The following is a 57,671-nucleotide window of genomic DNA, read 5'->3' as shown; positions in this document are numbered from 1 at the left end:
TGGCAGAGGCTGAATGGACAGCCAGTAGTTCTGCTGAATGGTGCGTTGTGAAGACTCCGTCGGGTGTAGCGGGAGAATCTTTACTGCGATTAACTATAGAAAAAAACGAAGAAACGGCAGCCCGTGTAGCGACCATAACCCTTCAAGTATCAGGTTTTGCTAATTCTGTTTCATTTAACGTCAAACAAAAAGAGGGCTCCATAGAACAAGGTGATGGAAAGTACCGTACTGTTAATGAATGGGTAGCCGCTTATATGAAGCAGAATTATTTGTGGAATCGTCCGATTGATAATCTGTTCTTGGACTACAGTATCAACTACGATCAATTCTTCCAAAGTATATTAGACGGGGTATCTGACCAAGATGAGATCAACCACGATGATGGTTTTTGGGAAGGTAAAAAACGTATGTATTATTATTCTACCTTAAAAAGCGATGCTCCTACCACCCGGGTAGTAGGCCAAGAGCAATATGGTTCAGGTGTATATTTGCTCCAAGCCACTCGTCTTGGTGCAGACTTTATCGGATATGCCGTTATGGCGGTTACTCCAGGTACTCCGGCAGATCAGATAGGTTTAGTACGCGGAGACTTTATTACTGAAGTAGACGGTACAGCTGTTACTGATGCTAATTATAAAGCGTTGGGAGAACTTATATATAATGGTAATGTGAGCGTTACTGTGAATCGTGTAAAATGGGAGGACAATGGGTCTACGCCCATACTCATGCCGAAAGGCACTTTGCAGTTGGGCTCAGCAACCTTTATAGATCCGGCTATCTATCAGCATAAGGTAGTAGAAATGGAAGGTACCGGTAAAAAAGTAGGTTATTTACTCTATATGGGATTCAATATAAACTTTGATGAAGATTTGATGGCCGCCTTTGAATATTTCCGCCAGCAGCATGTCACTGATTTAATCCTTGACTTACGTTATAATAATGGTGGTGATGTGCTTTCTAGTGCTATGATGGGTACCCTAATTGTCGGTGCTGATTATAAAGGTCAGGTATATGCACATACTCAATTTAACGAAGACCGTACCAATGCAGGGGAAGGAGGAGATTATAAAATTGGTGTCAAGGAAACTGTAGAACGCGTTTATGAACCGTTGGAAATAGCACTTCAACATGCTGTGGGACTAAAAACTGTCTATGTTTTGACTAGTCAGACAACGGCTTCTGCCAGTGAAATGGTAATCAATGGTCTCCGTGGATTAGGTTTAGAAGTTAATCTTATCGGTCAAAGAACGAATGGAAAGAATGTAGGTATGGAAGGTGTGGTACGTAGTTTCTATAACTATGACTTTTATCTATACCCTGTCAGCTTCTACATTAAAAATGCTAAAGGTTTTGGAGATTATGCATCAGGATTTGTTCCCGATGTTGAAATTGATGATTCTGCCATTTACCCGGGTGAATTTGGTACGATGGAAGACCAGTTAGGCTACATTGCTTTGACGTGGATAAAAAATGGAGAGAAGCCGCAACTTCAAACTCGTTCTTCTTATAATGGAACAGTTCACTCAATGAATGTCTTCGGTGATCTGTGGGATAACAGACCCATCCAACCAATGGGCGGAGCTATCATACGACGCTATACAGAAAAATAATCAGATGTATTAATCAATAAAAGGTGTGTTATGTTGTCATTGTGACACACCTTTTGGGGTTTATTTCTGATCAGTTTCTTTGCCGCTACCAGCCGTTACGTTACAATTGTTACAATTAAAAACGGGACATGTACCTTTGTGGTATGTGTCCCGTTTGGCTGTTATGTGGTGTGGTAAGGGAATTGCTTCTTTTTCTCAAGGTTTCGGTTTTTGCTCAGATCTTTGTTCGGGTTGAATCATTTCGCACGGCCAGGAAGGGTAGATATTGGCATGGGGTTCGTTTATATTTTCTTTGGATGGTAATTGAATAACCTCGGTATTGTAGAACCAAAAGCCATTGAAATTTTCTCCATAAATTCTATTTTTTCAAATACCTAAATATCCACGGCATTCCTTGAATATGACCTCTATGCCCCAACGTCTTTCATACAGTTCAAAGGCCCTGACGGAGTGCATGGAGGTGTCTGTTGTGAGTAGCACTTTCCGATGGGTGCTTCGTCCGTATTTGATGATGAAGATGCGTACGGGTTCTTCGTCCATCTTTACATGAAGCTGAATGTATTTGCACTTGTACTTTCTGCAATAGCAGAAAGCAGTGCGTTCATACCTTAAATCAATTCATGGATGTTCTGGGGACGTTTGGACTTATTTGTCTGATAACGCAACTTAGGATTCATCGTGGCTAAACCGATATAGTGTATCGCGCCGCCACATAACTCACGTACAGTATGAATGTACGATTCGCATGTAAACCAACTGTCAGCAAGCACATACTTGGAGTTAATGCCATGTTTAACTGAATGACGAAGCATTCGCTTGGCCATTTCGAGCTTGCTCTCATTACATTCCACCTTGCGTGCATAGTCCGGATTTTTTATGTTCCGCTTTTCCTTGAACTGCTCCTTCCGCTGCTTTAGAGTCAAACCGGAATTCTTATTCTTCCCTTTTTCCCGATGAAGGGAAAAGTCTATGGGATAGCAGCTTTTTCCGTCAGAGAGGGCGAGCGTTAGGCATTTTATTCCATAAATGAAACTGTGGGTGACATGGCCGAACACCTTGCTGACAGCTTCGATTCGGACACCGCTCTTTTGAAAGGCCGTATCATCAAGGATGGCACAAGTGTCATTTTCGTCAGTATCTACCTGATGCTCCTGAAAGATGGTATGGAAGCGCAGGGTGATTTTGGTAAGGAATATCCGCCAGTCGATGCGAGCGTTCAATAGCGTGCGGTATAACATGTTCTTGGAAACAGTGCAAAGTCCCTGAAAATGATTGGAGGTTGCACTGGCAATCGTTTTTCCTCACAAGCGCACGATGACGAACGTGATGAAGAGGGAAGTCAAAGTATAGCCTTGAACCTTTTCAAACTTGAGATTACGAACGATTTTACCGATGCTCCACGCCTGCATGATGACTAAAAGTTGTTCTTGGGCTTGTCTTTTAACGGATAAAACAAAGCCTTGGTAAGTTCGTTCAAATTAGCTATTTCTGCATCTATAACAGTATTCTTATTTCCCATTGTAAATCAGGGCTCAGTAGATTTTTAGTGGGGATTATTTTTTATACTCATGAAGTATTGCTTACTTCGCATTATGAAAAACGATTATTTGAACATGCTAGCCAGCCTCGTGTTGCCGGCTCAGATATTAGATTACTTTTTCATCTCTGGAGTCGAACAAACCTCTCAAGAGATTCATATCAGTCTGGATGAAAAGATGAATCCCAAGTTAAGCAATGACGTACATTTTGAGTCCAAAGGTTTTATGGAAGCTGTGAATGTGACGGACTTTCCTATGCGGGACCATAAGGTAATCCTCAAGATCAGATGTCGGCGTTGGACGGACTTGCGCACAGGTAAAAGTTTCAGCATTCCCATCTACCTCGGCGTTGTGGCCAAGGGAACCAGATACTCCAAAGAATTTGGGGCTTTTTTAAAAGAAACGTATGGAGACATCCCCAGTGACCTGCCGTACGCTTGAGGAATTCTATCATATAGATGGTCATACATTCGAAAAACAGTACAAGGAGGCCCTCAGCGGATATCGTAATTGGGAACAGTTATCTCATGCCGATGAATAGATGCTGTTTCCTGAGAATATGGGACCGCGTCTGGCAATTGACGAAACATCGCTCTCAAACGGTGAACTTTACACCTTTGTGACAAATCGCGATGTCTGTACAAGGGAGTGTTCTCTTGTAGCAGTTGTGGCAGGTACCAAATCAGAGGATGTAATAGCTTTGCTTCAGCGAATTGACGAAGAAAGTCGTTATGCCGTTAAAGAAGTGACACTTGACCTTTCAGACTTCATGCGCAAGATTGTACGGACTGCATTTCCTAAATCCAGCCGTGTTATAGACCGTTTTCACATTCAGAAATTAGCTTATGATGCCGTGCAGGAATTACGCATCAAATACCGTTGGGATGCCATACAGCAGGTCAATGAGGAAATGGAGGAAGCTAAACAGAAGAACGAAGATTATGTCCCATACCAATATTCCAATGGTGATACTCGTAGGGAATTGCTTATACGCTCGCGGTATTTACTTTTCAAATCAGCTGATAAATGGACAGAGAGGCAGAAACAAAGGGCGGCAATACTATTCGAAGAATACCCTGACATTAAAAAGACGTATGGTTTGTGCCATTCCTTGAGAATGGTATTCTCAAAGAATACCATAAAGGATGCTGCACGTCTAGCTATGGCAGGGTGGTATAGTAAAGTGGAAGAAGCAGGGATACATTCCTTTAACGTCATTGCTGCTACTTTTTATGAACACTATGAATTTCTACAACCATCGCTCTTCAAATGCAATGGCAGACTCTTTCAATGCTAAAATTAAACTATTCAGAGCAAACCTAAGAGGCATAGCTGACAAAAGGTTCTTCCTTTTCCGCATTGCTAAACTATATGCGTATCCCTGCTAAAAATCTACTGAGCCTAAATCAGTTGATTGGATACCTCTAATTTGCGAAGAAAATTTGAATTACTGTTACTTCCCACCCCTCTTTATTGGGGTGGGAAACTTTAGGCATAGTTTTAGAATTTGTATCAAAGGGCGGTCTGGGTTGGTGTTTCTCCGTGAAATAAACTGTTTCATATTAACTGACCGCCCTTATGTATTGTACATATCCATCAGTTTTTCATCTCAATATATGGATACAATGTGTTTGAGTAGTATTTCACGCCCGTTCTGCCAGTGATGGTCGGATGAGTATTTGCTTATCTCATTCGGTTGCCTTATCTTTACAGATATTGTAAGGTAATTAGATTGAAGACAGCTTGAAGAGCCTCATTGTCTGTGAAGATAGCGTTTCATAAGCTTTATACTCGGGTCAGGCTTTCTTTCTCACTCTACAAAAAATAAAAGTCTTCCGGAATGCAGTGAACACTATTGATAAGAGATGTAACCATAGCCATTATACACCATTATTCGGAAGGCTTGGATGAATAGAATAGAAACCATGTGGGAAATGTTCAGTTATCTTAAGGCTCTTATTTTTTGTTACAATAAATACTTTGCTACAGACTTCCAATTTGGAAACTGTTCAGAACCGAATAATATAAGCTTGCCTTTAAAATTAGCAGCACCATTCTTCTTCCTATCATCTATTAAGTAATCACCTGCATTTAAGTTTTTATGATGCGACAAGATTAAACGCTTATAGCATACTTCACCCAAATAACGTTTTACCCATTCCAATTTATCAGACCATGCACTTGGGTTGTCCCATGGAGCTGTTGATAATATGTAAATGTCATATTTGTTCTTTAAACAATTTATAGCATCTATTGCCCCTTCATTGGGTTGCATTTTGGAAAATATATTAGGGACTCTATCATAGCACCCCGCGTATTGTTTTTTTAGCTTCTCACTTAAAGCGTCTATGCCAGATTGGAAGTTTACCAACACATTATCCATGTCTACATATAGAACTTTCTTATTTGAGCACTGTTCGAGGTAGTCCAATGCTTTTTTATATGTTTCCATTTTCCAATGTGGCTTACCATCCAAACGGGACAAATCCATATTGTCTTTCAAATCTTGTATTTTGACTTTTACGGCAAGTGGATTGGTTGCTACACGTTGGATGAATGTTTGGTAGTCCTCATCTTCTATTTGGGTCAGACACTTTAAAGCAGCCAACACTTCATTACTAAACCCTTGTGCTTTTAATTCTTCCAATGTCATAGAGGTATCTTCTACCACATCGTGTAACAATGCCACAATCTTTTCATCTTCTGTTTGGCAATGTAATGCCACCCTTGTAGGGTGAAGTTTGTAAGGAGTGCCAGCTTTGTCTGTCTGACCCCAATGAGCCTTGTAAGCAATATCTAAAGCCTTATTCAACATATTATTTTAGTTATAAATATTCATCGGGTAGTGGTGCACGTGGAATGGAAAATGTGCCTTCGTCCAAAAAGCCACCAGCCATTTCAATATAGTCATATATAATGTTGACAATATGTTCCAACTTACCATACGAAAACATAATCTTCTTTTTTTAAATTGATGGTCTATATAATTTACAGTTTCTTCAAAACTTACATAATTGCCAAAACCTATAACATCATTCCAGTAATTGCCGAAAGCCGTGTCAATTGCTTCCCTAATAATTATTGGAAGTTCAAATTTAATTCGATTATATACAGCAACTTTTACCCTATCTACATTTATGGAACCTGTGTCCATTTTAGTTTACGATATTGTTAAAGTTTGAACTATACCTGACACAAAGATAACCAAAAAAGTTAGGTCTGTCGATTTTTTAGCTAAATTAACGTGAAATAAAATTAGAAAATAGTGAGTTGCTTGTTATTGATGAATTTTACATCAATAGCGGGTTGCTTCTCAAAAAAGCAGTATGCTACGATAGTTAACAATGAATTGGCAATAAAATTACAGAAAGAACGATGTCTGAAGTGTCTATCTGTGCAATGTTCTTCAATTCGTCATTGACCGTCTCAATCAATGCTCTTTTTCTGAGCAGAATCTTGTCAGCTATGCTCATCGGGGAGTTTCCCATATTATAATACATGAAATATTCAAGTAGGGAATTTTTTTACCTTCATTATTATATTTCAATTCGAAGCCGGTAAGTTCTTTCAGATAAAGATTTATAATATTCATCTATTATTTCTTTTACTTGGTTTAATTAACCTTCCATCAAAATTGAAAAGTAAAATAGCTTAACCCATTGGCGAAATCAAGGTCTTAAAAGGCTCTTATATATATACTGTTGATATTTAATAAATTATAAAGGTATAATTATTTAATTTGCATTTTTTTCGACATATGCAAATGTATGGCTGGTAATTTAATCAATGGATTGGATTCAGTAATATTTTCAGTAGACATGTTGTACCCACTTTCCCATCATGAAAGCCATTACTCAGCTATTGCTGTCGCAAAGTACAGATATTAAAGAAACTTCAATATGTTATATAAGATTCGTCAAATAGGAGTTTTCTTCGTTGCCAGGGTAAAAAAATCATGTAGACTTGTCAGATGGGAACGGAGATTAACTAATAATGTATTTGGATATAACTATCATAGCAACAATGCTTTATATGGGTTGGTACTATATATTGCCTCTCCGTTTAGTTGGAACCGAGATCAAGAACAAAAACGCGAATTTGTTTTTAGCCAACTAGACGCACATATTTTCTCTACAACCAGCTGAACTTTACAAGAACCGTTGGAAAGAACTTTTCTTCAACTAGTTGCACCCCTCAGAATTAAGTTTTTTGGGGGAACTACTGAAAATACCATAAGAATATAAATCTGCCTATGTTGTCACTTGTAGTTGCTATTGTCCCAAAAAACATGCAACTCGACAGAAATATTCTTTAAGTTTTGCAAATTCCGAGTATATCATTTGATAGGCAAAACTCTCCTCAGAATCCTCTTCATCAAAACTAAATTTCAATATGACAAAGAACGGTTGATTAGACTTGAATGAGCCAAGCTTATTCGATTTTTAATAACGTTCCCATTTTAATAGTACACTCATGAGAGCAACTATCAAATCTCGCAGACTTTCACGATTAGAAAGTTGGCCAAATATCAAAGCAAGTAGTTGATTCCAGCAGGTGAAGTGCTTCACATATTTATCGCCATCATACTTGGTGACTATGCGGTTAAACTTACTTCGATTCAGAAATGAAGCCAATTGAGCGAAAACGTATTTGTCTTGGAACATATGCCATCGGATTAATCTGATGCAAAGCTACAAATTCAAGTCCGTTCGCTCGGAGAATAGCTGTAACTAACTAAATTTCAAATATTTCAAAGAACTCTTTTAGATTTTAATGGGACAGTAATGAGTTGCTCTTGAAGCTCATCATTCCAAATGTTATCATTTAGGAATGGGTAAAAATGTATCAAAGTCATCGCTGGCAAGAGCAAATCAAGATAGAGACTATCACATCTTTGAAGAATATGCTTACTACCTAGTTAGCGAAGCACGACAAAAGTGTGCTAATCATATTTTCAAACTTGGCGGTAACGTTTATGCTTTCGATTCGACAACTATTGACCTGTGCCTTTCAGTCTTTTGGTGGGCAAAATCCCGCAAAAAGAAAGGTGGTATTAAAGTGCATACATTATATGATGTGGAAACACAGATTCTTGCATTCTTTCATATCACGGAAGCATCCGTACACGATTCTAAAGTCATGATTGAAATTCCTTATGAACCAAGCTCTTATTACATCTTTGACCGCGGTTATAGCAACTTCAAAATGCTGTATAAAATTCATCAAATTGAAGCCTACTTTGTTGTCAGAGCAAAAAGAATCTCGGGTACAAATCCATCCAATGGAAACGTAGGCTGCCTAAGAATGTGCTTTCAGACGCGAGTGTACTTCTGACAGGATTCTATCCTAAACAATATTACCCAGAGCCACTTAGGCTGGTTAAATATTGGGATGAAGAACAAGAACGAGAATTTATATTCATAACCAATGCGATGCATATATCTGCGCTTCAAGTTGCTGAACTTTATAAAAATCGCTGGCAGGTAGAGCTGTTTTTCAAATGGCTCAAGCAGCACCTTAAAATCAAAAGATTTTGGGGAACTACAGAGAATGCTGTTCGAATACAGATATATGCTGCTATATGCGCTTACTGTTTGGTGGCAATCATTCAACACGATATGCAACTGGACAGAAGTACATATGAAGTGTTACAAATACTGAGCATCTCATTGACTGATAAGACTTATCTGAGAGACCTCTTTAATAAAACTAAATTTCAAAATGACAAAGAACGATTCGGACCAAATGGGCCAAGTTTGTTTAATTTTTAATTCGTCCCAATTTTAATGGGACACTAATGTTTAATCATTTAAAATTAGACATTAGGGAAGTCCTTTAAATTTGATATATCTATCTGTATATTAGAATAATATAGCTGATTTTGCGACCACTTGTCAAGATTTGGTAAAATGGTCGCAATATGGTCGCAAATAGCGCTTCAATTTAGCCTACTTTTAAGGATAATCAGCCACGTTTACCCTTAGAGATTCAAGCTCCATTTAAGCTATAATTTGCTTCAATTCCATTATCTAATCACAGCTAATTATAAGAAGAATAACAAAAGGAAATGAGTATTAGATAGGGGATAAGCATTGCAGTATAACTAAAATAAAAATCCCCATAACCATTACAGTTACAGGGATTTATATATTAGTAATGTATTATATTACTTGCTCAAAGCAGTAGCCACGTCAACGGCACAAGCCACTGTACATCCTACCATCGGGTTGTTACCGATACCCAGGAAGCCCATCATTTCCACGTGAGCAGGAACTGATGAAGAACCAGCGAATTGAGCGTCTGAGTGCATACGACCCATAGTGTCTGTCATACCGTAAGAAGCAGCGACACAGCATCCCTGTAAGTATTTGCAAGCTGTTATTAATCAATGCTATAATAGCAATGGGTAAACTCCTTGTTAGTAAATAAAAGAACGAATTATCAAAAAGGGCTGCATCATGGGCAAATGCCTATGCGTTACCCTTTAGATGAGAGTACTCCTAATGGAGTTAAGACCGTAATCTAATTTGCGTGTCAATGAAGTATAAATCTCCGTCTATGCCATAAAGTACATTATTGGGAACTGCATCAAACACTTCATAATCCGAATTATGGTATTCGTCGTAATAGTCCATTTCAAAGCCTAATGCTTGCATATAAGCAGCTATCTCGTCTTCCGTAGCTTCTCGTTCAGCTAATATATAAGGTTGTACGAGAACTGCGCAAAATTCTTGCTGACTGTTATAAGCGAAGCCTATCATTTGATAAGGCACATTGCCAAAGAACTTGTTATGTGCAGCAATGCGGATGAAGAAGTTCTCTAAATCATCCCCTGCGTACTCAAAGTTATTTAATTTTACAACAGACACATTACCATCATGGAACACTTCATTCTCACCACCTCTATCCATATAAGTAATATTGAGGTGTGATAAGTCAATCCATAGACCATTGTCATTGGCAAACTTTATCAGTTCTTCTGTTTGTCTTCTCTTATAGCCCTCTGTTGATTCAGTTTCTCCTGCTGCTTCCTTACTTCTTTTGGCGATGCAGGTCGCTTGCTCCAAGAGGCTATTGATTGACGAGTGCGTTCTATCCATTCTTTGTGAAATTCGTTGATGTATTCCATAATTTGTTTGATTATGAGTTTAAGACAAAGGTAATCATTCCTCTTTTAATAGCAATGCTTTGGTTGTTATATTCTTGCGAATGGGGTGTTGTGGAACATTCTATAAAAGAGAAGCAGCATAAGAGTTCCCTCAAATGCTGCCCTACCTTAAATTAGTTTGGCAATTAGTTAATCTTCTTGTAGGTGGTCGTAGTAATATCGTCTAACTCTAAACCACCGTCATCCGTATTATCCCAATCCTCAAAGGCGAGAACCAATTTATTAGCTGTAAGCTCATTGATAGTAAGGACATCCGAATAACCGTCATCGTAAGAGATAGTCAGCTTATTGCCTTTCAAAGACCAGCGACTTGTTTCTGTATATCCACCGTCCGCATAGCCTTCTGTGCAAGTACCGTCAGCTTTGAACTCCCATAAGCCATTGGTGTAGGCTTCATCAGAGGTGACAACTTCCTTGCCATTCTCCACTTTGTGAACCTTCTCCCAAGTGGACTGCCATTTACCTATAAGGTTGGCTTGGTCAATGATTGTCTGTTCTTCTTCATCATCGCTACAAGCTGTAAAGTTTACAGCCAACATGACCATTAACAAGGTCATTCCAATTAATCTTAAAGTTTTCATTATTAAATTGTTCTTTAGTTAGTAATATGTAAACTTTTCTCTCAATCGCTCTCATTTGTACTTATATTGACATAAATGTAAGTTCACGTAGTTGCCATCATGATATTCTTTACATTCTACCCAATTATTATGATTGTCGTATTGATATTCAAACTCTTTCTTTATTCTCTTGCCATTCCACCAAGAGTCATATAAGATTATATGTCCTAAATGATTATATTTAACGATAGCTTGTTTCTTTACACCGTTATCATCCCAATCAGATACTATTGTTCTGCCTGCTAACTGTCCTTCCTTTTCTGTGTCTTTAATATAACGAGTTATATTCTCAATAGTAGAACCTTCATGAGTTGGAGCTGGCTGTGGATTCATATATCCTTTAAGCATATATTCTTTAATATGTACTTTGCTGCCTTCAAATGTTCTTGTGTAAAGTCTTGATTGAAATCCATTTAGATAGCTTATTGTGTCACAACTCGCAATCTTTCCATTAGTAAAAAGCAACTTATGTTCAAGGTGTAATCTTTGAGTTTCCTGCATATTGTTATGAGGTGAGTACCATTTACTAATATCTTTTCTCTCAATAGTAAATGTTTGTGCTATTAATCCTTGAATAAGTTCTTTATTATGCAAACTGCCATATAGTCTGCTGATATGTATTGAGTAAATGTCTATAACTGAATGCCACATGATGATTTATTCTAATGAGAAACCTCCTAATTGCGTATAACTTTTTAAACAATATTGCATTCCCTTTCTTGAAGTTTTACCTGTTACGATAAGAGTATCAAATCCTAAAGTCATCAGTTGTCTTATGAAAGGTTTGTTTGATAATATGTATTGAGATATATCTCTAAATTCAGAATCCTTTATATTATTATCGTTCTCTATGGAGATTTTAAACCCACTTCTTAAAAAGAATGCACTCATTTCATGCGCATAGTTTGTATCTCCAACTGTTATAGAGACTTTGCAGAATCTATCTAATGCACCAGAACAATAGCTGTCTTTGAAAGTTTGATTCATCGTATTTATCAACTTCATTCGCTCCAATGAAGTACCTACTAAAGAATTGAGTAAGTTTTTAAAGAAATCGACAATATTCATATTACACTAATTTATCATTTACTAAATCCTTAATCTTTAAGAGTTCTCTGTAATTGAATCTGTTGTTATTAATCATTGCTGTTAGTTCCTCTGCTACATCTTTATTGTTGGGGTGTTTGTCTGGGTGAGCTTGTTTGATAAGCTCTTTGTATAGCGGTTTTGCTTTAGCCATGCTCTCAACAATATTGTATGCTTCATCACTTGTTGAATGATTCTTAGAACAGAATAGTCTGGCAAATATATTATTCATAGTATGCCTTTCAATTATTAAGAGAACAGCCATGCTGCTATTCCAATTACTACCAGAACTATAAGGATAACAAAGAATTCTGATAATTTGGGGTCTTCCCCATTATATTGCATTTTAGTCATAATTAGGATATTTGCGCTCATCTGTTCCCAAAGATGAGCATAAATAAAAAAGATGTGGGAACACTATTTGCTTTATCTTACTGACGGGCTTCTCGCATTGCCTTTGGAGTAGATAAAACAATAGCGACCCACACCAAAGGGCATATAGAAACCTCGCAACTATGAGGTAGGTATATATCCAAGTGTGGGTGCTACTGCTATCATCTTCACTCCATTTCAAATTTTGCGAGAATTTGTCAGTAGAAGATAATTTCAATAACACCTTTCGTTAACTATGTCCTTCCAACTCCCTAACGCATTAGTTTATTGGAATTGGTGCAAAGATAGCGAAAGGTTTTAAATCACTAAGCATGAAGTGTGGATTAATAGTAACTTCCATGCTCTCAAACATGGTCTGAACGGGATATTTAATAAGATTTGCATCCATACTCTGTAAATCCATGCGGGTATCAAAATGATAAATCCCCTTATAAGAAGTGAATTTTAGAAATTGTTACCCACATGAATTTGTAGAGTTAAACTCAGTTTCTCCGACTGAATTTAGGGGTAGGACAAACTCGGATTGGGGTATATAAGACTGACCTTGTTCTAAATTTGTCCTGTCTTTCAAAGTGACTTCACGACATCAACCCTGCTCTGACAAGTAATCTCTTGACTTGTGTTATCTGAAACTTGCATCCCTTAGATGTAATGAAGCCTTGCTCATTTAACAGACAAGTCATTTCAGATAATGATTTGCCTTGCATTGTGAGTGACCGTAACAGCGCTATTGCTCTCATATTATTTGGATTGTTATCAGCTTTAGCCTTATTGGTAATGATACTATGCTAAACAGCTTGCTCAAATTTATTCATCAAGTTCTCCGATTTACCGAGCCTTACACCTCTTGCTTTTTTGGCTTGAAGTGATTGCTTGGTTCTCTGACTAATCAGCCCTGCTTCATATTCGGCTATGCTGCTGATGATATGCAGAATTAATCTGTTGGCTTGTGGGAAGTCGCAGAACACAATCTCAACATCACTTTCCAACAGCTTGGAAGTAAACGCTACATTTCTTGACAGTCTATCCAATTTAGCGACAATCAGAATAGAGTTGGTTTTCCTGCACATTGCCAAAGCTGCAAGAAGTTGAGGTCTGTTAGACTTCTTCCCACTCTCCGTTTCAATATATTCAGCAAGTATGGGTTTATGCTTCACATGATTGTGTATAATCTCCCGTTGTGCTTCCACACCAAGACCCGATATTTGTTGTTTCATGGTGGATTGCCTTAGATATGCTATGTATGTCTTCATAATTCACAATTATTAATAGTTGGTTACAAATGCTGAACGAACATTCAGCTTATGTAAGTAAGGACACCCAACTTAAAAATTGAATGTCCTTTTCAAGATGATACGCTATAACTGTCCTTCATCAGCAAAACTGTAATATCCTGCATCTGTTAATATGAGGTGGTCTGTTACTGTAATTCTCATAAGTCTTGCAGCTTCTTTGACCTGCTTAGTAATCTCCATATCCTGCCTGCTTGGTTTCAGATTACCGCTTGGATGGTTATGTGCAAGAATGATAGCTACTGAATTGGTGAGCAATGCGGCTTGTAGAATTACTCTTACATCTACGGTTGTGTCTGTTATTCCTCCCTCTGATATAAGAATGTAGCCTAAAACTTGGTTGGATTGGTTTAGGAACAGAACTTTGAAATATTCTTTGTAACAGATTGTACCCTCCTTATATGTAGGAAGCAAGTATTTATAAGCATCCTCTGAACTGACTACCTTATGCAGCTTCTTGAATTTGGGCTTGTAGGACAGTTCCACTTCTCCCACAGTATAATCTATATCCATAATGTACAATGTTTAATAAGTTGGTAGAAATAAAGAAAGGACAACTAACAGCTGCCCTTTCCTCTCTCAATCAACAATCCACTCAGCCCAAGAACCAAGCGTATTCATTATCTCCTAATTTGGCACGTTGAATGCCTTGTACAAACTCTGTACAGTTTAGATTCCTCTCCAAGAAGTTATCAATGTAACTTGACTTTACAGAACCATTGAGCAGGTTTAAGAGCTGCCAGCCTGTAATGCTGTCCCCTGTACTCTTGAAATTCACATCAGAAACGAATGCTCTACAAGCTGCATTAATTTGACTGTCTCCCAACAATAGACGAGGTAAGCGTTTCTGTTGGTTGGGTGTAAGAGCTTGATATAATCTCATCCTGCCTATTATCTGGCAGAACTCACTCGTTGAGATTGACATCTGCCCAAGTGTCCTTAACAGATGCAGGTCTTTGGATGGGTTGTAAGCATGGAACAGATTCAATGCTGCTGCATATAGTTCCTGTACGCTTAGGACTTCTATCTTATCCTGCAAGCCGTCAGTAGTAAGCATTAAATTTGAGCACACACGATTACGAAAGCCTGTGAAGATTTTAAATCTCTCAACAGCCTTCTTACTGTATAGGTTAATCTCGTTATATGCTCTCACTCCACCAATGGATAACGCTAAACGATTACCGTATTCATCATGTACAATGGATGGAATTTCAAAACAGAAACACATTCTCTGATAGAACAAAGTTTTCTCTTCGTCTGTCAGTTCAGATGCTTTCTTACCTAATGCACTTGGTATTCTGCCATTGATAGGGTGTGAGATTCTAATCTCTGGCATATCAAACTGTTCTCCATGAAAGTAATTCTTAGCTGCATCCACTACTGCACCTATAAAGGATTGGTGGCTTATGGTTTCCTCCATTGATGCAAAACTTGGAATGATGCAGTCTTGCTGTAAGTGCTGTAAGGTTACTTCCTGCGTGTTGGCTTCAATGAAATGGTTTACTCTCTTGGGTGCTGCTACTTCTTCCACAACGATTGCTTCTTCTGCAAACTCACCCATGTTTAATGATTCTCTACGCTGTGCCATAGCTGGCATAATTACTAAATCTCTCATAATGAAATTGAATTAAATGGTTATTGATTGAATGGATTTAATAGGAACAAACCTAAAACACAAGTGAATTTCTTCGCTTGTATCTTAGGCTGTCCTATGTCTTTCCCTAAAGATTCTTTCAAAGGAAATGAGGAGCATTAGTAAATTATTGGTTAGCTATGGCAATAGTGCATCGTGTCTGCTCTTGGATTAATAAGAATGCTTATTCCTGCCAACTATCAGACTGCATTTCTAAAGCATTCTTTTTATTTAAGAGCTATGAGGGGGTGTTTATGTGGGTAGGGGTGTCTTGTGCATTACTCTGATGGTTTAAAATTGTCATTACGAAGTAGCATTCATAAGGGCTGCTTACCCTTATCGTAGAAATTCAACTTTAGATGCTTCTAAAGTCAGAATAAGACAGAGTGGGGATTATTCGTACTATCTCTTAATATATTAATAAACAGTACGAAAAATCCTACTTGCCTGTTATTTGGACTTGAAAGCTATCTTAACCACGTTTTTTGAGTTGGTTGGATTCCACTCCTTGCGCTGTTTGGCTATGTTGTTGTCTAATAATAGTTCATTGGGAGTAAGCTCTATCCCTTTGGGTATATATCTTAACAAACCTGCACTATATAATTCCAGATTGTAACTCTCTACATTCTTCTTACCATTCCCAATTTGTCAGCCAACTTATTAGGAGTAAGCAGTATCTTGTTGTTCTCTGCTATTAATAGGAGCTTGATATGATATCCTTTCACTTTAATATTCAAATCCACTGTCATAAAGAGGTAGGACAGTGTTATGAAGTTGGGATGTTCAATGGGTGGAATGCAGTAAATGCTCCTCATTACAAATTCTATAAGAGGATGGTTGATAGCTTCCCTATATCTCTTTCTAATCAGCACTGCCTCTATATCCTTATTGAAGTTCTTTAATGCGTCCTCTTTCTCTCCAGTTCGTTTGGCTAAGTCTTTGATTCTCCATCTGACCTTATAATAGTCGTTTCTATATAAGGACAGACAGAAGAACCTGTACAAATTGGGTGGATTGAGTTTATCTACAATAGACTTGTTAATGGTAGCATAATTCTGCCTAATGTTACTTGTCCTGTTTTGCAGGTGTTTTAATTGTATCTTCATATTCATTAGTAGCTGATTGAATATTATTGGTAAACATTAAATCTTTCTTCTCTCGTTCCATCCTGTAATAGTAGGCAGTTCCAAAGTATATCTTGGCTTCCTTTCTGTTGTGAAACTTCTTTCCTGTTGGCAGATGAATTATCATATCAGTTTAAATATCAGTGAATTAATAAGCCAACTTCTGCAATGAGATATAATAGGTAGCAACCTTTCCATTCTTCTTTCTCCTTGTCTTTAGATAGTTATTAAGATTAGCCCACAATCCAATGTGAACCTTGTTATCTTTTACTCCCTGTTTAAGAGCCTTAGCCCTTATCTGCTCATAAGTAAATTCTTCCATTTTAGATATTCTGAATAGTTTGTAAGTCCGTCAATCTGTGTGGTGGGATTATCTGCTTGTAGTACTGTAAAGATAGTAATTCCATGAGTGGGAAACTAATGATAAGACCACAATTCAGAAGTATTGAGTAGGCAGGGAAACCTCTCACATTTCCCTGCTTCTTGTCAATCTTCCTTGTTATGTTCAAAACATAGGACTAAGTGTATAATTCCATTCTCATTCTTGAAAGCTATTCTTGGATTATCAACTTCCTTATATGTAATGGAAGTTATAATAATGGGGAACAGTTCATTCGCATTATAAAGTTTGAGGCTATTTGCAATATATTCATTAGAACTATATTCTGGAAGAATGAAACTGAACAAGTAGAGCTTGACATCATTGTATTGCTGCATTTTAGCTCTTAGTATTTCTTGCTTAGCAATTATTGCTTCGTAGATAGTGCTTAAATATGAACTGGATTGTATGATATATGGATTCATTGTTTTATTATTTAGTTGGTTAAGAATTAAGCCCACCTGTCACATGGGCTTTGCTATTGGTGGCTTATGCTTCCAGAGCTTCTTTCAATATCTTAATGAAGTCATTCTCTGATTTAATCTCTTTCCACTTATCCTCTTTGTAGTTCTTGTATTTCAGATTGTCAAGAGCTTTGAATGCCTGTTCTTCACTTGTTGATATGGCATGGCTGTTGAAACCTTTGATGAAGTAACGTTTGGTAATGAAAGAGACATCCATCTTAGCCGCCTTACATAGGTTGATGAATTTGTTCCCTCTTTCAATGTCAACCTTTGCATCTTTGGGGAATGTAAACCCTTCTCCTTGCAGTACATTGTTTACCTGTTTGTCAGATAGACTTTTACCTGTGTAAATCAGCATAGCAGTGGTTGGATTGAACCCTTCGTTTAGCAATTTTGCTACATTTTGGAACAGTTCATCATTAGAAGTCAAAGAAGCTACAACCAATCTGTCTTTTTTATCCCAACTGGTGCCTACATTATTAATATCAACCAAGTATTCACCAACATTCTCAATATCCCTAACGTGAACATTTGGAATCAAATTCTGATATTTCCCTGTTGCAATCAGTTTGGCGAATGCTGTACTTCTATGCTGCCCATCAAGGATAACGAAGTAATCTTTGGCTTCTTCCTTAGTCAGTTCCTTTCCGTTGATGTCCGTTACAGTATAACCTGCTTCAATCAGTTTGGACGCTTCCATTACGATAATGGGGAAAGCCTTGTCATATTTATTGGCGGCTATCAAGGCTATAAAACCGTCCACTTTCTTGGAACTTATAGGGCGATTGTTCTTGACGAATGCTATTTTCTTCTGCTGTTCAGTTTTTACGCCTGTTTCTTCATCCATCACTGAGAATGTGAAAGAACTGTTGACAGCTTTTTCCTTAGATATTCTTTCAAACTCCTTAGCCTGTTCCATTTGGGTTTTGGCTTCATCAACGACTTTCTGTTGTGCCGCTATTACAGCTTCGTTTCTGTTGCCTTTTACAAGGCGGTTCAGTTCTTTCTCTTCTTTCTCAAAGACCTTGGTCAGTTCTTCTATGTTACCCATAGTTGCGTTGTTTGATTCTACACTATTATTTACCATCTCTACTGAATTAACATTTGAAGTTGTCATAATTATTTCTTTTGAATTGTGATTAATAATGTTCTGTGCAACCGTCAAACCTATGTACACTTAGTTATCTGATTACGCTGCAAAACTACTTGCTTCTGGGCTGATTAAAAGAGAGAAATTAATGAGTGGTTTTACTTCCCCTCTTAATTGTCAGCTCGTCCGTTATCGTTTTGACGCTGCAAAGATGGGATATAATGGCAGGATTAAAAGAGAGAAAAAAAGTCCTGCTCTTATGTACCCTCTTAATGGTACGGAGCAGGATTGTATTAATTATCAGAAGTTTATTAGAAGTATATGCTGTTCGCAGTATCAATTCTCTTGTCTTTATATTGCTTGATGTAACCTTTTAGGACATCTTCATCATCTGAGAATTTACTATGTTTAGATAGCTTAGTGAAGTAGATAAGCCTTGATATGAGCAATGTCTTACTAAGTGATATGGTGCTTCCTTTCTTCTGTCTGATATTAAACTGCTTGTTATATGGCTCTAAATTGAAGAAGTCATTGAACATCTTATAGAACAGCCATATCTGAACGGATTCCTTTTCTTCTGCGTGGGTGCTTATGCTGACTTGTTGGCTCTGCATCCAAGGATGTTCCTCTATCTCTTTTAGGTTGTTGGCAATGATAGTAGCCAAGTAACCTATTGCATTGGCATTGTCAATTACTATCTGATGCTTGCCTTCAATCTTTACAGAGACGGTAATAGGCTTTTTAAAACTTACTCCAAATTGGTTAATCTCCTTATGGTTGTCAGCTATGGCTTTGGCGAATTTGATGAGTTGTTCTATTCCAATGCCTGTAGCTTTCATTCCGTCCAAGCACGTTCCACAAGTATAGTCAAAGATGAACAGAAGTAGAAACCAGAACTTATCTATATCAACTCCCAAACCTTTCAATGTATTCTGTATGTCCTCATTGGCTATATAATCTTCGTATGTGAAATTACCATATAGTTCATTCTGATTGTATCTTCTTATGAATAGGGGTAAGGCGGTAGTGCCGCAGACGTATCTTTCTCCTGTGGCTGGGTCTATATCTACGTCTGGAACATATTTAACGGCTATGGTTTCCATGTATTCCAAACGAGTGTCAATGCTTATGTAATCTTCCTTTAGCTTCTCCATAATTATTAGTTTAAGGCAAAATTAAAAAATAATCCCCACCTGCATTGCTACAAGTGGGGAATTTGTGGGTAGGATATGCTTTAGTAATCAGAATCTCCTGTAAACGTATCCATAAGTTTATCCATCTGCTCACCAATGCACTTGTCTATTAGCTTTGCATAATGGGCAGTCATTCGTGTATTGGTATGTCCTAACATCTTAGAAACAACTTCCAGAGATATGTTATTGGCTAAAGTAACTGTACTTGCAAATGTGTGCCTACTTGTGTGGAAGCAAATTCGTTTATTGATTCCACAGAGTATAGCTATATCCTTTAGATATTTGTTGATGTCCGCAGGGTCTTGAATAGGGAGTAGTTTCTCTCCACCTTTGTACTTATCCAATATCAGTTTGGCGATAGGGAGTAGGGGAATGCGTGATAGAACCCCTGTCTTAACCCTACGTTTCTTAATCCATATTCTGCCAGTGTTATCTTTCTCAAAGTGTTCTGATGTCAAGGTCTTAATGTCAATGTAGCTAAGCCCTGTGAAGCACCCAAAGAGAAACATATCTTTAGCTCGTTCCAATCTTGGTAGGGGAGTATCAAAGTTGATAATCTTCCTCAATTCTTCTTCATCCAAGAAATCCACTTCTACGGGTTCGCGTTCTACTTTATAAGCATTTACAGGATTGTAGGATATATAAGAGTTGGCGACAGCTAAATTTAGCAACTTCTTTAAGAACTTTAAATGTTTGGTGCAGGAGTTTTGTCCCATCTTCTTCTCTCCTAAAAGGAAAGCATGGAATCCTTGAATGAAGCCCAAGTTTATCTCTCTTAAATATAAGTCCTTACGCTCATATTTCTTCTGAATAAACTCTTTGAATAATCTGCCTGTATATTCAAACACCCAATAAGTGGCAGGGGCAACAGTTTTACCTACCATTGCTTTGCGCTCTGTATTATGTTCGTTCAGAACATCCAATAAAGTCTTCTCGTTCAGAGCTTCCACCTTATCTGTGATAGCTTCTTTTAATAGTTCAGCAGTGATAAGATAACCCTTTTGGAGTAGCTCAATTTCTTTTTGATATATCTTATTCCGTAGTTGAATCAGATAACCGTTGATTAGCTGCGCTTCTTCACTCTTGCCTTTTACAGCTTGCTTCTCTTTGTTCCAGTCAGCAGCAGGTACGTGTTTACCTGTACTAAAGTAGATTCTCTTTCCGTTAGTGGTGATTGAAACCTCAATAGGTGATAGACCTTTCTTGTTTTGCTTACTTTCTCTTAATGAAAAGTAAACCATTGTACAATGTTTCTCCATTTTAAATTAAATGTTATATGGAGTGTATTGCATTGTATTATAGTTGATTATGCCAATTCTTGCAGCCGTTTTTTAAGAATGGCAAATTCGGCTGCAAATCGGCTGCAAAAGTAACCTGTTTATGGCTTGATTTGAGGGGTAATTGGCTACTCTTTACATGAGTTGTTTGGACTTAAATAAAGCAGGATTTATCTTGTTATCTCCTTACTGATTCACCATTCATTCACTCCAAATAATGAGTGATGCAAGGTGCTTCAATCTGTTATCTAAGTCAAGTTACCACAAATAAAAAACTCCTGCAACCACAAGGATTACAGGAGTTTATCTGTATTAAGTAACTTAAATTACTTGCTCAAAGCAGTAGCCACGTCAACGGCACAAGCCACTGTACATCCTACCATCGGGTTGTTACCGATACCCAGGAATCCCATCATTTCCACGTGAGCAGGAACTGATGAAGAACCAGCGAATTGAGCGTCTGAGTGCATACGACCCATAGTGTCTGTCATACCGTAAGAAGCCGGTCCGGCAGCCATGTTGTCCGGATGCAGAGTACGACCAGTACCACCACCAGATGCTACTGAGAAGTACGGCTTACCAGCCAATACGCGTTCTTTCTTATAAGTACCTGCAACCGGGTGTTGGAAGCGGGTCGGATTCGTAGAGTTACCAGTGATGGATACATCCACACCCTCTTTCCACATGATAGCCACACCTTCGCGAACATCGTCTGCACCATAGCATTTTACTTTGGCACGGGGACCGTCGCTGTATGCGATTTCACGAACTACTTTCAGTTCACCTGTATAGTAATCGAATTGAGTCTGAACGTATGTAAAGCCGTTGATACGAGAGATAATCTGTGCAGCGTCCTTGCCGAGACCGTTCAGGATGCAACGCAGAGGTTCTTTACGTACCTTGTCGGCTTTAGCGGCAATCTTGATAGCACCTTCGGCAGCAGCGAATGACTCGTGACCTGCCAAGAAAGCGAAACACTTGGTTTCTTCACGCAGCAACATGGCTGCCAAGTTACCATGACCGATACCAACCTTGCGGTCGTCAGCTACAGAACCCGGAATACAAAATGCCTGCAGACCGATACCGATAGCTTCAGCAGCTTCAGCAGCGTTCTTGCAGCCCTTCTTAATGGCGATGGCGCAACCTACAACGTATGCCCATTTTGCATTTTCGAAACAGATGGGCTGAGTTTCTTCACAAGTCTTATAAGGATCGAGACCATGAGCTTCGCAGATAGCATTGGCTTCTTCGATGTCTTTGATACCGTTTGCGTTCAATGCGGCAAGAATCTGCTTGATACGACGGTCTTGGCTTTCAAATTTTACTTCTCTAATCATATGTCTTTCCTCCTTATATTATTCGTGACGTGGGTCAATGTGTTTAACTGCACCTTGCTCTTCAGTGAAGCGGCCGTATGTACCGGTAACTTTCTTCAATGCTTCATTGGCGTCTGTACCTTTCTTGATTTCATCCATAAACTTGCCCAGATGAACAAATTCGTAACCGCAGATTTCGTCGTTCTTGTCCAAAGCGATAGTCTTGATGTAACCTTCTGCCATTTCCAGGTAACGAGAACCCTTAGCCAACGTTCCGTACAATGTGCCTACCTGGCTGCGCAGACCTTTGCCCAAGTCTTCCAAGCCAGCTCCAATCATCAAACCGCCTTCCGAGAAAGCAGATTGGGTACGACCATAAACGATTTGCAGGAAGAGTTCGCGCATAGCTGTGTTGATAGCGTCACAAACGAGGTCAGTGTTCAATGCTTCGAGGATAGTCTTTCCCGGGAGGATTTCTGATGCCATAGCAGCAGAGTGAGTCATACCGGAGCAACCGATAGTCTCAACCAAAGCTTCCTGGATAACGCCTTCCTTTACATTGAGGGTTAATTTACATGCACCTTGCTGAGGAGCACACCAGCCGATGCCGTGTGTCAGACCAGAGATGTCAACAATTTCTTTAGCTTTTACCCATTTACCTTCTTCGGGAATAGGAGCCGGTCCGTGGTTAGGACCTTTCTTCACAACACACATGTGTTCCACTTCGTGTGAATAAGTCATAATTAGCTCTTTTTTAAGTGATATAATTTAAAAAAAACGTAGTCTACTTTTATTAGTCGGGTGCAAAGTTAGTTGTTTTCCCCGTTTCTGCCAACTGTTCAATTTGACTTTTTTCTATAATAATGTGAAATTGTAGTTCGGCGGATGTTTTTCAGACTTTTGCTTTGTACGCCCGAAAGCAGATTTTGAAAAATGAGTTTGCGTTATCCGCTGTCATCCTGCGGCTGAAATGTTATGCCGGAACTTAGGATTAATTTGTTGGGAAAGTGCCTGCAACTGTCCTCAAACTCCCTACTTATTATTCTTACTACACTTGTGTTCCTTTCTTACAACAGCTGTGTCGTTTTCTTACAACGGCTGTGTTGTTTTCTTACAACAGCTGTGGTAAGAATAATAGGTGCCGATTCCGTACTTAGTTTTCAGGGAGTATGCGGCTAGTTTTTGGACATTTTCCTCTTAGATATGCTGAATCTGCTTGCAGCAGAACAGAATTGGTCCTTATGATTCCTTTTTTCGCAATTCATTTCTTACCTTTGCCACCCGATTCAATCAATGAGAAACAAATAAGATTCAGACTATGATAGAAGTTACAGATGTGGCATTGCGCCAGGCTGCCGGCGAAGGGATGGATGCGTTTATTGGCGTATTCACCGATGCTTATAAAAAAGAAATAGGCGGAGAAATGACTGCCGAGACGATGCCTTTGCTTACCGGTGAACAGCATTCATTGTTGGCCTATCAGATATTCCGTGATGAAGTGATGGAGGGAGGCTTCTGCCAACTGATTCAAAATGGTTATGGCGGTTATATTTTCGACAATCCGTTTGCCAAAGTGATGCGTTTGTGGAGAGTGGGCGATTTGAGTAAGTTGGTTTATGCTGCCAAGAAAGTATACGATAGCCATCGTGATGACTTGGAACGTGAACGTACAGACGAGGAGTTTATGGCAATGTACGAGCAATATGAGGCTTTCGATGAGCTGGAAGATGAATTTTTGGAAAAAGAGGAGGAATATACAGCTTTGGTTGCTGGCTATGTGGATGAACATTTGGAGCTGTTTGCCAAGATTGTGTAGGTGTGGATTAACTGATGTAAATGTTAAATGTTACTGTGATATGCAGTATTTAGATTAATCTTTCATTTAATCTTAAAAACAATGAAAAAACGAGGAGAGTACTATATTACTCAATTCTTTTATCTAAATTTGCAAACTCTAATATTTATAGAAAAAAAGATGAAACAATTAAAATTCTTGGTGGTTGCCTTGACATTGTTGATGGGCATTTCGTTTACTTCGTGTTTGAATTCGGATAGTGACCCTTACAATTATGGAGGGGGTATGGTTAAAGTTCAGAACTATATGGGTGTTTATTCTTTTAAAGGTGAGAACGGTGTAACTATAACTCCAACATCTGCCTCAATTTCGGCTTTAGAGGCCAATGGCTTTAAAATGTCTGATATGAGCGATAAGGTAGCACAGATATATTATCGTTGGGATCCTACTCAAGTAGATATACCTGCTGATGAGAAAGATGTTAAGGGGGTTGAATTGTACTCTATTGAATCATTAGATAATACAGTGGAAATAGTTGAACAAAAGGGAGTCGCTGCAAATGATTCTATCAGTAAATCCAATAATGCTGCTATCATTTCGTTAGGATATGATGCTGGTGGTATAAAATATGCTCCTAAGTTTTTCTATGACGATCATACGCTTCTACTTCCGATAAATTATTATATTACTAATAAAAGGCATTTTTTGACGTTAGTGTATTACCCGAATGAGGATAATGGAACAACTTTAAGATTATATTTGGGCCATAATTCTAATGGTGATTCGACATCCACTAATAGCACATCTTACACATTGACTGCAAATACTGGCGGTTATTATGGGTTGGGATTGTTCTATAAAGTATATGATTTAAGAAAGGTTTTTGAACGTTACAAACGTCAGACATCCACTTCTGAAAATCCGACTACTATTGAAATTGTTACGAAAGTAAATTCATATTCACTGAAGTTGGACGATTCTCAAACTAAGGAAGAAGTGTATACTGTTACAAAGGGAGAAACTGAAAAATAAGATATTGAATTACAAAGATTTATTTCATATAGCAATACTACTGATTTCCTCTCCGGCTCGTGCCTGGGAGGAAATTAGTTTAGAGGATAGGCGAAAAGTGTTTGCTGCTTTTGTCTATCCTATGATTGGTTTATGCGGGTTGTCCGTTTTCATCGGTTCTTTGATGAAGATGGGATGGGATGGGCCGCAAAGCTTTCAATATGCCATGACACAATGCTGTGCGGTGGCTGTATCCTTGTTCGGAGGATATTTTTTGGCAGCCTATCTCATCAATGGGCTGCGTGTCCGCATGTTTATGCTGGACAGTGATGTCCCTTTGGCGCAACAGTTTGCAGGTTATGCACTGGTTGTGGTATTCATGCTGAAGATTGTTATCGGCATATTGCCGAATTTCGGCATTATGGCTCTGTTGCTCCAATTCTATATTGTATATGTAGTGTGGGAAGGAAGCAAAAAGGTGATGCAGATAGAAGAAAAATACCGTTTGCGTTTCACCATTCTGTCTTCTATTTTGTTAATAGCTTGTCCGGTGGTCATTGAATGGATATTCAATAAGCTGACGGTAGTGCTAAACTGATAAATGTTATGAAACAAGCTCCTGTAAATATAAAGAATAAGCGTGCTACGTTCGACTACGAACTGACAGACACCTATACGGCTGGCATTGTGCTTACGGGCACAGAAATCAAGTCCATCCGGTTGGGGAAAGCAAGCTTGGTCGATACGTTCTGTTACTTTGCCAACGGCGAATTGTGGGTGAAGAACATGCATGTGGCCGAATACTTCTATGGTTCGTACAACAATCACAATGCACGCAGGGAGCGCAAGCTTTTGTTGAATAAGAAGGAACTTGAAAAACTGATGCGCGGTACGAAAGATCCTGGTTTCACCATTGTTCCCGTGCGTTTGTTTATCAATGAAAAAGGGCTGGCCAAACTTGTGGTGGCACTTGCCAAAGGTAAGAAGCAATATGATAAGCGCGAATCACTGAAGGAAAAAGATGACAAACGCGATATGGCGCGTATGTTTAAAAGATAATATGAGTAAACTTGGTAGTTTGGTGCGTGAGCGCATCCTTATTTTGGATGGTGCAATGGGCACTATGATACAGCAATACAACTTGACAGAGGAAGATTTTCGGGGTGAACGCTTCTCGCAGATTCCCGGACAGATGAAAGGTAACAATGACCTGCTTTGTCTGACACGCCCTGATGTGATACAAGATATTCACCGCAAGTATCTGGCGGCAGGTGCGGATATCATCGAAACAAATACATTCAGTTCCACCTGCATCAGTATGGCCGATTATCATGTGCAGGACTATGTGCGTGAGATGAATCTTGCCGCAGTGCGTCTGGCACGCGAAGTGGCGGATGAGTTTACTTCTCTTACTCCCGACAAACCCCGTTTTGTGGCAGGCTCCGTAGGACCGACGAACAAGACCTGCTCCATGAGTCCCGATGTGAACAATCCGGCCTTTCGTGCCTTGAGCTACGATGAACTGGCCGATGCCTACCGTGAGCAGATGGAAGCGTTGCTCGAAGGTGGTGTGGATGCTTTGCTGATAGAAACCATTTTTGATACGCTGAATGCCAAGGCTGCTATTTTTGCCGCCGGGCAGGCGATGGAAACTGTAGGAGTTCATGTACCCTTGATGCTCTCTGTGACTGTTTCTGATATTGGAGGGCGTACTCTGTCGGGACAAACTTTGGATGCTTTTCTCGCCTCCGTGCAGCATGCCGATATTTTTTCCGTTGGGCTGAACTGCTCCTTTGGTGCCCGCCAGTTGAAACCTTTCCTGGAGCAGCTTGCTGCCCGTGCACCTTATTATATCAGCGCTTATCCCAACGCCGGACTGCCCAACAGCTTGGGCACATACGACCAGACTCCTGCCGATATGGCACATGAAGTAAAAGAGTATATCCATGAGGGATTGGTGAATATTATCGGTGGTTGTTGCGGAACGACAGATGCCTACATTGCCGAGTACTCCTCGCTGATTGCCGGTGCAACGCCCCATCAGCCGGTTCCCAGACCGGAAAATCTTTGGCTTTCCGGGCTTGAACTTCTGGAAGTGAAGCCGGAAAATAACTTCGTGAATGTGGGTGAACGCTGCAATGTGGCGGGTTCGCGCAAATTCTTGCGTCTGATTAATGAAAAGAAATATGACGAGGCGCTCAGCATTGCTCGCCAGCAGGTGGAAGACGGTGCGCAGGTCATTGATATAAATATGGACGACGGACTGCTGGATGCTCAAGCGGAGATGACGACTTTCCTCCATCTGATAGCTTCGGAACCTGAGATTGCCCGTGTTCCCGTCATGATAGACTCCTCTAAGTGGGAAGTGATTGTGGCCGGATTGAAATGCCTGCAAGGCAAGTCCATCGTCAACTCCATCTCCTTGAAGGAGGGGGAAGATAAATTCCTGGAGCATGCGCGTACCATCAAGCAATATGGTGCGGCAGTCGTGGTGATGGCTTTTGATGAAAAAGGGCAGGCAGACACGTACGAACGTAAGATTGAGGTCTGCGAACGGGCATACCGTCTTTTGGTGGACAAGACAGGTTTCAATCCCCATGATATAATTTTCGACCCGAATGTACTTGCCGTGGCAACCGGTATGGACGAGCACAACAATTATGCTGTAGACTTTATCCGTGCCACCGGATGGATACGCAAGAATCTGCCCGGTGCGCATGTCAGTGGAGGAGTGAGTAACCTTTCCTTCTCTTTCCGCGGCAATAATTACATTCGCGAGGCGATGCATGCCGTATTCCTTTACTATGCCATCCGCGAGGGCATGGATATGGGTATCGTCAATCCGGCTACCTCCGTTCTTTACACCGATATTCCCGCTGATATATTGGAGCGCATAGAGGATGTGGTCTTGAACCGTCGTCCCGATGCTGCCGAGCGCTTGATAGAAACTGCCGAACGCTTGAAAGCGGAAGCAGAGGCGGCAAAAACTTCCGGAGGAGAGCGGCAGGCTGCCGCCCATTCCCAACTTGCCTGGAGAGAGGAGACTTCTGTGGAAGAGCGGTTGAAGTACGCCTTGACAAAGGGTATCGGCGATTATCTGGAAGCAGACCTTGCCGAAGCGTTGAAGCTGTATCCCAAAGCTGTTTCTATCATTGAAGGTCCGTTGATGGCGGGCATGAATCATGTAGGCGATTTGTTTGGGGCAGGCAAAATGTTCCTGCCGCAAGTAGTGAAGACGGCACGCACCATGAAGAAAGCGGTTGCCATCCTCCAGCCCATAATCGAGTCGGAGAAAGAAGAAGGTGCAACTGCTGCCGGAAAGGTGTTGTTGGCTACGGTAAAAGGTGATGTGCACGACATTGGAAAAAATATAGTCTCGGTAGTAATGGCCTGCAACGGGTACGATATAGTGGACCTTGGCGTCATGGTGCCTGCCGAAACCATTGTACAGCATGCCATAGAGGAAAAGGTAGACATGATAGGATTGAGTGGCTTGATAACCCCTTCGCTGGATGAAATGGTGCATGTAGCCATTGAGTTGGAAAAGGCAGGCCTGGACATTCCTCTGCTGATAGGTGGTGCCACGACTTCACCGCTTCACACTGCTCTAAAGATTGCTCCGGTCTATCATGCTCCCGTAATCCATCTGAAGGACGCCTCACAGAATGCTACAGTAGCAGCCAAACTGATGAATCCTGAGACAAAGGAGGAACTGGAAGAAGAACTGCATGAGAAGTATCGGCAGTTGTGCGAGAAGAACCGGGAGAAACAAGTAACAACCGTTTCCCTGGAAGAAGCGAGAAAGAACAAACTGAATCTGTTTTAAGAAGGAAGGAAAATAAGGATTAGGGATTAACATTCCTGCGGCATATATTCCTAATATTATGCGCAATTCGTTAACCCCTAATCCTTATTCTTTATCTTCTTCTTGTATTGCTCGAAACGTGACGTAATATCCCTTACGAAGTTATAAGTTTCGATGCCACGGAAATAGCCGTTTTTGCAGACGGGGTCGGTGAAGTATTCCTCATTGCTTTTTAGCAGGATGAAGTTTTCTACATTATCACGCCAGACATATTTGTTTTTGCCGTATTTTTCGGCCAGTGCCATGGCATCCAGCACATGGCCGATTCCGGAATTATAAGATGCCAGCACAAAGTTGATGCGTTCTTCCTGGGGTATCTTGGAAAAACTTTTGGCTGTGGCGCCTATGTATTTCACGGCAGCCTTTATACTCTCTTCAGGGTTCTGTTCCTTTCCTTCGGGTAGCCCCATAGCCCTGGCTGTGGCAGGCATCAGTTGCATCAGCCCCCTGGCACCGGCCCAGGATACGGCAGTGGAGTCGAAGTTGGACTCAGTATATGCCAGAGACGCCAGCAGGCGCCAGTCCCAGTCTATCTTGGGAGCATATTTCTTGAACAAATCATCGTAATGGGAAATTTTTCCTTCGCGCAGGGAGAGGATAGGAGAGTGGGGAATGGCCTTGCCGATTTCAAAATATCGTTTCATACTTGCCGTATAGGCAGGTGAAGTCATATTCTCCTCATGCCATTTGTTAGCGGCGGCTGCCAGTTGCGGACAGTCTTTCCGGACTGCCCACGATGCACGCTGGTCAAAGCTGATGGAGAGTCTGATATTCAGGTTGGGGTAATAGGTCGTATTAAGCTGTGCCACATCATTGTCTGCTACGGTATAGGGGATTTTCCCTTGTGCCACTTGGGTGATGAGGTCTTCTGCACTGATACTGTCGTTGGTCACTTTATGGATGTGGATACCTCCTCCGAGCTCTTCGTCCAGATTGACCAGCCGTTCATAATATTTTCCCGGCTTTACATATACATCTTTCCCGATGAGTTCCGTCACGTCTTTCAGTGGTTTGGTACGTCCGTTATTACGTTGCACGATGACTTGGTGCGTGATGACCTCTTCACCGCAATAAAGCAGACTGTCTTTCCATTCTTTAGTGATAGGCAGGTTGTAGGCGATGAGGTCTCCCTTGCCTGCTAATAACTTCTCTATGAGTTCGTGCACATTCCGGGCTACCTCTATTCTCAGCTTTACTCCCAGGCTCTTGGCAAACTGCTCGCTTAGCTCATATTGGAATCCCATATCCTGGCCACGGTAGATGAAGTAGGAAGTGGAGCTGTACAGAGTCAATACAACCAGTTCTCCGCTGTCCTTTATCTGTTGCAGGTCATCCGCTTCTTCTTTTTCGGCAGGATGTCCTCCACGGCATCCTGCGATACAGCACAACAACAGTAAGATAATTGAGACGGGAGAATTGATAATGGATGATTTATGTTTGGCGAGAGAAAATAAACTGTTCATATCTCATAGATTTAGTGTGTTCTTAATCCTCCATTATCAATTCTCCATTACAAATTAACTTCCCAAGTGCTTCTTGATATACATGGTCAATATATCGATGGCTACCTGGTTGTTTCCGCCTTCCGGTACAATGAGGTCTGCATATCGTTTGCAGGGCTCTATGAATTGCTGGTGCATGGGTTTTAGTATACGTGTATAGCGTTCCATAACGGCTTCTGCCGTGCGTCCGCGTTCCACTACATCACGCTGGATTACACGAATTAGGCGTTCGTCGGGGTCAGCGTCTACAAATATCTTGAGGTCCATCATGCTTCGCAGTTTCTTGTCGCACAAGGCAAGGATACCTTCTATGATGATGACTTCCCGGGGGGCGATATGGATGGTTTCGGGCTGGCGTGTACACGTCAGGTATGAGTAGGTGGGCTGTTCTATGCTTTTTCCTTCGCGCAGCATGGCGACATGTCTGGAAAGAAGGCTCCACTCAAAAGCGTCGGGGTGGTCGAAGTTGATGTTCTGCCGTTCTTCCACGGGCACATGGCTACTGTCCTTGTAGTAAGAGTCTTGTGGCAATAATACCACTTCACCAGCCGGTAGGCTTTCGATAATTTTACGTACGACGGTGGTCTTTCCTGAGCCGGTTCCACCTGCAATTCCTATTATTAACATCCGTTTAAGTGTATATTTGAAACAAAACCAGTATTTTTGCAGTTGTTAAAACAGCCGCTTAGGCTGACAAATATAGTGATAAATCATTTAAATGGCAAAGTTATGGTAAAGCACATTGTATTATTTAAGTTAAAAGATGAGGCACCGGCTGACGAAAAGTTGGCTGCAATGAACAGTTTCAAGGCAGCTATCGAAGCGCTTCCGGCTAAAATATCCGTTATCCGCAAGATTGAAGTCGGGCTGAATATCAATCCAGGCGAGGCTTGGAGTATCGCTCTTTACAGTGAGTTCGATACGTTGGATGACGTGAAATACTATGCCACCCATCCCGACCACGTGGCTGCCGGCAAGCTTATCGCTGCTGTGAAAGAGAGCCGTGCCTGCGTGGACTACGAGATAACTGAAAATTAAAAATTAAAAATTAAATCAGAGAACATGAAGAAATTGTTGTTCCCTTTATTTCTGTTGCTTTTCGCTGTGGCAGTGCAGGCACAGATACAAGACCCAGTCAAGTTCAAGTCCGAGCTGAAGACTTTGGCTGCCGATGAAGCGGAGGTCGTTTTTACGGCTGCTATTGACAAGGGCTGGCATGTCTATTCCACCGACTTGGGCGATGGCGGTCCTATCTCGGCGACTTTCAATGTGGAGAAAATCTCCGGAGCGGAAGTGGCTGGCAAACTGAAGCCTGTAGGCAAGGAAATCTCTACTTTCGATAAGTTGTTCGAAATGAAGGTACGCTATTTTGAAAATACGGCCCAATTTGTGCAGAAGCTAAAATTGACGGGTGGTGCCTATCAGCTGGAAGGATATCTGGAGTATGGCGCTTGCAACGATGAAAATTGTCTGCCGCCCACACAAGTGCCTTTCCAATTCTCCGGTGAGGCAGAAGGGGCTGCCAAAGAAGCTGCTGCAGCTACGGTTGAAACGAAAGTTGAAGAACAGCCCGCAAAGCAGGAGGCTGCCACCGACATGGTTTCTGTGGCTGTTGTCGGTGGTGCGGACGGACCGACGGAAATCAATGTGACGGACAAGGTGAACTTTTGGAAACCGGTTATCAATGAACTGCAATCTTTGGGCGAAACCACTTCGCAGGAAGATATGTCTTGGATTTATATCTTTATTACCGGATTTGCCGGCGGACTGTTAGCGCTCTTCACCCCTTGTGTATGGCCCATCATCCCGATGACTGTCAGCTTCTTCCTGAAGCGTAGCAAGGATAAGAAGAAAGGCATCCGTGATGCATGGACGTATGGTGCTTCCATCGTAGTGATTTATGTGACGCTCGGGCTGGCCATTACGCTGATTTTCGGAGCCAGCGCACTGAACGCACTCTCTACGAATGCAGTATTCAATATTCTTTTCTGCTTGATGCTGGTTGTGTTTGCGGCTTCCTTCTTCGGAGCGTTCGAAATAACGTTGCCCTCCAAATGGAGTACGGCTGTAGACAGTAAAGCCGAGGCGACAAGTGGTTTGCTCAGTATCTTTTTGATGGCGTTTACCTTGTCGCTGGTATCTTTCTCCTGCACGGGACCTATTATCGGATTCCTGCTGGTTCAGGTTTCCACGACGGGTAGTGTGGTGGCTCCCGCTATTGGCATGCTGGGCTTTGCCATTGCATTGGCATTGCCTTTCACGCTGTTTGCCTTATTCCCGTCCTGGTTGAAGTCCATGCCCAAATCCGGTGGATGGATGAATATCATCAAGGTGACGCTTGGCTTCCTGGAGCTGGCTTTTGCCCTGAAGTTCCTTTCGGTAGCCGATTTAGCTTACGGTTGGCGCATCCTCGACCGTGAAACGTTCCTTGCTTTGTGGATTGTACTTTTTGCACTGCTTGGTTTCTACTTGCTGGGCAAAATCAAGTTCCCGCACGATGATGACGATTCAAAGGTTAGTGTGCCCCGTTTCTTTATGGCGTTGGCCTCACTGGCATTTGCAGTATATATGATTCCCGGCTTGTGGGGAGCTCCGCTGAAAGCTGTCAGTGCTTTTGCGCCGCCCATGCAGACGCAAGATTTCAATCTTTACAATAATGAAGTGCATGCCAAGTTCGATGATTATGACCTCGGTATGGAGTATGCCCGTCAGCATGGCAAGCCCGTGATGCTCGACTTCACCGGTTATGGTTGCGTGAACTGCCGTAAGATGGAGCTTGCCGTATGGACAAACCCTAAGGTGAGTGACATTATCAACAACGACTATGTGCTTATCACGCTTTACGTCGACAACAAGACACCGCTTCCTTCTCCCGTGAAGATTTTGGAGAACGGCACGGAACGTACGCTGCGTACCGTAGGCGACAAGTGGAGTTATCTGCAGCGTGTCAAGTTCGGTGCCAATGCGCAGCCCTTCTATGTGTTGATTGACAACGAAGGTAAGCCGCTTAACAAGTCTTACTCCTACGACGAAGATATACCTAAGTATATCGAATTTCTGCAGACCGGACTGGAGAATTATAAGAAAGAGAAATAAATAGAATCGGAAAAAGGATGCTTGTAAAAAGGCATCCTTTTTTCACTAAATCCCCTTTTTGTATGAAACACATTATAGACATTGATGCTTGGGAACGTCGGGATAACTACGGCTTTTTCCGCAGTTTTGTAAATTCCTGGTATTCCGTCACTACAGAGATTGACTGCACGGAAGCCAGTGCTGCAGCCCGGGCTGCAAAGCGCTCCTTTTTCCTTTATTATCTGTATGCTGTGGTGCGTTCGGCTAATGAAGTCGATGAACTCCGTTACCGTACCGACAAGGAAGGCCGGGTTGTTTTTCACGACCGGGTGGACATCATTTCTCCGATAGCTGTTCCCGGAAAGACATTCTATACCGTGCGCATTCCCTACCACGAAGACTTTGAGCGTTTCTATGCCGAAGCTTACGCCTTGATAACAAACATACCCGAGGACGGTGACCCTTATGGAGCCGAAAAGATTCTTGCCGGGCAAGGCGATTACGATGTGGTCCATCTGAGTGCAGTTCCCAAAATGTATTTCACCTCGATAACCTATACACTTGCCGAAGCAGGCAACGGTTGCAGTTATCCGTTGATGACTGCCGGCAAGGCTGTATCCCGTGAAGGTCGTCTGGTATTTCCTCTTTCCATCTATGTGAACCATGCTTTTGTCGACGGTTCTCATCTGACCTCCTTCTTCGGAAAGGTGGAGGAGTATTTGAAAGAGATTTCACATAAATGAATCCCCCAAAATAAATAATCTATGAAACGCTTATAAGGGTGTTTTTTCATGCTACAAATATATATGATGCCATACATATATGGCAACTTTGAGTTGTTTTTTGTATCTTGGTTTCTGTTTTTTAAGTATCATTGAAAAATCGGAAATGTGCAGACAAGATTTGTAGTATTACAGAATTGTTACAGAATTTATCCTTACCTTTGACACTTTAACAGAATAAGCGTATGGTAAGTAATATATCTTCATGCACGAAAGTACTTGTTTTGCCGATAGTTCTATGGGTTGTTTCGTCTTTTTCCCTGCGGGCGCAGGAGAAGGATTTTGCCACTTGGGCGAATGCCGGTTTCGAATATAAGTTGAAGCCGGCACTTACTGTTTCCGGTGGGCTGGAGTGGCGTACAAAGGATGATTTGGGAAAGACAGACCGGTGGGGGCTGAAGGTGGGGGGAAGCTATAAGCTGTTGCCTTTCCTGAAGCTTGGAGCCGGGTATGAGACGCATTACCGCAATCGGGGGGCGGATGGCTGGAAGTTCCGGCACCGCTACCGTTTGGAAGGCACTCTGTCTGCCCGTGTGCAAAGGGTGAAACTGTCCTTGCGTGAGCGCTTTCAGCATACGTTCGATGGACATACGGACGAGTTGCGTTTGCGCTCACGTGCGAAGGTGGCATATGACATTCCGAAGTGCAAGGTGGAGCCGTATGCTTCGGCCGAGATGTATAATGGTTTGAATAGGACAGAGCACTTCGGAGTAAAGCGGATGCGTTATCGCGGAGGCATTACGTTGCCCTTGTCCGAGCGCTGGGAGGCGGACATCTTCTATTGCAGACAGTGGGAGAAGGATAAGCGGAAAGATATAGTAGGGGTGGAGTGTGTTTATAGCTTTTGAGGGGAGATGAGGGCTGAAAGCCTTTTTTTACTTTTTGTTCTTCCGGTACTCCTTTTTCAGATAAAAGTTGAATCCGGCATATATTTGGAGGGTGCCGAACCCGTTGTTCAGGGAGAAACTGTTTTTGTAGTAGTCGTATGTCCGTCCTACGAATGAGGTACCCACGAAGTATTTGCTGTTGTTGTATACCACACCTGCACGCAGAATGAAGTCGATATTGAAATTCTTGTACCAGTCGTCCGCTTCCCGCTCTTCTGTCTTCTCTATGCGTGATGTCTTGTAGGCGACAGCCGGATTGAACGATAGGCATGCGAGGCAGTTGCGGGCAAACACCCAATTGTAGGCATAGCCGGCGTTGAGGCTGATATTCGTGTATTTGATATGTTTCACCTTCATACCCGGGTTCATGGCTCTCTGAATTATTTTGGGCAGCTTGGTATAGTCGAAGTTCAGATTGTGGGTGGATACGGAGAATCCGGCAATAAAAGAACCTGCATTGCGGCGCTGGTTGGTGGACTGGCTGAAGGCAGCCGGATAGGAGAAACGTCGGTTGTTGAAAATGTAATATAGATTCACCCCCTTCATTTTTACTTTCAATCCGTTGAAGTCTTCGGAATAATTGGAGGGAATCTCGTCGGAAAAGCCGGATACCTTGTGTATCTTATAGTCGTTTCCGGTGCTGCGATAGAAAATGTCGACTCCCAGTTTGGAACTGTAAAGACTGAGATCAAACTCCGTACCGCGCTTTTTCTTGCTTTTCTTTCTGTAGAGCCAGTCCGTATCGACAGCCCATCCCAGGAATATCCAACGCCATCCGAAGTAAGCGCCTATCTTGTTGTGCGGGTTGGGCGAAAAACGGAGCCGCTGACCGTCATTGCCCACGGAGTAATACTCGTAATTGGTGAAATGGTCGAGCATCAGGGCGTAATTGTATCGGTTGGGACTGATATAGGTAGTGTCGAAGTCACTGAAGTCGAGGAATTTCTTCAATGCTTTTACGAAGGTATTTTTATGTACGATGCTGTCGCATGTGACGGAACCGTTCTCCTTGTTTTGCGCAAACAATGAGAATGTAAATAGTATCCATAAGCAGAAAAAGACCCCTTTTTGCATCTTGTTGTTCTCTCTCATTTATACAAAGCTAAATAAAATAACCGGTTTAGAACAGCATCCCACTAATTTTTCGATGAAAAAGGCATTAATAATTTGTAGTTTTCAATCGGAATGACTAATATTGAACGTTTTATTGAGAGAATATATGAATCAGAGCCAGATAAAAAAGAAGAATACGATATGAAGAAGATTATCAATCCGTGGAAAGATATGGAGGGGTACAACTGTTTCGGTTGCTCTCCCGACAATGAAGCAGGTGTGAGAATGGAGTTTTATGAGGACGGTGACGAGGTGGTGAGTATCTGGAAGCCGCGTCCGGAGTATCAGGGATGGCTGAATACGTTGCATGGAGGCATCCAGTCCGTATTGCTGGATGAAATCTGCGGTTGGGTAGTGTTCCGCAAGCTGCAGACTGGCGGGGTGACATCGAAAATGGAGACTCGGTTCCGCAAATCCATATCGACCAACGACACGCATGTGGTGCTGCGGGCTTCACTTCGGGAGCAAAAGCGGAATATCGCCATCATAGAAGCACGTCTGTACAATAGCATGGGAGAACTTTGTACGGAAGCTACCTGCACTTACTTCACCTTCCCGAAAGAGAAAGCGGAAACGGAAATGCATTTCCATAGCTGCGAAGTGGAGCAGGAGGAAATATTGCCGTTGATTTGATTGTTTTACCACAGATTACACAGATTTGCACAGATTATTTTTATTTCAATCTGTGCAAATCTGTGTAATCTGTGGTGAAGTAAGATGAATTTGAAAGAAAAAATAAACTTTTTGTGATAAATCTTTTGAAGTTTCAAACTTTTAGTTTACTTTTGTCGCATTAAAACCAAAAAAATATGAAGAATATCGTTGCACATCATCACCATCATCATCCTGACGAATAACTCGGTGGGCGTATGAGTGTATATGTACAACAAATGACATAAATGACGAGGCTTGCCGAATATTGGTAAGCCTCGTTTTGTTTTCTGCTATCTCATTCAAAATAGTAAATCGTAAAATAGTAAATAGCCTTATGTTAAGAATTGCAGTACAAGCTAAAGGTCGTCTTTATGACGAGACCATGTCATTTTTGGGAGAATCGGATATTAAGTTAAGTGCCATGAAGCGTTCGTTGTTGGTGCAGTCGTCAAACTTTCCTCTTGAAGTGTTGTTTTTGAGGGATGACGACATTCCGCAGTCTGTGGCTACTGGAGTGGCTGATATAGGCATTGTGGGTGAGAATGAATTTGTTGAGAAGAATGAGGATGCGGAGATAATCAAGCGTCTGGGATTCAGCAAGTGCCGTCTGTCTCTTGCCATGCCGAAGGATATTGAGTATCCGGGGGTGAAGTGGTTTCATGGAAAGAAGATTGCGACATCTTATCCGGGCATCCTTTCCGGCTTTTTGAAAGAGAATGGGGTGAATGCGGAGATACACGTCATTACGGGGTCAGTAGAAGTGGCGCCGGGCATCGGTCTGGCAGATGCTATTTTCGATATTGTAAGTTCCGGTTCTACGCTGGTGAGCAACCGTTTGAAGGAAGTGGAGGTTGTGATGAAGTCGGAAGCGCTACTGATTGGCAACAAGAACATGAGCGAGGAAAAGCAAGAGATATTGAGGGAGCTGTTGTTTCGTATGGATGCCGTGAAGACAGCCGAAGATAAGAAATATGTGCTGATGAATGCCCCGAAAGAGAAACTGGATGAGATTGTCTCTGTACTTCCGGGCATGAAGAGCCCCACGGTGATGCCGTTGGCGCAAGAAGGCTGGTGCTCGGTACATACCGTACTCGACGAGAAATGTTTCTGGGAGATAATTGGAAAGCTGAAAGCGTTGGGGGCGGAAGGCATTCTGGTGCTGCCGATTGAGAAAATGATAATTTAAAGCCTCGACACACCTCCAAGAATATCATGGCTTATGCATAAATCTTTAAAAACATGTCATTATGATATTGATTAGTAATCCCGATAAATTCCAGTGGCAAGAGATTCTGAAACGTCCGGTGATGAATACGGAGAATCTGTTTGATACGGTGCGGAGCGTTATTGACCGTGTGAAAGCGGAGGGAGACTGTGCTGTACTGGATTATGAAAAAAAATTTGATAAAGTGGTGCTGACTTCGCTGGCTGTGTCGGAAGAGGAACAGCAGGAAGCGGAAAACCTGGTGAGTGAAGACTTGAAAGCAGCTATTCGACTGGCAAAGCAGAACATTGAGACTTTCCACGCGGCACAACGCTTTGAGGGCAAGAAAGTGCAGACTCGGCCGGGGGTGACCTGCTGGCAGAAAGCGGTTGCTATAGAAAAGGTGGGATTGTATATCCCCGGAGGAACGGCTCCGCTGTTTTCTACGGTACTGATGCTAGCCGTTCCCGCCAGGATTGCCGGATGCAAGGAAATTGTTCTCTGCACCCCTCCGGGACGTGACGGAAAGGTACATCCCGCTGTGCTGTTTGCCGCAAAAGTGGCAGGTGTCAACCGGATTTTCAAAGCTGGCGGCATACAAGCCATTGCCGCTATGGCATACGGAACGGAAAGTGTGCCTAAAGTTTACAAGATATTCGGTCCGGGAAATCAGTATGTCACGGCTGCCAAACAGCTTGTGAGCTTGCGTGATGTGGCGATAGATATGCCGGCAGGACCTTCGGAAGTAGAAGTTCTGGCTGACGAAACAGCTAATCCGGTTTTTGTCGCCGCCGACTTATTGAGCCAGGCAGAACACGGAGTGGACAGTCAAGCTATATTAATTACGACCTCTGTCGAATTGCAACAAGCTGTAAAGGTGGAAGTGGAATGCCAACTGGCCTTACTGCCACGTAAAGAGATTGCCGAAAAGTCTCTTGCCAATAGCAAACTGATTGTAGTGGACAGCATGGAAGAAGCCATCGAACTGACCAACGCGTATGCTCCCGAACATCTTATCATAGAAACCGAGGATTATCTTTCTGTGGCAGAACGTATCGTGAATGTCGGTTCTGTATTCTTGGGTTCTCTTACTCCGGAGAGTGCGGGAGATTATGCTTCGGGCACAAACCATACCTTGCCGACAAACGGCTATGCTAAAGCATACAGCGGTGTCAGCCTCGACAGCTTTATCCGCAAGATAACTTTTCAGGAGATAAAGCCGGAAGGATTGAATATCATCGGCCCTGCCATTGAGCTGATGGCTGCCAATGAACAGCTGGATGCGCATAAGAATGCTGTGAGTGTGAGACTGGGGCAGTTGGAAAATGGAAATGAAAATTGAAAGTTGAAAATTGAGAGTTGATGGCTTAAAGTAATTTTAATCGTAAATTGTCAAATCATAAATAACATGGTGAAAACATTACAAGAACTTACCCGTCCGAATATCTGGCGTCTGAAGCCTTATTCTTCAGCACGAGATGAATATAATGGTGCTGCGGCATCCGTTTTTCTCGATGCAAACGAGAATCCTTATAACATGCCGCACAACCGTTATCCTGACCCCATGCAGCGGGAGTTAAAGACTGAATTGTCTAAAATTAAAAAGGTGAGTCCCGATTCCATCTTCTTAGGGAATGGCAGTGATGAAGCTATCGATTTGGTGTTCCGTGCTTTTTGTGAACCCCGTGTGGACAATGTAGTGGCCATCGACCCTACTTACGGCATGTATCAAGTCTGTGCCGACGTTAATGATGTGGAGTACCGCAAAGTGCTGCTCGATGAGGATTTCCAGTTCTCTGCCGACAAGCTTCTGGCTGCTGCGGATGAGCATACTAAACTGATTTTTATCTGTTCTCCCAACAATCCTACCGGCAATGACCTGCTCCGTAGCGAAATTGAAACGCTGATTCGCCGGTTTGATGGGTTGGTGATACTGGACGAGGCATACAATGACTTCTCCGAGGCACCTTCCTTCCTTGAAAATTTGAATCAATATCCGAATCTCATTGTGCTGCAAACCTTTTCCAAAGCATGGGGATGTGCTGCTATCCGTCTAGGTATGGCATTTGCCTCACCGGAGATTATCGGCATCCTCAATAAAATAAAATATCCCTATAACGTGAACCAGTTGACACAGAAGCAGGCAGTGGAAATGCTTCACCGCTATTATGAAATAGAACGTTGGGTGAAGACCCTGAAAGAAGAGCGGGAGAACCTGGAAGCCGAGTTCGCCGCACTGCCATGTACGGTGAAGATGTTCCCCTCTCATGCCAATTTCTTCCTGGCCCGTGTGACGGATGCTGCGAAGATTTACAATTATCTGGTAGGTAAGGGTATCATTGTCCGCAACCGTAACTCCGTGTCACTCTGCGGAAATTGCCTGCGGGTGACGGTAGGAACGAGAGGGGAGAATGAAAAATTGATTGAAGCGTTGAAAGTTCTTACGATTTGAGCATTTAGCATTTATGAAGAAGAAAGTACTTTTTATAGACCGTGACGGAACTTTAGTCATTGAGCCGCCGATTGATTATCAGTTGGACTCCCTGGAGAAGCTGGAGTTCTATCCGAAAGTGATGCGTAATCTTGGCTTCATCCGCAGCAAGCTGGATTTTGATTTTGTGATGGTGACCAATCAAGACGGGCTCGGCACAACTTCCTTTCCAGAAGAGACCTTTTGGCCGGCACACAACCTGATGATGAAGACATTGGAAGGCGAAGGCATCACCTTCGACGACATCTGCATAGACCGCAGCATGCCCGATGACAATGCACCAACCCGTAAGCCGCGTACCGGGATGCTTACCAAATACCTTGATAACCCGGACTACGATTTGTCCCACAGTTTCGTCATCGGTGACCGGCCTACGGATGTGGAGTTGGCAAAGAATTTGGGATGCCGCGCCATTCTTCTGCAAGATGATATGGCTTTATTGAAACCCATCTCCGAAGGTGGTAGTGCCGCTTGTGACGGACTTAAAGATTACTGCGCTCTCGCCACCAAGGATTGGGATAAGGTGGCCGAATTCCTCTTTGCCGGTGAGCGTACAGCGGAAGTACGTCGCACTACCAAGGAGACAGATATATATGTATCTTTGAATCTGGATGGCGACGGGTATTGTGACATCGTGACCGGACTGGGCTTCTTCGACCACATGTTGGAACAGATAGGCAAGCACGGTGGTATGGACCTTACCATCCATGTGAAAGGTGACCTTGAAGTGGACGAGCATCACACCATCGAAGATACTGCCCTTGCCCTGGGCGACTGCCTTTATCAAGCCTTAGGAAGCAAACGAGGCATTGAACGCTACGGCTATGCTCTTCCTATGGACGATTGTCTTTGCCAGGTGTGTCTCGATTTTGGCGGACGTCCGTGGCTTGTATGGGATACCGAGTTCGAGCGCGAGAAGGTAGGAGACATGCCTACGGAAATGTTCCTGCACTTCTTTAAATCCTTGAGCGATGCTGCCCGGATGAATCTCAATGTAAAAGCCGAAGGACAGAACGAACATCATAAGATAGAGGGCATCTTCAAGGCGCTGGCACGTGCGCTGAAGATGGCGGTGAAGAGGGATATTTATCACTTTGGGCTGCCAAGCTCGAAAGGAGTGTTGTAAAAAGGAAATAGAGGATGAATTGTTCCTCCATCTTATTAAACTTTTCACTATCTTTGTCAACAAAAAGGTATACAGACGAAGAATTATGTCACACTTGGCTCCCCTTATAGCTGATTTAGCTCTGATATTGATTTGTGCGGGGATTATGACCCTGCTTTTTAAGAAGTTGAAGCAACCATTGGTATTAGGATATGTAGTTGCAGGATTCCTTGCCAGCCCTCACATGGCTTATACACCGTCGGTGATGGATACGGCTAATATACAGACCTGGGCGGATATAGGTGTTATCTTCCTGTTGTTTGCACTGGGATTGGAATTCAGCTTCAAGAAGATTGTGAAGGTGGGAGGGGCAGCGATTATTGCTGCGTGTACCATCATCTTTTGTATGATATTGTTGGGTGTGGCGGTAGGTACCGGTTTCGGCTGGAAACGGATGGACTGCATATTTCTGGGCGGTATGATTGCCATGTCGTCCACCACCATTATCTATAAGGCGTTTGATGATTTGGGGATGCGCAAGAAGCAGTTCACGGGTCTGGTGCTCAGTGTGCTTATTCTGGAGGATATTCTTGCCATCGTATTGATGGTGATGCTCTCCACGATGGCAGTCAGCCATAACTTTGAGGGTACGGAGATGCTGGAGAGTATTGCCAAACTGCTGTTCTTCCTGATACTTTGGTTCGTGGTGGGTATTTACCTCATCCCCGGATTGCTGAAGCGGTGCCGGAAGTTGATGAGCGAGGAAACTTTGCTGATAGTCTCTCTTGGACTCTGTTTCGGTATGGTGGTGATGGCTGCGCATACGGGATTTTCGGCTGCTTTCGGTGCATTTATCATGGGCTCCATTCTCGCCGAAACGGTAGAGGCGGAGAGCATAGAGCGCCTGGTGAAGCCGGTCAAGGACTTGTTTGGCGCCATCTTTTTCGTATCGGTCGGCATGATGGTAGACCCGGCTATGATTGTGGAGTATGCGGGACCTATTGTCGTGATTACTTTGGCGGTCATTTTCGGACAATCCCTCTTCGGGACGCTGGGGGTGCTGCTGGCGGGGCAACCGCTGAAGACGGCCATGCAGTGCGGTTTCAGTCTGACGCAAATCGGTGAGTTTGCTTTTATTATAGCTTCGCTGGGCGTGTCGCTGCATGTCACCAGCCATTTTTTGTATCCTATTGTGGTGGCGGTGTCTGTCATCACTACTTTCCTTACTCCTTATATGATTCGTTTGGCAGAGCCCGCTTCCAATCTTGTGGATACGCATTTGCCGGAAAAATGGAGAAAGTTCTTGACCCGCTATGCTTCAGGTTCGCAGACCATGAACCATGAAAGTCTGTGGAAGAAACTGATATTTGCACTGGTCAGGATTACGGTTGTATATTCCATCATTTGCGTGGCGGTGATAGCTTTGGCGTTCCGTTTTCTGGTGCCTTTCGTGCACGACAGTCTGCCCGGGGTATGGGGCTCTTTGTTGGCTGCCTTTATCATCATTCTGTGTATAGCTCCGTTTCTGCGTGCTATCATGATTAAAAAGAATCACTCGGAAGAGTTTGTGACTTTATGGAAGGATAACCGTGGAAATCGGGCGCCGTTAGTGGCTACCATTGTATTGCGCCTGCTGTTGGGTGTTTCGTTTGTCATGTTCGTTATAGCCGGTTTATTCAAGATGTCTGTGGGACTGGTATTTGGGGTGGCGGTGTTGCTGGTGACTTTAATGATACTTTCCCGTCAGTTGAAGAAGCAGTCCATAATGATAGAAAGGACATTCTTCCAGAATCTGCGGTACCGCGACATGCGTGCCGAGTATATGGGAGAGAAGAAACCGGAGTATGCGGGGCGTCTGCTGTCACGCGACTTGCACCTGACAGATTTTGAGATTCCCGGCGAATCGGAATGGGCAGGCAGGACATTGGCAGAGCTGAATTTTGGAAAGAAATACGGTATCCATGTGGTCTCTATCCTTCGGGGCAAGAAACGGATTAATATTCCTGGAGCGTCTGTCCGTCTTTTTCCGCAGGACAAGATACAAGTAATTGCTACGGATGAGGAATTGAGCATTTTCGGTCAGGAGATGGATAAGGTGTCTGCCATGAATGCGGATGTGATAGAGAAGAGTGAAATGATTCTACGCCAATTCTGTGTGGACGGGCAGTCTCCTTTCCTGAACAAGACCTTGAAAGAAGCAGGGATACGCGAGAAATATCACTGTCTGATTGCCGGTGTGGAGCGGGGAGGGGAGACCTTGCATGCTCCCGACCCGCATGAACCTTTTGTAGAGGGAGATGTGGTATGGATTGTAGGCGAGAGTGTCGATGTGTACAAACTGGTCGGCCGAAAATGCGAAGGTTTCGACATGGGGTAAGATTTACCCCATGAACGCTAATCAGAGTTTGTTCAGTATTTTGTCCATTACCCAGTTGGTAAGAGTGGCGCTTTCACCGTCACAGCTGCAGATTGACTTGCCTAGCAGGTGGTCTACCACTGCCTGGATAAGCGGTTGCTGGACGTAAGTGGGATTTTCAACAATGATTTCCTCACGCCCTCTTTCTGTGTGCAGCGCAATGGGGTCATAGGTGAACACGGAGAAACAAATCATGCCTTTGTCTCCAATGATTTCTATACGATCTTCGCGGGCAGATTCGTGGGCGACGAAACACCAGGAGCCGCTGCCCACCAGTCCGCTGTCAAACTGGAAACATGCGCTTAGGGTGTCCTCGGCTGGATATAGTCCGCCACGGTTGCTCTTGTAGCCGCTGGCTTCAAGGATACATCCGAAGATTTCCTGCAACAAATCTATCTGGTGGGGTGCAAGGTCATAGAAGTATCCTCCACCGGCAATATCCGGTTGCACGCGCCACGGTAGGTTTTCCTTGTTATGGTCGAGGTCGCGGGGAGGCTGGGCGAATCGGATTTGAATGTTGATGATGTTGCCAATATGTCCTTCCTCTACCAGTGACTTTACCTTTAGGAAGTAGGGCAGATAGCGGCGGTAATACGCAACAAAACATGGAACACCCGTTTCTTTGGAAATGCGGTTGATGCGGCAGCACTCTTCGTAGGTAACAGCCATCGGCTTCTCTATGTAGACCGGTTTACCTGCCTTCATGGACATGATGGCGTACGTAGCATGTGAAGAAGGAGGAGTGGCAATGTACACGGCGTTCACCTCTTCGTCGTCAATCAGCTCCTGGGCATCGTCGTACCATTTGGGAATCCCTCTTTCCTTGGCGTAGGTCTTGGCCTTGTCACCATTTCGACTCATGACGGCCACAACTTCGGAGTTCTCTATTTTCTGAAATGCCGGTCCGCTTTTGTATTTGGTCACTTCTCCGCAACCGATGAATCCCCATTTAATTATTCTCTCGCTCATAATCTTTCCCTTATTTTACTCTTCCTCGAAATCGAATTCAAAGTCGAAATCATCCAGAAATTCCGGTTCTGTAAATTCTTCCAGGCTCCGGCGGTCTTTTTTCGTTGGCCGTCCAGTACCTTTGGCACGGTTGACGAAACCGCTGACACGGCTCATTTCCAGCAGTTCATACTGTTCCGGAGCCGTTACATTCTCCATCATTTCAGCTACTAACTTTGCGCCGACACGCTTTTCAATGGGTTGCAGTACTTTGAAGGAATAGGTGACGGGGGGCTTGCGCACTTGGATGACGTCTCCCGGTTTCACCGTACGGGCAGCCTTTGCCAGTGCGCCATTGATGCTGATGCGCCCTTTTTTGCAGGCTTCGGCAGCTATGGTACGTGTTTTGAAGATGCGTACAGCCCACATCCATTTGTCAATTCTGGCTTCGTTCATTTCTTGTTATATTGATTCATGGTGATATCTATTCCCGCCAGACAGAAACTTTTGATGATTTCTCCGGCTGTTTCCAATCTCTCGCCCATTGTTTTCCAATCTTCATCGGTAAAATGTCCCAGCACATAGTCAATCTGTCCGCCACGGGGAAAGTCATTGCCGATTCCAAAACGCAGGCGTGCATAGTTCTGGGTGCCCAGCGTTACTGCAATATGCTTAAGGCCGTTATGTCCCGCATCGCTTCCCTTACCTTTCAGGCGCAGTGTACCGAAAGGCAGTGCAAGGTCATCTACCACTACCAACACATTCTCCAATGGAATGTTTTCCTTTTGCATCCAGTAGCGTACGGCGTTACCGCTGAGGTTCATGAAGGTGGAAGGCTTCAGTAGTAATAGTTGGCGTCCCTTGACTGACAGCGTTGTGGTGAAGCCATAACGTCCGTCGGTAAAAGTGGCACCTGCTGCTTTTGCCAGAGTATCTACTACCATGAATCCGATGTTGTGACGGGTTTCGTGATATTCGGGGCCGATATTGCCCAATCCTACAATTAAATATTTCATTGTCAGTGCTTCAAGTCTATTCTCTTTCTCCTTTCAGAGGAGAAAGAGCAGTAAGAAAAAGAACGCGGATTATCGCAACTTTCCGCGGAAATCAGTATGAAATCTGCGTTGGCTGCGTTAATCCGCGTTCCCCAATATTTAGTCTTTCTTGGAAAGAATTGATTAGTTGCCTGCAGCAGCAGCGGCACCTCTTGCAGCACGAGTCAGCTTAACGGCGCATACAACAGCTTCTTTGGCATTCAGCAATTCCAATCCTTCGTATTGCAATTCGCCAACTTTAACAGTCTTACCAAGTCCCAAGTGAGTAACGTTGATAGTCAGTCTTTCAGGAATTACGTTATACAAAGCTCTTACTTTCAGTTTACGCATCTGGAGTACCAGCTTACCACCAGCCTTAACACCTTCTGCCAAACCTTCCATCTGTACCGGAACTTCCATAACGATAGGCTTAGCCTCGTCAATTTGATAGAAGTCAACGTGTAGGATGGTATCCTTTACGGGGTGGAATTGGATATCTTTCATGATAGCGTTTACTTTCTTGCCATCAATCACCAAGTCAACTACGTAGATGTGCGGAGTATAAACCAAATTGCGCAGACCTTCTGCAGGTACAGTGAAGTGAACATTTTCACCTGCACCATAAAGTACGCAAGGTACACCGTTGTTTTTACGAATAGCTTTCAAAGCTCTTGCTTGTTCCGAAGAACGTTCTGCAATAGTTCTTGCAGTTCCTTTTACTTCAATTGATTTCATTTCTAAAAAAATTGTGTTACTCTAAATTAAGTAAATTTTTTGCTTAATTCACCATCACACGATGTGGTTTACCACACGATGTTGCAAAAAAGCGGTGCAAAAATACAGCTTCTTTTTGAATTATCAAAAGGTTATAACTTAAAATTCAATGTCTATTTTGATTTCTCCGTCCAGGGGGCAAGCTTTTTCCTCTTGTGGTACTTCTTCTTTGTGTGTTTCGGGAGTTTCAGCCTCGTCGTCAGCGGTATGTCTTGTGTGGAAACCCTGTTGCTCCTGGATGAAGCCGATGGCCTGCTGGAGTCCGTTCATGAACTTTTCAAAATCTTCTTTGTATAGAAAGATTTTGTGCTTTTCGAAACTTACCTGCGAGTCGTCACCCTCGCCCATCACGATTTTCTTGCTTTCCGTAATGGCGAGAAACATTTCGTCTTTTCTGTTTTTCTTGACGTCTAAATAGTAGATGCGCTTACCTGCTTTGATGGATTGGGAGAATACAATCTCCTTGTCGTTCATGTCCGCTGCGTTTTTCTTCTTAAAGTCTTCCATATTATAATAGGTCTCAATTTTGATATTATCACCTTAAAACTTGTATCTCGTAGCTTTTAGCTCTTTATCGGGCTCAAAATTGACGATTTTTTTTAAACTGTCAAAAGAAAAAGACCGGATAATCAATATCTGCATTAAAAAATGTGATTTATTTATGTAAACTCATTAAAAATGCCTACTTTTGCACCTTGTTAAAACACTAGTATTTACTTTAGAATTATGATCAACAGAGTTCTTATTCGTCTTAAGATTATACAGATTGTATATGCTTATTATCAGAATGGCAGTAAAAATTTAGACTCAGCGGAGAAAGAATTATTCTTTAGCCTTTCAAAGGCATACGACCTCTACAACTACCTGCTGATGCTGATGATAGCTTTGACGAACTACGCACAAAAACGTATTGATGCGGCAAAAGCTAAGCTGGCTCCCACTGCCGAGGAGCTGTATCCCAACATGAAATTTGTGGAAAACAAGTTTATAGCCCAGTTGGAAGTGAACAAACAATTGACGGAATTCATCGCCAACCAAAAGCGCACGTGGGCCAATGATGAAGACTTCGTCAAGGGATTGTATGAGAAAATTGTGGAATCAGATATATATAAGGAATATATGGCTTCTTCGGACGATTCTTACGAATATGATCGTGAATTGTGGAGAAAACTGTATAAGACTTTTGTTTTCAACAACGAAGCCTTGGACAGTGTGCTCGAAGACCAGAGCCTTTACTGGAACGACGACAAGGAGATTGTGGATACTTTCGTGCTGAAAACCATCAAGCGCTTCGAAGAGAAGAATGGTGCCAACCAGGAGCTTTTACCAGAGTTTAAGGATGAGGAAGACCAGGAATTTGCACGCCGTTTGTTCCGCCGTGCCATCTTGAACTGTGACTATTACCGTCATCTCATCAGTGAGAATACGCGTAATTGGGACTTGGACCGTGTAGCCTTTATGGATGTTGTAATCATGCAGTGTGCATTGGCCGAAATATTGAGTTTCCCGAACATTCCGGTGAGTGTTTCGTTAAACGAATATGTCGATATTGCCAAAGTTTACAGCACGGTCAAAAGCGGCAGCTTCGTGAACGGTACATTGGACGGAATAGTTAATCAATTAAAAAAAGAAGGTAAGTTAACGAAAAACTAATACCTTTGTTTAATAATAGAAACCAAAACTGAGTATTTATGAACTTAATGACTGTATTCTTCCTGCAAGCTCCTGTTGCAGGGCCTGCTGGTGGTGGTAGCATGATGTGGATTATGCTGATAGCCATGTTCGTTATTATGTATTTCTTTATGATTCGTCCTCAAAACAAGAAGCAAAAGGAAATCGCAAACTTCCGTAAATCGCTTCAAGTGAATCAGAAAGTAATCACAGCCGGTGGCATCCATGGTGTTATCAAGGAAATCAACGACAATGATGTGGTGCTTGAAATCGCTTCCAACGTTAAGATTCGTATAGACAAGAATTCTATTTTTGCTGCAGCTGCTGATGCGAATAGCAGTCAGGCATCTAAATAATAGAAATGTGAGCCTATGTTTGAACGTAGGAACATACAACGTACATATCTGAAGATATCAAGAGAAGTGAAGGACTTTCTGCTTAGCGATAAAAGCAGAGAGTTCTTCATTTTTTTGTTTTTCTTCTTTGTGGCCGGTGGCTTCTGGCTCTTGCAGACCTTGAACAACGACTATGAGGCGGACTTCTCTATACCGGTGCGGCTGAAGGGAGTACCCAATAATGTGGTGATTACTTCTGAACCTGTTTCAGAACTCCGCATCAAGGTAAAGGATAAGGGAACGGTACTGCTCAACTATATGTTGGGAAAGAGCTTCTATCCTGTTATTCTCGATTATGCCGATTATACGGGTGTGGATAATCAAGTAAGGATATATCCCCCGCAGTTTGAAAAGAAAGTGCTGAACCAGCTGAATGCTTCTACCCGCCTGCTTTCCATGAAGCCGGATACATTGGAGTACATCTATTCGACGGGAGCCTCCAAACTGGTGCCGGTGAAGCTGCGCGGCACGCTGAGTGCCGGACGTGAGTATTATCTTTCGGATACGATATTCAGTCCCGATTCCGTATTGGTGTATGCGCCGCAAGGCGTGCTGGATACGATTACTGTTGCCTATACGCAACCGGTGAAGCTGGAAGATATATCGGATACCTTGAGACAGCAAATCCCCCTGCGTGTTCAGAAAGGTGTGAAGTTTGTGCCTTCTTCCATTGAGATGATGCTTCCGGTGGATATTTATACAGAAAAGACAGTGGAGGTGCCGTTGCGTGGCGTTAACTTTCCTGCCGACAAGGTGCTGCGCGCTTTCCCTTCTAAGGTGCAGGTCACGTTTCAGGTTGGTCTGAGTCATTTCAGGCAGATTAACGCTGATGATTTTCATATTTACGTGTCTTATGAGGAACTGCTTCGTCTGGGTTCCGACAAGTATACGGTAAAGATCAAGAATCTGCCGAAAGGGGTGAGCCAGGTGCGCTTCAATCCGGCACAGGTGGATTTTTTGATAGAGCAAATTTCTCCTGATTATGGCGATTAAGATAGGTATAACCGGTGGTATCGGTAGCGGAAAGAGTATGGTATCCAGACTGTTGGAAGTGCTGGGTGTTCCCGTCTATATCTCGGACTTGGAAACGAAAAAGCTGATGGTATCCGATTCATTTATCCGCGAGGAATTGTCTGCCTTGCTTGGTGCGGAAGTGTATGCCGGTGGTACACTGAACAAGCCTTTGTTGGCGTCTTATCTTTTTGGCAGTCCGGAGCATGCCCAAAAAATCAACGGTATTGTGCATCCTCGTGTAAAGGAGGATTTCAGGCGGTGGACACAATGTCGCGCCGCTTCTTCCATTGTCGGTATAGAATCGGCCATTTTGGTTGAAGCGGGGTTTGCAGGTGAAGTAGATGCTATTGTTATGGTCTATGCGCCCGAAGAGGTGCGTATTTCACGTGCCGTCTGGCGGGATGCTTCCTCGCGCGAATTGATAGAAAAGCGTATCCGTAGCCAGATGGATGACGAAGAAAAGCGTAAATATGCAGATTTTGTCATTGTAAATGATGGCGAAACTCCATTGATTCCGCAAGTTTTAGAGCTAATCGGTTCGCTATCTGAAAAAATGCACTATCTGTTACGAAAATAGGCATCTTCTTAACAATAAAAATAAGCAAGCTTATTTTGTATTGTCTTCGGCTTACATTATCTTTGCCTCCCGAAAAAATAACTACTAATCATCAAAACAGAATATATTATGTTGAAGACTATTTTGTCCATTTCCGGTAAACCGGGATTGTATAAGCTTGTTTCTCAGGGAAAAAATATGTTGATTGTAGAGTCGCTTGCAGACAAGAAGCGTTTTCCTGCCTATGGTAATGAGAAGATTACTTCTTTGGGCGATATCGCCATGTATACAGATACGGAAGATGTTCCTTTGAAGGAAGTGCTTCTTTCCATGAAGAAAAAGGAAAACGGCGCTGCCGTAGTGATGGACTTAAAGAAGGCTACTGCCGACGATTTGCGTGCTTACCTGGCAGAGGTATTGCCTACCTTCGATCGCGACCGCGTATATCCGTCCGACATCAAGAAATTGATTGTTTGGTATAATTTGCTGGTGGCAAGCGGTATGACGGATTTTGAAGAAACTCCTGCGGCAGAAACGAAGGAGGAAAGCAAGGCCGAGTAATCGGAGAAGGATTGAAATACAAAATAAAAGAGGCGATTCTCAATAGTCGGGAATCGCCTCTTTTATTGGGGGGATACGGATTGCTTTTAATTTCTGAAAACCAGTCCGTCGTCAGTGGTATTGGCATCCACTGTAATAGGCTTGCTGCGGTCTACTTCCTGGGACAGCAACTTCTTCGACAAATCGTTCAGCAAATAGTGCTGTATGGCACGTTTCACCGGACGGGCGCCGAATTCAGGGTCATAACCTGCATTGGCAAGGAAGTCTATGGCGGCATTTGTCAGAACAAGTTCCACACCGTTACCGGAAAGCATCTTCTGCACACTCTTGATTTGGAGCATTACAATCTGTTTGATTTCGGGCTCTGTCAGTGGCAGGAACATGATGGTTTCGTCGATACGGTTCAAGAATTCCGGGCGGATGGTCTTTTTCAGCATATTCATCACTTCCTTCTTGGTTTCCTCTACGATTTGCTCCTTATTGCTACTGTTGAGCTTCTCCATCTGGCTTTGGATATAGCCGCTGCCCATGTTGGAGGTCATGATGATAATCGTATTCTTGAAGTTGACCGTACGTCCTTTATTGTCTGTCAGACGTCCGTCATCCAGCACTTGCAGCAAGATGTTGAATACGTCCGGATGCGCTTTCTCGATTTCGTCGAACAGGACGACAGAATACGGTTTCCGCCTTACGGCTTCTGTCAGTTGTCCGCCTTCATCGTAGCCCACATATCCCGGAGGCGCTCCTACCAGACGGGAAACGCTGTGTTTCTCCTGATACTCGCTCATGTCGATACGGGTCATCATCGTCTCGTCGTCAAAGAGGAACTCCGCCAGTGCCTTTGCCAATTCCGTCTTACCTACACCGGTGGTTCCCAGGAAAAGGAATGAGCCGATAGGACGTTTCGGGTCTTGCAGTCCGGTACGGCTGCGGCGTACGGCATCGGATACGGCCTCGATGGCTTCGTCCTGCCCGATAACCCGCTGGTGCAGTTCCGCTTCCAGATGCAACAGTTTGTCCTTTTCGCTTTGCAGCATCTTGCTTACCGGTATGCCGGTCCAGCGGGATACTACGTCGGCAATGTCTTCAGCGTCCACTTCCTCTTTAATCATGGCCTTGTCGCCCTGCATTTCGTGCAGTTTTTGCTGAGTTTCTTCAATCTCCTGGTTCAGCGCTTGCAGTTTGCCGTAACGGATTTCGGCCACCCGGCCATAGTCGCCTTCCCGTTCCGCCTTGTCGGCCTCGAACTTCAGGTTCTCTATTTCCACCTTATTCTGCTGGATTTTGTTGACAAGGGTCTTTTCACTTTGCCATTTCGCCTTGTACGAGTTTTCCTGCTCCTTCAGCTCGGCAAGTTCTTTGCCGATTTGTTCCAGCTTGGGCTTGTCGTTTTCGCGCTTGATGGCCTCGCGTTCAATCTCCAGCTGCTTTATCTTACGCGAGATTTCGTCCAGTTCTTCCGGAACGGAATCGACTTCCATACGTAGCTTGGCAGCGGCTTCGTCCATCAAGTCGATAGCCTTGTCCGGTAAGAAACGGTCGGTGATGTAGCGGTTGCTCAACTCTACGGCGGCGATGATGGCATCGTCTTTAATCCGTACATGGTGATGGTTCTCATAACGTTCCTTCAGACCACGCAGAATGGAGATGGTGCTCAGCGTGTCCGGTTCGTTCACCATGACAATCTGGAAGCGGCGCTCCAACGCTTTGTCCTTTTCGAAATACTTCTGATATTCATCGAGGGTAGTGGCCCCGATGCTCCTCAGTTCACCGCGTGCCAGGGCGGGTTTCAGGATGTTGGCGGCATCCATGGCGCCTTCGCCCTTGCCTGCACCCACCAGGGTGTGGATTTCATCAATGAAGAGGATGATGTCTCCTTCGGACTTCTTCACTTCGTTGATAACGGCCTTCAGGCGTTCTTCAAATTCGCCTTTGTATTTAGCGCCCGCCACCAGTGCACCCATATCCAGGGAGTAGACTTGTTTGTTCTTCAAGTTCTCGGGGACGTCTCCACGCAAGATACGGTGGGCAAGTCCCTCTACGATAGCTGTTTTACCGGTACCCGGTTCACCGATAAGAATCGGGTTGTTCTTGGTACGCCGGCTCAGAATCTGCAGGACACGCCGTATCTCTTCGTCACGGCCGATGACGGGATCCAGTTTGCCGCTGCGGGCTGCTTCGTTCAGATTGATAGCGTACTTTTCCAATGACTGGTAAGTGTCTTCGCTGGATTGTGAAGTTACTTTTTCTCCTTTTCGCAGTTCGTTGATGGCTTCCCGCAGTTCGCGTTCCGTCATCCCGGCATCTTTCAGAATGGTGGATGCAGTGCTTTTCACATTCAGCAAAGCCAGCAGTACCGGTTCCAGGGAGACGAATTCATCACCCATTTCCTTGGAATATTGGGTGGCCTTCTGGAACACCTCGTTCGTTTCACGGCTCAGGTATGGCTCTCCGCCGGATACCTTGGGCAGAGAATCAATTTGCTTGTCCAGTACAAGTGCTATCTGCTGACCGTTCATGCCCAGTTTCTGGAAGATGAAGTTGGTGACATTTTCACCTACTTTCATCACGCTTTGAAGTACATGCACGGGCTCGATGGCCTGCTGTCCACGGCTTTGTACCAGGTTCACAGCCTCCTGCACTGCTTCTTGCGCTTTAATGGTAAAGTTGTTAAAGTTCATATTTTGTTCTCCTTTCTATTTTATCAGTTTCATAACACTTGGGAAGGCGCAAAAGATTTGCCATTGGCACATTTCGGACAAATTGTCTGCATATAAAATATATAAAATGACAAATTGTCTGTAAATCAGTCGTTTTGTTTCTTTCTACTTCTTTAGATAAGAAGTTGGAGCAAAGTTCCTTTTCGTATTAAACTCTATTGGTTAAAGAGAAGGGCAAATAAGGATGTCATGCATGAGATGTGCATCTCATGTAGTACGAGGTGTACATCTCATGTAGTACGAGATGCACATCTTATGTAGTGAGGGGCTATATGTTTTAGTAGCTAAGTCTTCGTGTTCCAGCTCCAAGGTTTCCGTGTTGTGGGGGAAGGATATTCTCTTTCCGCTTCGGAGATATAGATTAATTGCTTGGGATGATACAAGTTATTGATAAATTTGTCGTACTTTTACTGCTTCAAAGTTTTGTGCTTTCTGTGTGGTAGGTTTTCGGAGCTCCGCTTGCAGAGGAGCATTATGTATAATTATGTATTAAGATAGGAGATAATGGAGGATAAGATAAAGTTTCCGGCAAATGTGATATTGATAGATGTTGCATTTCTGAATGAAGTGGTATATGGTGCAAAGAACTTTTTGGAAGGTAAGTTGGGAAGGAAGCTACCCGATGTTGACCTGCCGGCATGGTTGAGCTATCTGGCATTGGATGCCGGCTTGAGAGAACAAGAAAATGAGGTAGAAGTGTTGTTGGTGCATACTCCTGCAGCGGACGTGCTGAAGTGTTGTGAACCATCCGATGTGAATAGACTGAATCACCAGGCATGCCGTACGCCACTGGGCGAATTTACATTTTCTTCCGTCACCTCTTCTGGTTTAGTCTCTACCGAAGAGTTGTTTCTTGACCTGATGAACCTGGCGCTTGATTCTGCAGATGTGAAGTGTTTGATGTTGTTGCCTTTCCATCAGGTATATGGTAATGGAGTGGAGGAAAAGCTGGCGGGTTTCTTCAAAGACAAGAATGAAGAAGAACGGGGCAAAGCTGTGTATTTCATTACGGAGGAACCTCTGAGCCCGGTGTATTGCCGCCTGGAGCCGGTGTTTTATTCTTTGGCGCATGCTTTCGGCATCAAGTCTGACGAGTTATAGGATATAAGAAGTATATGAGTGATTTCCGTTTAAAAGTGTTTCAGTCTGTTGCCAAGAACTTGAGTTTTACAAAGGCTTCGCAAGAGTTGTTTGTTAGTCAGCCGGCTATAACCAAGCATATCCAGGAGCTGGAGGCCACTTACCAGACGAGGCTTTTCGACCGGCAGGGAAGTAAAATCAGTCTGACCGAGTCGGGCCGGCTGCTTTTGGAGCATTGCGAACGGATATTGGAGGACTATAAACGGCTGGAATATGAAATGCACTTGTTACATAACGAATATATTGGAGAACTCAAGTTGGGAGCCAGCACTACCATTGCGCAGTATGTGCTTCCTCCGTTGCTGGGCAGTTTTATCGGCAAGTTTCCGCAGGTCAACTTGTCCTTGCTCAATGGAAATTCCCGGGAAATAGAAGCCGCTTTGCAGGAACACCGCATTGACTTGGGATTGGTGGAAGGGGTTTTCCGCCTTCCCAATCTGAAGTATACTACTTTTCTTGAGGATGAACTGGTAGCGGTAGTCCATTCCAAAAGCCGTTTACAATTGCCCGAAGAGATTACTCCCCAGGATTTGCCCGCTATTCCTTTAGTGCTTCGTGAACGTGGTTCTGGTACGCTGGACGTGATAGAACGCTCACTCCAGAAGCACGGTGTCAAGCTTTCCTCACTCCATGTACTGATGTATCTGGGTAGTACCGAAAGCATCAAGCTCTTTCTTGAAAACTCCGATTGCATGGGAATCGTGTCTATCCGTTCCATCTGCAAGGAACTGGCGGCAGGCACTTTCCGCGTGGTCGAGATAAAGGATATGCCCATGCTTCGCGACTTCTGCTTTGTCCAGTTGCAAGGGCAGGAAGGAGGGTTGTCACAAGCCTTTATGAACTATATGTTTATGTCCCGATAACAATAAGTTATAGTCTATAAGTAGAAACGATTGGCGGGTGTACTAAAATAGAACTACCTTTGCATCCGGAAAATTAAGGAATAAACATTAGTAATAATAGTAAAATAAACAGTATGGCTTCAAATCGAGTTTTGGCTAAAAGCATTAATATGCCTTTTCTTCAAAGTAATAATAAATTTATTTATGTATCTCTTCTGGTTGTCCTCTCCTTCTTTCTGCTGCTGGATTATGTGCCCGGTATGCATGCCTATTCGGCATGGGTCACTCCGCCGTTGGCGTTGTTCTTGGGGTTGGCCTTTGCGTTGCTGTGTGGGCAGGCACATCCGAAGTTCAATAAGAAGACTTCAAAGTACCTGTTGCAATACTCTGTTGTAGGGTTAGGATTTGGAATGAATCTGCAGGCTTCTCTGGCTTCGGGCAAGGAGGGAATGGAGTTCACGATTATTTCTGTAGTGGGGACATTGCTCATAGGCTGGCTCATAGGACGTAAGTTCCTGAAAGTGGACCGTGACACTTCCTATCTTATCAGTTCCGGTACGGCTATCTGCGGAGGCAGTGCCATTGCGGCTGTGGGGCCGGTGTTGAAGGCAAAGGATAGCGAGATGTCTGTGGCATTGGGCACCATCTTTATATTGAATGCCATTGCATTGTTTGTTTTTCCGATGATAGGCCACGCTTTGAACATGAGCCAGCATGAGTTCGGCACATGGGCGGCCATTGCCATACATGATACGAGTTCGGTAGTGGGGGCAGGTGCCGCCTATGGGGAAGAGGCATTACAGGTGGCAACGACTATAAAGCTGACACGTGCCTTATGGATTATTCCTTTGGCTTTGGTAACTTCGTTCATCTTTAAGAGCAAGGGACAGAAAATCAGTATTCCCTGGTTCATCTTCTTCTTTGTGCTGGCTATGATTTTCAATACTTATGTGCTGGGTACTACCGAAACGGGTGCCATGATTGGGGAGGGAATCAATTCTTTGGCCCGCAAGACGCTGACTATCACTCTGTTCTTTATCGGTGCCTCTCTGTCACGTGATGTACTGAAGGCAGTAGGTATCAAGCCCTTGATACAAGGCACCTTGTTGTGGATAGTGATTAGTGTGAGCACGTTGGCATATATCTACTTGTTCTGATTGCATAGGTCCGGCAGTTCTTGAAGTATAACTTCCGGTGGAAGAAGTCGGTAGGATTTTTGCAACGTATTTCTTTCCTCATTGGATATATAGACGAATACACATTTCGGGATAACCGGGGTGTGTATTTCTTTTAATATCCTTCCCCATTGACGCCGGACCGGAGCAAGTGGAAGCCAAGTTATGATACCTTTTGCTTCCAGCATTGCTTTTGTTCTCGGTTCGGCGTGCTGACCAGTTAATACAATGTTCCAGAAATGTGGTTCTTTCAGCTGTTTTTTTATATCTTGAGAAGTCATAGTTAGTTCACTTTTTTGATGATAAAGTCGAAAGAGGTGAAGAATTGAGGGTGCTTACCGATAGATATGGGAAGGATAATGGTAATGGAGGAATTCCTTCCTTTTCGAATATCTTTCTTGTTGTATATTTGAGAGTTATTTGCCGTATAAGTTGTCACACCAATCTTTTGGCTTGTTTCTGCCTGGCTTTTTATAATTGCAAAGGGAGTTTCCGCTTCTGCAAGTATGGTGTATTTGACTTCTGAGGTTCTTCCGTCCACAATGAATTGCATATTTTCCCAGTTTATTCGGATATCTTCTGAAGAGTTGTTGCGAATTACAATTTCCCATTGGGAGTCGTTTGGAATAAACTTATAAGTAACCCCATCTTTTGTATACTCTAATTTCCCTTTTTGGTTCTCCAGCCATTTAAAGGATACTTGGCATCCTGCATCAACGTATTGTGCAGATAAAGTGGTTGGAAATAGGAGAAACAGC

The 57,671-nt window shown here is 43.1% G+C and carries 54 protein-coding genes and 6 pseudogenes (2 of these 60 running past the window's edge); 29 read left to right on the top strand and 31 right to left on the bottom strand.

Going from position 1 to position 57,671, the window contains the following annotated elements; genetic code table 11:
• Positions 1-1,610, top strand: partial view of a S41 family peptidase gene (locus EYA81_RS03375; RefSeq protein ID WP_117601683.1) — the 3' portion only. 169 nt of this gene lie to the left of the window's left edge; 1,610 of the gene's 1,779 nt are visible here — the last part of the coding sequence; its start codon lies off the left edge, out of view; it ends in the stop codon at positions 1,608-1,610.
• Positions 1,611-1,976: 366 nt separating this feature from the next.
• On the opposite strand, the gene EYA81_RS19150 is transcribed toward EYA81_RS03375, so the two are convergent.
• Together EYA81_RS19150 and EYA81_RS03370 are read right to left on the bottom strand one after the other, a co-directional pair.
• A complete protein-coding gene (locus EYA81_RS19150) occupies positions 1,977-2,150 on the bottom strand; it encodes a hypothetical protein (protein ID WP_165491354.1) in 174 nt (57 codons plus the stop codon).
• A 68-nt stretch (positions 2,151-2,218) separates the two neighbouring features.
• Positions 2,219-2,848, bottom strand: coding sequence for a transposase (locus EYA81_RS03370; protein ID WP_117601684.1), 630 nt, complete (start codon positions 2,846-2,848; stop codon positions 2,219-2,221).
• A gap of 30 nt (positions 2,849-2,878) precedes the next feature.
• On the opposite strand from EYA81_RS03370, the gene EYA81_RS19145 reads away from it, so the two are divergent.
• The 3 genes and pseudogenes from EYA81_RS19145 to EYA81_RS19425 all read left to right on the top strand — a co-directional run bounded on the left by EYA81_RS19145 (position 2,879) and on the right by EYA81_RS19425 (position 4,536).
• On the top strand, positions 2,879-3,028 hold the full coding sequence (locus tag EYA81_RS19145; RefSeq protein ID WP_165491353.1) for a hypothetical protein: 150 nt from the start codon (positions 2,879-2,881) through the stop codon (positions 3,026-3,028).
• Positions 3,029-3,202: 174 nt separating this feature from the next.
• On the top strand, positions 3,203-3,589 hold the full coding sequence (locus EYA81_RS03365) for a hypothetical protein (protein ID WP_117601685.1): 387 nt from the start codon (positions 3,203-3,205) through the stop codon (positions 3,587-3,589).
• A pseudogene (locus tag EYA81_RS19425) lies at positions 3,555-4,536 on the top strand (transposase). Before EYA81_RS03365 ends, EYA81_RS19425 begins: the two are co-directional and overlap by 35 nt.
• 578 nt (positions 4,537-5,114) lie before the next feature.
• Here the strand turns inward: EYA81_RS19425 and EYA81_RS03355 are convergent.
• The 3 genes and pseudogenes from EYA81_RS03355 to EYA81_RS03345 all read right to left on the bottom strand — a co-directional run.
• A complete protein-coding gene (locus tag EYA81_RS03355) occupies positions 5,115-5,963 on the bottom strand; it encodes an HD domain-containing protein (protein WP_131225363.1) in 849 nt (282 codons plus the stop codon).
• A gap of 440 nt (positions 5,964-6,403) precedes the next feature.
• A pseudogene (locus tag EYA81_RS03350) lies at positions 6,404-6,639 on the bottom strand (transposase); the annotation flags it as partial.
• Between the two features lie 984 nt (positions 6,640-7,623).
• Positions 7,624-7,812 (bottom strand): annotated as a pseudogene (locus EYA81_RS03345) (DUF4372 domain-containing protein); the annotation flags it as partial.
• 166 nt (positions 7,813-7,978) lie between these two features.
• On the opposite strand from EYA81_RS03345, the gene EYA81_RS19875 reads away from it, so the two are divergent.
• A complete protein-coding gene (locus EYA81_RS19875; RefSeq protein ID WP_370293328.1) occupies positions 7,979-8,482 on the top strand; it encodes an IS4 family transposase in 504 nt (167 codons plus the stop codon).
• Positions 8,455-8,919: a transposase gene (locus EYA81_RS19870; protein WP_250646929.1), complete on the top strand. Its 465-nt coding sequence runs from the start codon at positions 8,455-8,457 to the stop codon at positions 8,917-8,919. The genes EYA81_RS19875 and EYA81_RS19870 overlap by 28 nt, the downstream gene beginning before the upstream one ends.
• A 395-nt stretch (positions 8,920-9,314) precedes the next feature.
• Here the strand turns inward: EYA81_RS19870 and EYA81_RS03335 are convergent.
• From EYA81_RS03335 to EYA81_RS03245, 16 genes and pseudogenes are all read right to left on the bottom strand, one after another.
• Positions 9,315-9,491: pseudogene (locus EYA81_RS03335) on the bottom strand (GGGtGRT protein); the annotation flags it as partial.
• A 166-nt stretch (positions 9,492-9,657) separates the two neighbouring features.
• Positions 9,658-10,248 (bottom strand): hypothetical protein, encoded by a 591-nt coding sequence (locus tag EYA81_RS03330; protein WP_118439126.1) that lies wholly within the window; start codon positions 10,246-10,248, stop codon positions 9,658-9,660.
• A gap of 193 nt (positions 10,249-10,441) precedes the next feature.
• Positions 10,442-10,897: a lipocalin family protein gene (locus EYA81_RS03325; protein ID WP_005923901.1), complete on the bottom strand. Its 456-nt coding sequence runs from the start codon at positions 10,895-10,897 to the stop codon at positions 10,442-10,444.
• Positions 10,898-10,948: 51 nt separating this feature from the next.
• Complete coding sequence (locus EYA81_RS03320; RefSeq protein ID WP_004310782.1) at positions 10,949-11,587, bottom strand: hypothetical protein; 639 nt, start codon at positions 11,585-11,587, stop codon at positions 10,949-10,951.
• A 6-nt stretch (positions 11,588-11,593) separates the two neighbouring features.
• Positions 11,594-12,004, bottom strand: coding sequence for a hypothetical protein (locus tag EYA81_RS03315; protein ID WP_004310783.1), 411 nt, complete (start codon positions 12,002-12,004; stop codon positions 11,594-11,596).
• A gap of 1 nt (position 12,005) precedes the next feature.
• Positions 12,006-12,254 (bottom strand): hypothetical protein, encoded by a 249-nt coding sequence (locus EYA81_RS03310; RefSeq protein WP_004310784.1) that lies wholly within the window; start codon positions 12,252-12,254, stop codon positions 12,006-12,008.
• Positions 12,255-12,993: 739 nt separating this feature from the next.
• Positions 12,994-13,668, bottom strand: a pseudogene (locus EYA81_RS03300) (recombinase family protein).
• 105 nt (positions 13,669-13,773) lie between these two features.
• Positions 13,774-14,220 carry a RadC family protein gene (locus tag EYA81_RS03295; protein WP_131225362.1) on the bottom strand — a complete coding sequence of 149 codons (447 nt, stop codon included), beginning with the start codon at positions 14,218-14,220 and terminating at the stop codon, positions 13,774-13,776.
• 82 nt (positions 14,221-14,302) lie between these two features.
• Positions 14,303-15,322, bottom strand: coding sequence for a DUF3871 family protein (locus EYA81_RS03290; protein ID WP_165491352.1), 1,020 nt, complete (start codon positions 15,320-15,322; stop codon positions 14,303-14,305).
• 468 nt (positions 15,323-15,790) lie between these two features.
• A pseudogene (locus EYA81_RS03285) lies at positions 15,791-16,446 on the bottom strand (hypothetical protein).
• Entirely contained in the window at positions 16,406-16,591 is a 186-nt protein-coding gene (locus EYA81_RS19420) for a hypothetical protein (protein WP_025833433.1), read from the bottom strand. Before EYA81_RS19420 ends, EYA81_RS03285 begins: the two are co-directional and overlap by 41 nt.
• A gap of 741 nt (positions 16,592-17,332) precedes the next feature.
• Positions 17,333-18,424, bottom strand: a complete 1,092-nt coding sequence (locus tag EYA81_RS03270) for a hypothetical protein (protein WP_131225361.1) — start codon at positions 18,422-18,424, stop codon at positions 17,333-17,335.
• A gap of 284 nt (positions 18,425-18,708) precedes the next feature.
• Positions 18,709-19,551, bottom strand: a complete 843-nt coding sequence (locus EYA81_RS03260) for a hypothetical protein (RefSeq protein WP_131225360.1) — start codon at positions 19,549-19,551, stop codon at positions 18,709-18,711.
• An 80-nt stretch (positions 19,552-19,631) separates the two neighbouring features.
• On the bottom strand, positions 19,632-20,849 hold the full coding sequence (locus EYA81_RS03255; RefSeq protein ID WP_131225359.1) for a site-specific integrase: 1,218 nt from the start codon (positions 20,847-20,849) through the stop codon (positions 19,632-19,634).
• A gap of 344 nt (positions 20,850-21,193) precedes the next feature.
• On the bottom strand, positions 21,194-22,204 hold the full coding sequence (locus EYA81_RS03250) for a GGGtGRT protein (protein WP_057089564.1): 1,011 nt from the start codon (positions 22,202-22,204) through the stop codon (positions 21,194-21,196).
• A gap of 18 nt (positions 22,205-22,222) precedes the next feature.
• Entirely contained in the window at positions 22,223-22,924 is a 702-nt protein-coding gene (locus EYA81_RS03245) for an iron-sulfur cluster assembly scaffold protein (RefSeq protein ID WP_005831848.1), read from the bottom strand.
• A gap of 577 nt (positions 22,925-23,501) precedes the next feature.
• Here EYA81_RS03245 and EYA81_RS03240 point away from each other — a divergent pair.
• From EYA81_RS03240 to metH, 5 genes are all read left to right on the top strand, one after another.
• Positions 23,502-23,999 carry a DMP19 family protein gene (locus tag EYA81_RS03240; RefSeq protein WP_117964215.1) on the top strand — a complete coding sequence of 166 codons (498 nt, stop codon included), beginning with the start codon at positions 23,502-23,504 and terminating at the stop codon, positions 23,997-23,999.
• 81 nt (positions 24,000-24,080) lie between these two features.
• Entirely contained in the window at positions 24,081-25,010 is a 930-nt protein-coding gene (locus EYA81_RS03235; protein WP_117601625.1) for a hypothetical protein, read from the top strand.
• A gap of 4 nt (positions 25,011-25,014) precedes the next feature.
• Positions 25,015-25,587, top strand: coding sequence for a Yip1 family protein (locus EYA81_RS03230; RefSeq protein WP_117601624.1), 573 nt, complete (start codon positions 25,015-25,017; stop codon positions 25,585-25,587).
• Between the two features lie 8 nt (positions 25,588-25,595).
• Complete coding sequence (gene smpB / locus EYA81_RS03225; RefSeq protein WP_005831836.1) at positions 25,596-26,048, top strand: SsrA-binding protein; 453 nt, start codon at positions 25,596-25,598, stop codon at positions 26,046-26,048.
• A 1-nt stretch (position 26,049) separates the two neighbouring features.
• Positions 26,050-28,815 carry a methionine synthase gene (metH, locus tag EYA81_RS03220; protein ID WP_131225358.1) on the top strand — a complete coding sequence of 922 codons (2,766 nt, stop codon included), beginning with the start codon at positions 26,050-26,052 and terminating at the stop codon, positions 28,813-28,815.
• A gap of 77 nt (positions 28,816-28,892) precedes the next feature.
• Here the strand turns inward: metH and EYA81_RS03215 are convergent, their stop codons facing one another.
• On the bottom strand, positions 28,893-30,317 hold the full coding sequence (locus EYA81_RS03215; protein ID WP_174647043.1) for a transglycosylase SLT domain-containing protein: 1,425 nt from the start codon (positions 30,315-30,317) through the stop codon (positions 28,893-28,895).
• Positions 30,318-30,371: 54 nt separating this feature from the next.
• Positions 30,372-30,983 carry a uridine kinase gene (gene udk / locus EYA81_RS03210; protein WP_022401974.1) on the bottom strand — a complete coding sequence of 204 codons (612 nt, stop codon included), beginning with the start codon at positions 30,981-30,983 and terminating at the stop codon, positions 30,372-30,374.
• 102 nt (positions 30,984-31,085) lie between these two features.
• Here udk and EYA81_RS03205 point away from each other — a divergent pair, with 102 nt between their 5' ends.
• The 4 genes from EYA81_RS03205 (at position 31,086) to EYA81_RS03190 (ending at position 35,061) form a co-directional block, all read left to right on the top strand.
• Entirely contained in the window at positions 31,086-31,394 is a 309-nt protein-coding gene (locus tag EYA81_RS03205; RefSeq protein WP_117601620.1) for a Dabb family protein, read from the top strand.
• A 24-nt stretch (positions 31,395-31,418) separates the two neighbouring features.
• Positions 31,419-33,452 carry a cytochrome c biogenesis protein CcdA gene (locus EYA81_RS03200; RefSeq protein WP_131225357.1) on the top strand — a complete coding sequence of 678 codons (2,034 nt, stop codon included), beginning with the start codon at positions 31,419-31,421 and terminating at the stop codon, positions 33,450-33,452.
• 62 nt (positions 33,453-33,514) lie between these two features.
• Complete coding sequence (locus tag EYA81_RS03195) at positions 33,515-34,174, top strand: CatA-like O-acetyltransferase (RefSeq protein WP_117601618.1); 660 nt, start codon at positions 33,515-33,517, stop codon at positions 34,172-34,174.
• Between the two features lie 224 nt (positions 34,175-34,398).
• A complete protein-coding gene (locus EYA81_RS03190) occupies positions 34,399-35,061 on the top strand; it encodes a DUF2490 domain-containing protein (RefSeq protein ID WP_117601652.1) in 663 nt (220 codons plus the stop codon).
• 27 nt (positions 35,062-35,088) lie between these two features.
• Here the strand turns inward: EYA81_RS03190 and EYA81_RS03185 are convergent, their stop codons facing one another.
• Complete coding sequence (locus EYA81_RS03185) at positions 35,089-36,192, bottom strand: DUF4421 domain-containing protein (RefSeq protein WP_370293325.1); 1,104 nt, start codon at positions 36,190-36,192, stop codon at positions 35,089-35,091.
• A 162-nt stretch (positions 36,193-36,354) separates the two neighbouring features.
• Between EYA81_RS03185 and EYA81_RS03180 the strand changes: the two genes are divergently transcribed.
• The 6 genes from EYA81_RS03180 to EYA81_RS03155 all read left to right on the top strand — a co-directional run bounded on the left by EYA81_RS03180 (position 36,355) and on the right by EYA81_RS03155 (position 44,044).
• Entirely contained in the window at positions 36,355-36,846 is a 492-nt protein-coding gene (locus EYA81_RS03180; protein WP_016272848.1) for a PaaI family thioesterase, read from the top strand.
• A 355-nt stretch (positions 36,847-37,201) separates the two neighbouring features.
• The gene (gene hisG / locus EYA81_RS03175; RefSeq protein WP_044467625.1) at positions 37,202-38,053 is read left to right on the top strand and encodes an ATP phosphoribosyltransferase; all 852 of its coding nucleotides are present in this window, start codon (positions 37,202-37,204) and stop codon (positions 38,051-38,053) included.
• A gap of 61 nt (positions 38,054-38,114) precedes the next feature.
• Positions 38,115-39,413, top strand: coding sequence for a histidinol dehydrogenase (gene hisD, locus EYA81_RS03170; protein ID WP_119961303.1), 1,299 nt, complete (start codon positions 38,115-38,117; stop codon positions 39,411-39,413).
• A gap of 66 nt (positions 39,414-39,479) precedes the next feature.
• Positions 39,480-40,523 carry a histidinol-phosphate transaminase gene (hisC, locus tag EYA81_RS03165; protein ID WP_119961302.1) on the top strand — a complete coding sequence of 348 codons (1,044 nt, stop codon included), beginning with the start codon at positions 39,480-39,482 and terminating at the stop codon, positions 40,521-40,523.
• Positions 40,524-40,536: 13 nt separating this feature from the next.
• Complete coding sequence (gene hisB, locus EYA81_RS03160; RefSeq protein ID WP_131225356.1) at positions 40,537-41,688, top strand: bifunctional histidinol-phosphatase/imidazoleglycerol-phosphate dehydratase HisB; 1,152 nt, start codon at positions 40,537-40,539, stop codon at positions 41,686-41,688.
• Positions 41,689-41,773: 85 nt separating this feature from the next.
• Positions 41,774-44,044, top strand: a complete 2,271-nt coding sequence (locus EYA81_RS03155; protein ID WP_117601648.1) for a cation:proton antiporter — start codon at positions 41,774-41,776, stop codon at positions 44,042-44,044.
• A 21-nt stretch (positions 44,045-44,065) separates the two neighbouring features.
• On the opposite strand, the gene EYA81_RS03150 is transcribed toward EYA81_RS03155, so the two are convergent.
• The 5 genes from EYA81_RS03150 to EYA81_RS03130 form a co-directional block, all read right to left on the bottom strand.
• The gene (locus EYA81_RS03150) at positions 44,066-45,052 is read right to left on the bottom strand and encodes a Gfo/Idh/MocA family protein (RefSeq protein WP_117601647.1); all 987 of its coding nucleotides are present in this window, start codon (positions 45,050-45,052) and stop codon (positions 44,066-44,068) included.
• A 15-nt stretch (positions 45,053-45,067) separates the two neighbouring features.
• Positions 45,068-45,487 carry an RNA-binding S4 domain-containing protein gene (locus tag EYA81_RS03145; RefSeq protein ID WP_117601646.1) on the bottom strand — a complete coding sequence of 140 codons (420 nt, stop codon included), beginning with the start codon at positions 45,485-45,487 and terminating at the stop codon, positions 45,068-45,070.
• Positions 45,484-46,047, bottom strand: coding sequence for an aminoacyl-tRNA hydrolase (pth, locus tag EYA81_RS03140; protein WP_117601645.1), 564 nt, complete (start codon positions 46,045-46,047; stop codon positions 45,484-45,486). Before pth ends, EYA81_RS03145 begins: the two co-directional genes overlap by 4 nt.
• Before the next feature lie 162 nt (positions 46,048-46,209).
• Positions 46,210-46,800 carry a 50S ribosomal protein L25/general stress protein Ctc gene (locus EYA81_RS03135; protein ID WP_117601644.1) on the bottom strand — a complete coding sequence of 197 codons (591 nt, stop codon included), beginning with the start codon at positions 46,798-46,800 and terminating at the stop codon, positions 46,210-46,212.
• Between the two features lie 138 nt (positions 46,801-46,938).
• Positions 46,939-47,346, bottom strand: a complete 408-nt coding sequence (locus tag EYA81_RS03130; RefSeq protein ID WP_117601643.1) for a PUR family DNA/RNA-binding protein — start codon at positions 47,344-47,346, stop codon at positions 46,939-46,941.
• A gap of 219 nt (positions 47,347-47,565) precedes the next feature.
• Here EYA81_RS03130 and nusB point away from each other — a divergent pair, with 219 nt between their 5' ends.
• The 5 genes from nusB (at position 47,566) to EYA81_RS03105 (ending at position 51,036) form a co-directional block, all read left to right on the top strand.
• The gene (gene nusB / locus EYA81_RS03125) at positions 47,566-48,492 is read left to right on the top strand and encodes a transcription antitermination factor NusB (RefSeq protein ID WP_117601642.1); all 927 of its coding nucleotides are present in this window, start codon (positions 47,566-47,568) and stop codon (positions 48,490-48,492) included.
• A 38-nt stretch (positions 48,493-48,530) separates the two neighbouring features.
• Positions 48,531-48,866, top strand: a complete 336-nt coding sequence (yajC, locus tag EYA81_RS03120) for a preprotein translocase subunit YajC (RefSeq protein ID WP_009038121.1) — start codon at positions 48,531-48,533, stop codon at positions 48,864-48,866.
• A 15-nt stretch (positions 48,867-48,881) separates the two neighbouring features.
• Positions 48,882-49,898: a YbbR-like domain-containing protein gene (locus tag EYA81_RS03115; RefSeq protein WP_119961300.1), complete on the top strand. Its 1,017-nt coding sequence runs from the start codon at positions 48,882-48,884 to the stop codon at positions 49,896-49,898.
• Positions 49,888-50,496, top strand: coding sequence for a dephospho-CoA kinase (coaE, locus tag EYA81_RS03110; RefSeq protein ID WP_119961299.1), 609 nt, complete (start codon positions 49,888-49,890; stop codon positions 50,494-50,496). Before EYA81_RS03115 ends, coaE begins: the two co-directional genes overlap by 11 nt.
• 108 nt (positions 50,497-50,604) lie before the next feature.
• Positions 50,605-51,036, top strand: coding sequence for a DUF5606 domain-containing protein (locus EYA81_RS03105; protein WP_005831788.1), 432 nt, complete (start codon positions 50,605-50,607; stop codon positions 51,034-51,036).
• Between the two features lie 86 nt (positions 51,037-51,122).
• On the opposite strand, the gene clpB is transcribed toward EYA81_RS03105, so the two are convergent.
• Positions 51,123-53,717 carry an ATP-dependent chaperone ClpB gene (gene clpB / locus EYA81_RS03100; RefSeq protein ID WP_131225355.1) on the bottom strand — a complete coding sequence of 865 codons (2,595 nt, stop codon included), beginning with the start codon at positions 53,715-53,717 and terminating at the stop codon, positions 51,123-51,125.
• A gap of 543 nt (positions 53,718-54,260) precedes the next feature.
• Between clpB and EYA81_RS03095 the strand changes: the two genes are divergently transcribed.
• The 3 genes from EYA81_RS03095 to EYA81_RS03085 all read left to right on the top strand — a co-directional run bounded on the left by EYA81_RS03095 (position 54,261) and on the right by EYA81_RS03085 (position 56,895).
• Positions 54,261-54,857: a DUF6621 family protein gene (locus EYA81_RS03095; protein ID WP_119961298.1), complete on the top strand. Its 597-nt coding sequence runs from the start codon at positions 54,261-54,263 to the stop codon at positions 54,855-54,857.
• A gap of 14 nt (positions 54,858-54,871) precedes the next feature.
• On the top strand, positions 54,872-55,759 hold the full coding sequence (locus EYA81_RS03090; RefSeq protein ID WP_035448955.1) for a LysR family transcriptional regulator: 888 nt from the start codon (positions 54,872-54,874) through the stop codon (positions 55,757-55,759).
• A gap of 113 nt (positions 55,760-55,872) precedes the next feature.
• On the top strand, positions 55,873-56,895 hold the full coding sequence (locus EYA81_RS03085; RefSeq protein ID WP_117964227.1) for a YeiH family protein: 1,023 nt from the start codon (positions 55,873-55,875) through the stop codon (positions 56,893-56,895).
• A gap of 301 nt (positions 56,896-57,196) precedes the next feature.
• Here EYA81_RS03085 and EYA81_RS03075 read toward each other — a convergent pair whose 3' ends face one another.
• Positions 57,197-57,671: the 3' portion of a hypothetical protein gene (locus tag EYA81_RS03075; protein WP_119961297.1), read on the bottom strand. Its footprint extends 113 nt past the window's final position; the window shows 475 of its 588 coding nt (coding positions 114-588); the start codon falls outside the window, past its right edge; its stop codon occupies positions 57,197-57,199.

Source organism: Bacteroides sp. A1C1 (genome assembly GCF_004328515.1).
In the GTDB taxonomy this organism is placed as follows: Bacteria; Bacteroidota; Bacteroidia; order Bacteroidales; family Bacteroidaceae; genus Bacteroides; species Bacteroides uniformis.
Note: the sequence above shows the minus strand (reverse complement) of the source record. Positions and strands in the feature narration are given on the sequence as shown.

Bases quoted from the DNA above. Each gene is read 5' to 3' on its own strand.
- EYA81_RS19150 (WP_165491354.1), bottom strand. From the start codon at position 2,150: ATGGACGAAGAACCCGTACGCATCTTCATCATCAAATACGGACGAAGC.
- EYA81_RS03370 (WP_117601684.1), bottom strand. From the start codon at position 2,848: ATGTTATACCGCACGCTATTGAACGCTCGCATCGACTGGCGGATATTC.
- EYA81_RS19145 (WP_165491353.1), top strand. From the start codon at position 2,879: ATGATTGGAGGTTGCACTGGCAATCGTTTTTCCTCACAAGCGCACGAT.
- EYA81_RS03365 (WP_117601685.1), top strand. From the start codon at position 3,203: ATGAAAAACGATTATTTGAACATGCTAGCCAGCCTCGTGTTGCCGGCT.
- EYA81_RS03355 (WP_131225363.1), bottom strand. From the start codon at position 5,963: ATGTTGAATAAGGCTTTAGATATTGCTTACAAGGCTCATTGGGGTCAG.
- EYA81_RS19875 (WP_370293328.1), top strand. From the start codon at position 7,979: ATGGGTAAAAATGTATCAAAGTCATCGCTGGCAAGAGCAAATCAAGAT.
- EYA81_RS03330 (WP_118439126.1), bottom strand. From the start codon at position 10,248: ATGGATAGAACGCACTCGTCAATCAATAGCCTCTTGGAGCAAGCGACC.
- EYA81_RS03325 (WP_005923901.1), bottom strand. From the start codon at position 10,897: ATGAAAACTTTAAGATTAATTGGAATGACCTTGTTAATGGTCATGTTG.
- EYA81_RS03320 (WP_004310782.1), bottom strand. From the start codon at position 11,587: ATGTGGCATTCAGTTATAGACATTTACTCAATACATATCAGCAGACTA.
- EYA81_RS03315 (WP_004310783.1), bottom strand. From the start codon at position 12,004: ATGAATATTGTCGATTTCTTTAAAAACTTACTCAATTCTTTAGTAGGT.
- EYA81_RS03310 (WP_004310784.1), bottom strand. From the start codon at position 12,254: ATGAATAATATATTTGCCAGACTATTCTGTTCTAAGAATCATTCAACA.
- EYA81_RS03295 (WP_131225362.1), bottom strand. From the start codon at position 14,220: ATGGATATAGATTATACTGTGGGAGAAGTGGAACTGTCCTACAAGCCC.
- EYA81_RS03290 (WP_165491352.1), bottom strand. From the start codon at position 15,322: ATGAGAGATTTAGTAATTATGCCAGCTATGGCACAGCGTAGAGAATCA.
- EYA81_RS19420 (WP_025833433.1), bottom strand. From the start codon at position 16,591: ATGATAATTCATCTGCCAACAGGAAAGAAGTTTCACAACAGAAAGGAA.
- EYA81_RS03270 (WP_131225361.1), bottom strand. From the start codon at position 18,424: ATGACAACTTCAAATGTTAATTCAGTAGAGATGGTAAATAATAGTGTA.
- EYA81_RS03260 (WP_131225360.1), bottom strand. From the start codon at position 19,551: ATGGAGAAGCTAAAGGAAGATTACATAAGCATTGACACTCGTTTGGAA.
- EYA81_RS03255 (WP_131225359.1), bottom strand. From the start codon at position 20,849: ATGGAGAAACATTGTACAATGGTTTACTTTTCATTAAGAGAAAGTAAG.
- EYA81_RS03250 (WP_057089564.1), bottom strand. From the start codon at position 22,204: ATGATTAGAGAAGTAAAATTTGAAAGCCAAGACCGTCGTATCAAGCAG.
- EYA81_RS03245 (WP_005831848.1), bottom strand. From the start codon at position 22,924: ATGACTTATTCACACGAAGTGGAACACATGTGTGTTGTGAAGAAAGGT.
- EYA81_RS03240 (WP_117964215.1), top strand. From the start codon at position 23,502: ATGATAGAAGTTACAGATGTGGCATTGCGCCAGGCTGCCGGCGAAGGG.
- EYA81_RS03235 (WP_117601625.1), top strand. From the start codon at position 24,081: ATGAAAAAACGAGGAGAGTACTATATTACTCAATTCTTTTATCTAAAT.
- smpB (WP_005831836.1), top strand. From the start codon at position 25,596: ATGAAACAAGCTCCTGTAAATATAAAGAATAAGCGTGCTACGTTCGAC.
- metH (WP_131225358.1), top strand. From the start codon at position 26,050: ATGAGTAAACTTGGTAGTTTGGTGCGTGAGCGCATCCTTATTTTGGAT.
- EYA81_RS03215 (WP_174647043.1), bottom strand. From the start codon at position 30,317: ATGAACAGTTTATTTTCTCTCGCCAAACATAAATCATCCATTATCAAT.
- udk (WP_022401974.1), bottom strand. From the start codon at position 30,983: ATGTTAATAATAGGAATTGCAGGTGGAACCGGCTCAGGAAAGACCACC.
- EYA81_RS03205 (WP_117601620.1), top strand. From the start codon at position 31,086: ATGGTAAAGCACATTGTATTATTTAAGTTAAAAGATGAGGCACCGGCT.
- EYA81_RS03200 (WP_131225357.1), top strand. From the start codon at position 31,419: ATGAAGAAATTGTTGTTCCCTTTATTTCTGTTGCTTTTCGCTGTGGCA.
- EYA81_RS03195 (WP_117601618.1), top strand. From the start codon at position 33,515: ATGAAACACATTATAGACATTGATGCTTGGGAACGTCGGGATAACTAC.
- EYA81_RS03190 (WP_117601652.1), top strand. From the start codon at position 34,399: ATGGTAAGTAATATATCTTCATGCACGAAAGTACTTGTTTTGCCGATA.
- EYA81_RS03185 (WP_370293325.1), bottom strand. From the start codon at position 36,192: ATGAGAGAGAACAACAAGATGCAAAAAGGGGTCTTTTTCTGCTTATGG.
- EYA81_RS03180 (WP_016272848.1), top strand. From the start codon at position 36,355: ATGAAGAAGATTATCAATCCGTGGAAAGATATGGAGGGGTACAACTGT.
- hisG (WP_044467625.1), top strand. From the start codon at position 37,202: ATGTTAAGAATTGCAGTACAAGCTAAAGGTCGTCTTTATGACGAGACC.
- hisD (WP_119961303.1), top strand. From the start codon at position 38,115: ATGATATTGATTAGTAATCCCGATAAATTCCAGTGGCAAGAGATTCTG.
- hisC (WP_119961302.1), top strand. From the start codon at position 39,480: ATGGTGAAAACATTACAAGAACTTACCCGTCCGAATATCTGGCGTCTG.
- hisB (WP_131225356.1), top strand. From the start codon at position 40,537: ATGAAGAAGAAAGTACTTTTTATAGACCGTGACGGAACTTTAGTCATT.
- EYA81_RS03155 (WP_117601648.1), top strand. From the start codon at position 41,774: ATGTCACACTTGGCTCCCCTTATAGCTGATTTAGCTCTGATATTGATT.
- EYA81_RS03150 (WP_117601647.1), bottom strand. From the start codon at position 45,052: ATGAGCGAGAGAATAATTAAATGGGGATTCATCGGTTGCGGAGAAGTG.
- EYA81_RS03145 (WP_117601646.1), bottom strand. From the start codon at position 45,487: ATGAACGAAGCCAGAATTGACAAATGGATGTGGGCTGTACGCATCTTC.
- pth (WP_117601645.1), bottom strand. From the start codon at position 46,047: ATGAAATATTTAATTGTAGGATTGGGCAATATCGGCCCCGAATATCAC.
- EYA81_RS03135 (WP_117601644.1), bottom strand. From the start codon at position 46,800: ATGAAATCAATTGAAGTAAAAGGAACTGCAAGAACTATTGCAGAACGT.
- EYA81_RS03130 (WP_117601643.1), bottom strand. From the start codon at position 47,346: ATGGAAGACTTTAAGAAGAAAAACGCAGCGGACATGAACGACAAGGAG.
- nusB (WP_117601642.1), top strand. From the start codon at position 47,566: ATGATCAACAGAGTTCTTATTCGTCTTAAGATTATACAGATTGTATAT.
- yajC (WP_009038121.1), top strand. From the start codon at position 48,531: ATGAACTTAATGACTGTATTCTTCCTGCAAGCTCCTGTTGCAGGGCCT.
- EYA81_RS03115 (WP_119961300.1), top strand. From the start codon at position 48,882: ATGTTTGAACGTAGGAACATACAACGTACATATCTGAAGATATCAAGA.
- coaE (WP_119961299.1), top strand. From the start codon at position 49,888: ATGGCGATTAAGATAGGTATAACCGGTGGTATCGGTAGCGGAAAGAGT.
- EYA81_RS03105 (WP_005831788.1), top strand. From the start codon at position 50,605: ATGTTGAAGACTATTTTGTCCATTTCCGGTAAACCGGGATTGTATAAG.
- clpB (WP_131225355.1), bottom strand. From the start codon at position 53,717: ATGAACTTTAACAACTTTACCATTAAAGCGCAAGAAGCAGTGCAGGAG.
- EYA81_RS03095 (WP_119961298.1), top strand. From the start codon at position 54,261: ATGGAGGATAAGATAAAGTTTCCGGCAAATGTGATATTGATAGATGTT.
- EYA81_RS03090 (WP_035448955.1), top strand. From the start codon at position 54,872: ATGAGTGATTTCCGTTTAAAAGTGTTTCAGTCTGTTGCCAAGAACTTG.
- EYA81_RS03085 (WP_117964227.1), top strand. From the start codon at position 55,873: ATGGCTTCAAATCGAGTTTTGGCTAAAAGCATTAATATGCCTTTTCTT.